The 57,671-nt window shown below is 65.6% G+C and carries 40 protein-coding genes (2 of these 40 cut by a window edge); 30 read left to right on the top strand and 10 right to left on the bottom strand.

What is annotated here, in order from left to right:
- Together mmsA and mmsB are read left to right on the top strand one after the other, a co-directional pair.
- Positions 1-1,543 carry the 3' portion of a multiple monosaccharide ABC transporter ATP-binding protein gene (gene mmsA / locus CO669_RS08495; protein WP_097659324.1) on the top strand. 35 nt of this gene lie to the left of the window's left edge, so 1,543 of the gene's 1,578 nt are visible here — the last part of the coding sequence; its start codon lies off the left edge, out of view; its stop codon occupies positions 1,541-1,543.
- Positions 1,540-2,730 carry a multiple monosaccharide ABC transporter permease gene (gene mmsB, locus CO669_RS08490; RefSeq protein ID WP_097659323.1) on the top strand — a complete coding sequence of 397 codons (1,191 nt, stop codon included), beginning with the start codon at positions 1,540-1,542 and terminating at the stop codon, positions 2,728-2,730. Before mmsA ends, mmsB begins: the two co-directional genes overlap by 4 nt.
- Before the next feature lie 102 nt (positions 2,731-2,832).
- On the opposite strand, the gene CO669_RS35920 is transcribed toward mmsB, so the two are convergent.
- The gene (locus tag CO669_RS35920; RefSeq protein WP_097659322.1) at positions 2,833-3,000 is read right to left on the bottom strand and encodes a hypothetical protein; all 168 of its coding nucleotides are present in this window, start codon (positions 2,998-3,000) and stop codon (positions 2,833-2,835) included.
- A 173-nt stretch (positions 3,001-3,173) separates the two neighbouring features.
- On the opposite strand from CO669_RS35920, the gene CO669_RS08480 reads away from it, so the two are divergent.
- From CO669_RS08480 to CO669_RS08410, 15 genes are all read left to right on the top strand, one after another.
- Positions 3,174-3,752 (top strand): cytochrome c oxidase subunit 3 family protein, encoded by a 579-nt coding sequence (locus tag CO669_RS08480; protein ID WP_097659321.1) that lies wholly within the window; start codon positions 3,174-3,176, stop codon positions 3,750-3,752.
- Positions 3,753-3,769: 17 nt separating this feature from the next.
- Positions 3,770-4,012 (top strand): cytochrome C oxidase subunit IV family protein, encoded by a 243-nt coding sequence (locus CO669_RS08475; protein ID WP_245444234.1) that lies wholly within the window; start codon positions 3,770-3,772, stop codon positions 4,010-4,012.
- 111 nt (positions 4,013-4,123) lie between these two features.
- On the top strand, positions 4,124-4,576 hold the full coding sequence (locus CO669_RS08470) for a c-type cytochrome (protein WP_097659319.1): 453 nt from the start codon (positions 4,124-4,126) through the stop codon (positions 4,574-4,576).
- Positions 4,577-4,616: 40 nt separating this feature from the next.
- Positions 4,617-5,963 (top strand): cbb3-type cytochrome c oxidase subunit I, encoded by a 1,347-nt coding sequence (locus tag CO669_RS08465; RefSeq protein WP_097659318.1) that lies wholly within the window; start codon positions 4,617-4,619, stop codon positions 5,961-5,963.
- Positions 5,964-6,026: 63 nt separating this feature from the next.
- Positions 6,027-6,836, top strand: a complete 810-nt coding sequence (locus CO669_RS08460; protein ID WP_097659317.1) for a CbbQ/NirQ/NorQ/GpvN family protein — start codon at positions 6,027-6,029, stop codon at positions 6,834-6,836.
- Between the two features lie 10 nt (positions 6,837-6,846).
- Entirely contained in the window at positions 6,847-8,769 is a 1,923-nt protein-coding gene (locus tag CO669_RS08455; RefSeq protein WP_097659316.1) for a nitric oxide reductase activation protein NorD, read from the top strand.
- Between the two features lie 73 nt (positions 8,770-8,842).
- Complete coding sequence (locus tag CO669_RS08450) at positions 8,843-9,505, top strand: HAD family hydrolase (RefSeq protein ID WP_097659315.1); 663 nt, start codon at positions 8,843-8,845, stop codon at positions 9,503-9,505.
- Positions 9,506-9,512: 7 nt separating this feature from the next.
- Positions 9,513-10,463, top strand: coding sequence for a sugar-binding transcriptional regulator (locus CO669_RS08445; RefSeq protein WP_097659314.1), 951 nt, complete (start codon positions 9,513-9,515; stop codon positions 10,461-10,463).
- Between the two features lie 393 nt (positions 10,464-10,856).
- A complete protein-coding gene (locus tag CO669_RS08440; RefSeq protein WP_245444240.1) occupies positions 10,857-12,110 on the top strand; it encodes an ABC transporter substrate-binding protein in 1,254 nt (417 codons plus the stop codon).
- Between the two features lie 146 nt (positions 12,111-12,256).
- Complete coding sequence (locus CO669_RS08435; RefSeq protein WP_097659408.1) at positions 12,257-13,129, top strand: carbohydrate ABC transporter permease; 873 nt, start codon at positions 12,257-12,259, stop codon at positions 13,127-13,129.
- Positions 13,130-13,132: 3 nt separating this feature from the next.
- Positions 13,133-13,963 (top strand): carbohydrate ABC transporter permease, encoded by an 831-nt coding sequence (locus CO669_RS08430; RefSeq protein WP_097659312.1) that lies wholly within the window; start codon positions 13,133-13,135, stop codon positions 13,961-13,963.
- A gap of 14 nt (positions 13,964-13,977) precedes the next feature.
- Complete coding sequence (locus CO669_RS08425; RefSeq protein WP_097659311.1) at positions 13,978-14,985, top strand: ABC transporter ATP-binding protein; 1,008 nt, start codon at positions 13,978-13,980, stop codon at positions 14,983-14,985.
- A 19-nt stretch (positions 14,986-15,004) separates the two neighbouring features.
- The gene (locus CO669_RS08420; protein WP_097659310.1) at positions 15,005-15,778 is read left to right on the top strand and encodes an SDR family NAD(P)-dependent oxidoreductase; all 774 of its coding nucleotides are present in this window, start codon (positions 15,005-15,007) and stop codon (positions 15,776-15,778) included.
- A 40-nt stretch (positions 15,779-15,818) separates the two neighbouring features.
- Entirely contained in the window at positions 15,819-17,465 is a 1,647-nt protein-coding gene (locus CO669_RS08415; protein WP_097659309.1) for an FGGY-family carbohydrate kinase, read from the top strand.
- Between the two features lie 6 nt (positions 17,466-17,471).
- The gene (locus CO669_RS08410) at positions 17,472-18,407 is read left to right on the top strand and encodes a carbohydrate kinase family protein (protein WP_097659308.1); all 936 of its coding nucleotides are present in this window, start codon (positions 17,472-17,474) and stop codon (positions 18,405-18,407) included.
- 5 nt (positions 18,408-18,412) lie between these two features.
- On the opposite strand, the gene CO669_RS08405 is transcribed toward CO669_RS08410, so the two are convergent.
- The gene (locus tag CO669_RS08405) at positions 18,413-19,300 is read right to left on the bottom strand and encodes a LysR family transcriptional regulator (RefSeq protein WP_097659307.1); all 888 of its coding nucleotides are present in this window, start codon (positions 19,298-19,300) and stop codon (positions 18,413-18,415) included.
- Between the two features lie 119 nt (positions 19,301-19,419).
- Between CO669_RS08405 and CO669_RS08400 the strand changes: the two genes are divergently transcribed.
- The 8 genes from CO669_RS08400 to CO669_RS34940 all read left to right on the top strand — a co-directional run bounded on the left by CO669_RS08400 (position 19,420) and on the right by CO669_RS34940 (position 27,546).
- Positions 19,420-20,841 carry an amidase gene (locus CO669_RS08400; RefSeq protein ID WP_198963908.1) on the top strand — a complete coding sequence of 474 codons (1,422 nt, stop codon included), beginning with the start codon at positions 19,420-19,422 and terminating at the stop codon, positions 20,839-20,841.
- A gap of 84 nt (positions 20,842-20,925) precedes the next feature.
- Positions 20,926-21,876: an ABC transporter permease gene (locus CO669_RS08395; protein ID WP_097659305.1), complete on the top strand. Its 951-nt coding sequence runs from the start codon at positions 20,926-20,928 to the stop codon at positions 21,874-21,876.
- Positions 21,873-22,766, top strand: a complete 894-nt coding sequence (locus tag CO669_RS08390; protein ID WP_097659304.1) for an ABC transporter permease — start codon at positions 21,873-21,875, stop codon at positions 22,764-22,766. Before CO669_RS08395 ends, CO669_RS08390 begins: the two co-directional genes overlap by 4 nt.
- Before the next feature lie 2 nt (positions 22,767-22,768).
- Positions 22,769-23,782, top strand: coding sequence for an ABC transporter ATP-binding protein (locus CO669_RS08385; RefSeq protein ID WP_198963897.1), 1,014 nt, complete (start codon positions 22,769-22,771; stop codon positions 23,780-23,782).
- On the top strand, positions 23,779-24,783 hold the full coding sequence (locus CO669_RS08380) for an ABC transporter ATP-binding protein (RefSeq protein WP_097659302.1): 1,005 nt from the start codon (positions 23,779-23,781) through the stop codon (positions 24,781-24,783). The genes CO669_RS08385 and CO669_RS08380 overlap by 4 nt, the downstream gene beginning before the upstream one ends.
- Positions 24,784-24,838: 55 nt before the next feature.
- Complete coding sequence (locus tag CO669_RS08375) at positions 24,839-26,332, top strand: ABC transporter substrate-binding protein (RefSeq protein ID WP_097659301.1); 1,494 nt, start codon at positions 24,839-24,841, stop codon at positions 26,330-26,332.
- A gap of 725 nt (positions 26,333-27,057) precedes the next feature.
- Positions 27,058-27,252: a hypothetical protein gene (locus tag CO669_RS08370; RefSeq protein WP_097659300.1), complete on the top strand. Its 195-nt coding sequence runs from the start codon at positions 27,058-27,060 to the stop codon at positions 27,250-27,252.
- A gap of 54 nt (positions 27,253-27,306) precedes the next feature.
- Positions 27,307-27,546 carry a hypothetical protein gene (locus CO669_RS34940; protein ID WP_143278645.1) on the top strand — a complete coding sequence of 80 codons (240 nt, stop codon included), beginning with the start codon at positions 27,307-27,309 and terminating at the stop codon, positions 27,544-27,546.
- A gap of 57 nt (positions 27,547-27,603) precedes the next feature.
- Here the strand turns inward: CO669_RS34940 and CO669_RS08365 are convergent, their stop codons facing one another.
- From CO669_RS08365 to CO669_RS08355, 3 genes are all read right to left on the bottom strand, one after another.
- A complete protein-coding gene (locus CO669_RS08365) occupies positions 27,604-28,305 on the bottom strand; it encodes a hypothetical protein (RefSeq protein WP_097659407.1) in 702 nt (233 codons plus the stop codon).
- Between the two features lie 312 nt (positions 28,306-28,617).
- A complete protein-coding gene (locus CO669_RS08360) occupies positions 28,618-29,244 on the bottom strand; it encodes an alpha/beta hydrolase (RefSeq protein WP_097659299.1) in 627 nt (208 codons plus the stop codon).
- A complete protein-coding gene (locus CO669_RS08355; protein WP_097659298.1) occupies positions 29,241-30,179 on the bottom strand; it encodes a ring-cleaving dioxygenase in 939 nt (312 codons plus the stop codon). Before CO669_RS08355 ends, CO669_RS08360 begins: the two co-directional genes overlap by 4 nt.
- Before the next feature lie 130 nt (positions 30,180-30,309).
- Here CO669_RS08355 and CO669_RS08350 point away from each other — a divergent pair, with 130 nt between their 5' ends.
- Positions 30,310-31,218 (top strand): LysR family transcriptional regulator, encoded by a 909-nt coding sequence (locus CO669_RS08350; RefSeq protein WP_198963896.1) that lies wholly within the window; start codon positions 30,310-30,312, stop codon positions 31,216-31,218.
- A gap of 289 nt (positions 31,219-31,507) precedes the next feature.
- Here CO669_RS08350 and CO669_RS08345 read toward each other — a convergent pair whose 3' ends face one another.
- Together CO669_RS08345 and CO669_RS08340 are read right to left on the bottom strand one after the other, a co-directional pair.
- Positions 31,508-34,189, bottom strand: a complete 2,682-nt coding sequence (locus CO669_RS08345) for a hybrid sensor histidine kinase/response regulator (RefSeq protein ID WP_097659297.1) — start codon at positions 34,187-34,189, stop codon at positions 31,508-31,510.
- Entirely contained in the window at positions 34,186-35,217 is a 1,032-nt protein-coding gene (locus CO669_RS08340) for an ABC transporter substrate-binding protein (protein WP_097659296.1), read from the bottom strand. The genes CO669_RS08345 and CO669_RS08340 overlap by 4 nt, the downstream gene beginning before the upstream one ends.
- A gap of 293 nt (positions 35,218-35,510) precedes the next feature.
- Between CO669_RS08340 and CO669_RS08335 the strand changes: the two genes are divergently transcribed.
- From CO669_RS08335 to CO669_RS08325, 3 genes are all read left to right on the top strand, one after another.
- Positions 35,511-36,260, top strand: coding sequence for a hypothetical protein (locus CO669_RS08335; RefSeq protein ID WP_097659295.1), 750 nt, complete (start codon positions 35,511-35,513; stop codon positions 36,258-36,260).
- Positions 36,261-36,329: 69 nt separating this feature from the next.
- A complete protein-coding gene (locus CO669_RS08330) occupies positions 36,330-53,360 on the top strand; it encodes a leukotoxin LktA family filamentous adhesin (RefSeq protein ID WP_097659294.1) in 17,031 nt (5,676 codons plus the stop codon).
- A gap of 11 nt (positions 53,361-53,371) precedes the next feature.
- A complete protein-coding gene (locus CO669_RS08325) occupies positions 53,372-55,051 on the top strand; it encodes a ShlB/FhaC/HecB family hemolysin secretion/activation protein (protein ID WP_097659293.1) in 1,680 nt (559 codons plus the stop codon).
- A 160-nt stretch (positions 55,052-55,211) separates the two neighbouring features.
- Here the strand turns inward: CO669_RS08325 and bluB are convergent, their stop codons facing one another.
- From bluB to cobU, 3 genes are read right to left on the bottom strand one after another with little or no spacing between them, the layout of a single operon-like run.
- The gene (gene bluB, locus CO669_RS08320) at positions 55,212-55,844 is read right to left on the bottom strand and encodes a 5,6-dimethylbenzimidazole synthase (protein ID WP_097659292.1); all 633 of its coding nucleotides are present in this window, start codon (positions 55,842-55,844) and stop codon (positions 55,212-55,214) included.
- A gap of 3 nt (positions 55,845-55,847) precedes the next feature.
- Entirely contained in the window at positions 55,848-56,630 is a 783-nt protein-coding gene (cobS, locus tag CO669_RS08315; protein ID WP_097659291.1) for an adenosylcobinamide-GDP ribazoletransferase, read from the bottom strand.
- The gene (gene cobU / locus CO669_RS08310) at positions 56,627-57,130 is read right to left on the bottom strand and encodes a bifunctional adenosylcobinamide kinase/adenosylcobinamide-phosphate guanylyltransferase (protein WP_097659290.1); all 504 of its coding nucleotides are present in this window, start codon (positions 57,128-57,130) and stop codon (positions 56,627-56,629) included. Before cobU ends, cobS begins: the two co-directional genes overlap by 4 nt.
- 149 nt (positions 57,131-57,279) lie before the next feature.
- On the opposite strand from cobU, the gene cbiB reads away from it, so the two are divergent.
- Positions 57,280-57,671 carry the start of an adenosylcobinamide-phosphate synthase CbiB gene (gene cbiB / locus CO669_RS08305; protein ID WP_097659405.1) on the top strand. Its footprint extends 532 nt past the window's final position, so the window shows 392 of its 924 coding nt (coding positions 1-392); it begins with the start codon at positions 57,280-57,282; the stop codon falls past the right edge of the window.

Below are 57,671 nucleotides of genomic sequence, written 5' to 3'. Positions count from 1 at the left end.
GAGCTTTGCCGGTGTGCAGGCGCTGCGCGACGTCAATTTCTCGGTTCAGGCAGGGCAGATCCACGCCCTCGTCGGCGAGAACGGCGCGGGCAAGTCGACGCTGATGAAGGTGCTCAGCGGCGTTTATCCCGCGGGCAGCTATGAGGGCACCATCGTGTTTGAGGGCGAGGAGCGCCGCTTCCGCGACATCAACGATTCCGAGGCGCTCGGCATCATCATCATCCACCAGGAGCTGGCGCTGATCCCGCTGATGTCGATTGCGGAGAACATCTTCCTGTCGCATCCGCCCTCGAAGCTCGGCGTGATCGACCGCGACGAGGTGTACCGGCGCACGCGCGAGTTGCTGGCGCAGGTCGGCTTGAAGGAATCCCCTGACACGCTGATCACCGATCTCGGTGTCGGCAAGCAGCAGTTGGTCGAGATCGCCAAGGCGCTGTCCAAGCGGGTGCGGATGCTGATCCTGGACGAGCCGACCGCCAGCCTCAACGAGGCCGACAGCGCCGCGCTGCTCGAGCGCCTGATGGCCTTCCGCGACCAGGGCATCGGCTCGATCCTGATCTCGCACAAGCTCAACGAGGTCGCCAAGGTTGCCGACCACATCACCGTGCTGCGCGACGGCCGCACCGTGGACAGCATCGACTGCCATGCCGAGCCGATCCAGGAAGACCGCATCATCCGCAGCATGGTCAACCGCGACATGGCTCACCGTTTCCCGGAGCGTAACGCAAAGATCGGCGAACCCGTGCTCACCGTCGAGAACTGGTCGGTGTATCACCCCATCCATCCCGAGCGGCAGGTGATCAAGAATGTCGGCTTCAGCGTCAAGCGCGGCGAGGTCGTGGGCATTGCCGGACTGATGGGCGCCGGGCGCACCGAATTCGCCATGAGCCTGTTCGGCCGCTCCTGGGGCACTGCGATCAGCGGAACCCTCCGCCTCGAGGGCCGGGACATGGTGCTGCCGAGCGTCGCGGCGGCGATCGACGCCGGCCTTGCCTATGTCACCGAGGACCGCAAGCAGCTCGGCCTCATCCTGGCCGACGACGTCCGCAAGAACATCACGCTCGCCAGCCTCGATCAGGTCGCGCCGGGGAGGGTGATCGACGACATCGCCGAGTTGAAGGTCGCCAGCGATTACCGCACCCGGATGCGCATCCGCTGCTCCGACGTCTACCAGGAGACCGGCCAGCTCTCCGGCGGCAACCAGCAGAAGGTGGTGCTGTCGAAATGGCTGATGACAGACCCCAAGGTCCTGATCCTGGATGAGCCGACGCGGGGCATCGACGTCGGTGCCAAATACGAGATTTACTGTATCATCAACGAGCTGGCGGAAGCCGGCCGCGGCGTCGTGGTGATCTCCTCGGAGATGCCCGAGCTGCTCGGCATCTGCGACCGCATCTGCGTCATGAATGACGGCGCCTTCGTCGGGGAGTTCATGGGGGCCGAGGCGACGCAGGAGAAGATCATGCGCGCCATTATGCGCAACGAACGAAACATTGGGAACGCCGCGCCAGCGGCCGCGGAGATGGGAGGATCGCAGCCATGACCGACAAAACGGTATCGCTGCCCGAGGAGCGCCGGCCCGGCAGCTTCATCAAGAACAATTTGCGCAACTACGGCATGCTGATGTCGTTGATCGCGATCATGCTGTTCTTCCAGGTCATGACCGGCGGCACGCTGCTGCAGCCGCTCAATCTGACCAACCTCGTGCTTCAGAACAGCTACATCGTCATCATGGCGCTCGGCATGCTGCTGGTGATCGTCACCGGTCATATCGACCTCTCGGTCGGCTCGGTCGCGGGCTTCGTCGGTGCCGTGGCCGCCGTGCTGATGGTGACCTACAAGGTCGACTACACGCTCGCCTTCATCGCCTGCCTGTTGCTGGGGGCCGCGATCGGCGCGGCGCAGGGCTATTGGGTGGCCTTCTTCGGGATTCCGTCCTTCATCGTGACGCTGGCGGGCATGCTGGTGTTCAAGGGGCTCGCGCTCGCGGTGTTGCAGGGGCAGTCGCTTGGCCCGTTCCCGGCGACGTTCCAGAAGCTGTCCTCCGGGTTTATTCCGGAGCTTCTGCCCGAGGCCGGCACGCTGCATCCGACCTCCATGCTGATCGGTGCCGTGCTCGCGCTCGGCCTCGTCTATGCCAGCGCCAAGGGCCGTTCGCGCGAGCAATCGCACGGGATCGAGGTCGAACCGTATGCGTTCTTCCTGGGCAAGAGCATCCTTCTCGCCTGCGCGGTGCTCTACTTCACCTATCTGATTGCCTCGCATCGCGGCCTGCCCAACGTGCTGGTGATCATGACCGCGTTGATCGCGCTCTATGGCTTCGTCACCCGCCGCACCGTGATCGGCCGGCAGGTCTATGCGGTGGGCGGCAACGCCAAGGCGGCAAAACTGTCGGGCATCAAGACCGAGCGGCTGACGTTCCTCACCTTCGTCAACATGGGCGTGCTGGCGGCGCTCGCCGGCCTCGTCTTCGCCGCGCGCCTCAACACGGCGACGCCGAAGGCAGGTCTGGGCTTCGAGCTCGACGTCATCGCCGCCTGCTTCATCGGCGGCGCCTCGGCCTATGGCGGGGTCGGGCGCGTCGGCGGGGCCGTGGTCGGCGCCATGATCATGGGCGTGATGAACAACGGCATGTCCATCCTCGGCATCGGCATCGACTATCAGCAGGTCATCAAGGGCCTGGTGCTGCTGGGGGCGGTGTGTATCGACGTGTATAACCAGCGCAGGTAGCCACGTCGGCGGTGCCGTAGGGTGGGCAAAGGCGCAACGCGCTGTGCCCACCATTCATCTATGATCGAGAGAAAGTCGTGGGCACGCTCCGCTTTGCCCACCCTACTGCAGTGGCGCCTGCGTCGTGAACAGCACCGTCGCGATCGCGACGGAGAGGGTCACCGCCGATACGGTCGCCACGGTCGACAGCACCCCCATTCGCCGGAGCGCGATGGCGAACACGATGATGATGGGGGTCGCGGTCAGCAGCCCGATTTGTGCATCGCTCATCTCATCGCTCACTGTTTTGCGCAACCGCTTGATATCTCCACCCTATGACGGCATGGCGGTCGGAACATTGCGATAGCGCAAACGCGCCTTCGGCCGGTTGCACTATTTGTCCGGCGACAAAGTCGCAATCGCGCCGGTGGGATATCTGTTCGGCGTCTTGGTGTGGAATTCAGATGTCGGCGACGGATTGCGAGCAAGAGAGCACCGGCTGGGGAATCCTGGAAGATCTTCCCGGCGATCCCATGATCTGGGTCCTCATCTTCAGCGAACTCGCCGCCTTCGGCCTGTTCCTGGGCGCCTTTGTCATCGCCCGAGCGCTTCATCCGGCGCTCTTTGCCGCCGGTCAGGCCACGCTTGATGCGCATCTGGCTGGAATCAACACCATCGTCCTCGTTACCAGTGGCTGGGCCGCCGCGCGGGCGACGGCAGCTGCGCGGGCGGGCGAGAGGGGACGTGCGCGCGGCTGGCTGATCGGCGCCATGGCGCTTGGCAGCGTCTTCATCGCGGTCAAGCTGACTGAATATGCCGCCGAGATCGGATTAGGAAACGGCCTGGAGACAAGCCCGTTCTTCACCCTGTACTTCCTCCTCACAGGCTTCCATCTCCTGCATGTCGGCCTCGGCATCGTCATCCTGGCCGTAGTTTCCCGGGGCGCCCGGGCGGAGGGCGTCGAGACCGGAACCGCTTTCTGGCACATGGTCGATCTGCTCTGGATCGTCATGTTTCCGATCATCTATCTGGTGCACTCGTGATTCCGGATCGCCTCGACATGGCCTGGCTCACCTTGATCGGCCTTGCTCTGGCGACCCTTCTGGTTCCGGCGCTGGTGTCGCGCCCCTTACTCGCCAATGCCTTGCTGCTGACCTTCGCCGCCCTCAAGGGCCGCCGTATCGTGCTCGATTTCCTCGATCTTCGCTCGGCGCCGGCGCTCTGGCGGGGCCTCGTCAGCGCCTGGGTTGTCATCGTGGTGCTGTTCGCCTGGCTCGCATCCGCCATCGTTGCCCTGATCTGATCGGCGGTCGCGCATCGTCGCAATCCTTGCGCTTCGTCAAAGAGCGCCTCCCGGCAATCCGCAATAAATCGCATCACAGATTTTCTCGACTCAAACCGGAAAGGATTGGCAATGGCTGAACGCCTGACCAAGTCGGCCGCTCGAAATGTGTTCTACGGCGGTTCGGCCTTTTTCTTCGCCATCTTCATAGGGCTGACGGCGCACAGCCATTACTACATGGCCACGACATCCACGGACGCTGCGACGCTGACGTCGTCGGTCGCCCGCGGCAAGCATGTCTGGGAGAAGAACTCCTGCATCAACTGCCACACGCTGCTGGGCGAGGGCGCCTATTTCGCCCCCGAGGTCGGCAACGTCTGGGATCGCTGGGGCGGCAAGGAGGATCCGGCCGCGGCTCGCGAGACGCTGAAGGCCTGGATGCAGTCGCAGCCCTCGGGCGCAGAGGGCCGGCGGCAGATGCCGCAGTTCAACCTCACCGACCAGGAGCTCAACGACCTCGCCGACTTCCTGCAATGGGCCAGCACGATCAAGCGTCAGAGCTGGCCGCCGAACAAGGCCGGCTGAGCACGCTGCTTTCTTCTTCTCAAGACAGAGAGAACCCGAGATGAAATATCAAACCCAGAAAGTCGCGATGCTGTATTTCTACGGCGCGCTGACCTTGTTCCTGGCCCAGGTCCTGTTTGGCCTTCTCGCCGGAACGATCTACGTCCTGCCCAATACCCTGTCGGTCATCCTGCCGTTCAACATCGTCCGGATGATCCACACCAACGCGCTGATCGTATGGTCGCTGATCGGCTTCATGGGGGCAACCTACTATCTGCTCCCGGAAGAGACCGAGAACGAGCTCTACAGCCCGCTGCTGGCGAAGATCCAGTTCTGGATGTTCTTCGGCGCAGCCGGCGTTGCCGTGGTCGGCTACCTCTTCCACTATCACGAGGGCCGCGAGTTCCTCGAGCAGCCCTTCATCATCAAGGTCGGCATCGTCGTCGTCTGCCTGATGTTCCTGTTCAACGTCACGATGACGGCGCTGAAGGGGCGCAAGACCACGATCACCAACATCCTGTTGTTCGGTCTGTGGGGCGTTGCGATCTTCTTCCTGTTCGCCTTTTACAATCCGGCGAACCTTGCCGTCGACAAGATGTATTGGTGGTACGTCGTTCATCTCTGGGTCGAGGGCGTCTGGGAGCTGATCATGGCCTCCGTGCTCGCCTATCTCATGATCAAGCTCAACGGCATCGATCGTGAGGTCGTCGAGAAGTGGCTCTACGTCATCATTGGCCTTGCCCTGTTCTCGGGCATTCTCGGCACCGGCCACCACTTCTATTGGATCGGCGCGCCCGGTTACTGGCAGTGGATCGGCTCGCTGTTCTCCACGCTCGAAGTCGCGCCGTTCTTCACCATGGTGATCTTCACGGTGCAGATGACCTGGAAGGCCGGCCGCAAGCATCCGAACCGTGCCGCGCTGTTGTGGTCGGTTGGCTGCTCGGTGATGGCGTTCCTCGGCGCCGGCGTGTGGGGCTTCCTGCACACGCTGTCCTCGGTGAACTACTACACCCACGGCACCCAGGTCACCGCGGCGCACGGCCATCTCGCCTTCTTCGGCGCCTATGTGATGCTGAACCTGTCGGTGATGGCCTACGCGATCCCGCAGCTCAAGGGACGTGCGCCCTATAACCAGTGGCTCTCCATGACCAGCTTCTGGATCATGTGCACGGCGATGATGACCATGACCTTCGCGCTCACCTTTGCCGGCGTGGTTCAGGTTCACCTGCAGCGCGTGCTCGGCCAGAGCTACATGGACGTGCAAGACCAGCTCGCGATGTTCTACTGGGTCCGCCTCGGCTCCGGTGTGTTCGTTGCGATCTCCGCGCTGATGTTCGTCTGGGCCGTGCTGGTGCCGGGCCGCGAGAAGCAGGCGACTATTTCCGCCGCACTGCAGCCGGCCGAGTAAACGAGAAAGGGCGGCCGCGGTTCGTCGCGGCCGCCTCCTTCCTGGAAAGTCCGGAGAGACATCATGAAAGCTGCCCTTCACACGGTGACGTCGGCGCCCGAGCTGCCGGCCTATGTTCCATCCGGACGCGAATGCGAGCTTTTCGAGCATGCCTGGCGGCGGCGTCTGCCGGTGCTGCTCAAGGGGCCGACCGGCTGTGGCAAGACGCGCTTCGTCGCGCATATGGCGGCGCGGCTGGGCCTGCCGCTTCACACCGTCGCCTGTCACGACGATCTGACCGCCGCCGATCTCACCGGCCGCTATCTGCTCAGGGGCGGCGACACCGTATGGACCGATGGTCCGCTGACGCGCGCCGTGCGCGAAGGTGGCATCTGCTATCTCGACGAGGTCGTGGAGGCACGCAAGGACGTCACCGTCGTGCTGCATCCGCTGACCGACGATCGCCGCATCCTGCCGCTGGAACGCACCGGCGAGGAGCTGGCGGCGCCGAACAGCTTCATGCTCGTCGTCTCCTACAATCCCGGCTACCAGACGCTGCTGAAGGCCTTGAAGCCCTCGACGCGCCAGCGCTTCGTCGCCATCGAATTCGATTTCCTGCCGCCAGAGCACGAGATCGGCGTCGTGTCCGCCGAAAGCGGGCTGTCGCCGGAGCGCGTGCGGCCGCTGGTGGGGCTGGCTGGGCGGCTGCGCGCGCTCAAGGGCCACGATCTGGAAGAGGGCGTCTCGACCCGGCTCGTAGTCTATTGCGCGACCCTGATCGCTGCGGGCATGCCGATCGCCGACGCCGTGCTGGCCGGCATGATCGAGCCGCTCACCGACGACGCCGACGTGAAGGCGGCGCTGCTGGACGTCGCGCGCGCCGTCATCGGGTGAGGCCACGCCCATGCTCGACTTCCTCGAACTGGAGGAGACGGTCGGTCGCGCCTGGCACAGGATGGTCGGCGGCACAGCGAGCTATCCGGTCCACGACGATCACGCTGTCGCGCTGACCGACATGAGGGGCCGGCTCGCGGTGATGTTCCGTGCGCTCGGCGGCGAGACCGGGGTGCAGATTGCAAGCGCAAGCGCCCGAAAGTCGGGGCATCGTCTCGGCTGGCGGCAGCGCATCGGTCTTGGCGACGAGCGATTGGAGCAGCCGGGCCGCGATGCCGCGACCATCTTCCTTCCCGATCGTATCTCGATCTTTCCCGACCGCGCGTTGAACGCGGCGCTCTATCGTTGGCTGGCGGCGTGGTTCGCAGCCGCGCCGATCGAGACGATCACGGAAGCCGATCCGCTGCGGCGGGATCTTCTGGTGTTGCGCCGGGCCAGCGAGACGGCGGTCTGGGTGCTCACGCAATTCCCCGGCCTTGTCGGCGACTACGCCAGGCTCGCCGCAGCAACTGCCGAGGCCAGACCTCGCCGCCCGCTGCCGCGCATCGAGCAGGAGGTCGAGCAGATCGTGCTGGCCCTGCTCGGAACCGGCAAGGCGCCTGCCGGCAAGCTGTGGCCGGCAATGATGGGAACGGGCCCGCTGCCCGACAAGGCGCCGCCGGGCTATCATTCGATCCTGCCGTGCCCGCTCTGGGGGGATTGCTGGACACGCGAGCTCTCGCCCGCCCATGCCGGCGAGGACGAGTGCGCGCCGGGAGCTGAAGCCGCGGCCGATGACAATCGCAAGCGCTTCGCCGTCCGCGAGCGCGAGGACAATGCCAACCGCCGCGATCCTTTCGTGCTCAATCGTTTCGAGAAGATTCTCGCGATGGCCGAGATGGTCAATGTCGATCGTCCCGCCGACGACAGCGATGACGAGGACGCGCAGAAGGCCGCCGACGATCTCGAGGAGATCACGCTCAGCCGCCGCACCGGCAAGCCCGCGAGCCGGTTCAAGTTCGATCTCGACCTGCCGCCGGAAGCCCTCGACACATCGAAGCTGAATGCGGATCTCACCTATCCCGAATGGGATTATCGCAGCGGCTCCTATCTGCCGGATCATTGCCGCGTGCTTGCGGCGGGGGCCTCGGAGCAGGGGGAGAGCTGGACGCCCGACGACGCCACGCGCCGGCATATCCGTCAGGTGCGCCGCCGCTTCGAGGTGCTGCGCCCGCGGCACGAGCTGATGCGCGCGCAGGCCGACGGACACGACCTCGATCTCGACGCGCTGGTGCGCGCGCAATGCGACCTCCGCGCCGGCAGCGGCGGCAGCGGTCTCGACCGCATCCACGTCGCGATGCGCCCGCAAGGGCACGATCTCGCCGTCACGCTGCTGGTCGACGTCTCGCTGTCGACGGATGCCTGGGTCGATGGCTACCGCGTGCTCGACGTCGAGAAGGAGGCGCTGCTGGTGCTCGCCCACGGGCTCTCGGCCTGCGGTGACCACCACAACATCCTGACCTTCACCTCGCGCCGGCGCTCCTGGGTGCGGCTCGAAACGGTCAAGGCCTTCGGCGAGCCGATGAGTGCGACGGTGGAGCGCCGCATCGGCGCGTTGAAGCCCGGCTATTACACGCGCATCGGCGCGGCCGTGCGCCACGCCGCGGCCGAGCTTGCCCGCCAGCCGCAGCGCAAGAAGCTGCTGATCGTCCTCACCGACGGCAAGCCGAACGACGTCGATCATTACGAGGGCCGCTTCGCGGTCGAGGACACCCGCAAGTCGGTGCAAGAGGCGCGCCGGCTCGGCATCGCCGCCTTCGGCGTCACGGTGGACGCCACCGCGCAATCCTACTTCCCGACCCTGTTCGGTCGCGGCGGCTACGCGATCGTCGGCAACATCAAGCGGCTGCCAGCCGCGCTGCCGGCGATCTACCGGCAGGTGGCGCACCAATAGCGGCAAAACCCCGCGTCGTTCCGCTCTTGAGTGAACTATTGCTCATATCTTGAGTATATGATCGTATGTCCGGATGGACCCAGGCCAGCCCAGACCCGATCTGATCATCTTCGATTGCGACGGCGTGCTCGTCGACAGCGAGCTGTTGAGCTGCCGATGCCTGTCCGAGGTGCTGGCCGAGTACGGCATTGCGCTCAGCCTGGAGCAGGCGCTCGAACTCTTTCTCGGCCGCAGCACCAAGGCGATCGAGCAGCATTTTCGCGATTTGGGCCAGGTCGTGCCGGACGGCTTTCTGCCGCGCCTGAAGTCCCGGGTGCTGTCGACATTCACAGCTTCGCTTGAGCCGATTCCCGGCATTGCCGGCGTGATGTCCGACCTGTCCGTGCCGTTTTGCGTGGCCTCGTCCAGCGACCTTGACCGCGTCGCGCTCTCGCTCGACGTCACCGGCCTGCGGGCGCATTTCGGCGAGCGGCTCTACACCGCGCAAATGGTCCGGCATGGCAAGCCGGCGCCGGATCTCTTCCTGTACGCAGCCGAGAAGATGCGCGTCTCGCCCGAGCGCGCGCTGGTGATCGAGGACAGCGTCAGTGGCGTCAAGGCCGGCAAGGCGGCCGGCATGACGGTCTGGGGATTTGTCGGCGGCAGCCATTACCGCGGACGCGACGGAGCGGCTATATTGTCGAGCGCGGGGGCGGACCGGGTCTTCGCGCGCATGGGCGATTTCTGGGAGGGATGAGGCCCGCATGGCCGCCGAGAACGACAAGTCGCGACTCGACGACGCCGCGCGCGCCGGCTGGCTCTATTTCATCGCCGGTCACACCCAGGACGAGATCGCGAAGATGCTGCAGGTCTCGCGCGCATCGGCGCAGCGACTGGTGTCGCTGTGCCTTGCCGAGCGCCTCATCACGTTTCGGCTCGAACATCCCATCGCCGCCTGCATGGAGCTCGCGGCGCGCCTGAAGGAGCGTTTCGACCTCGTCCATTGCGAGGTGGTGCCGGCCGATCCTGCGGCCCCGCAGGCCACGGCAGGCATCGCCGAACGCTGCGCCAATCTGCTCGATGCGACGCTGCGCTCGGAAACGCCCGTGATCGTCGCACTCGGCACCGGCCGGGCGGTGCGCGCGGCCGTCGAGCGCGTCACGCCGATCGACCGGCCCAATCACCAGATCGTCTCGCTGGTCGGCACCATCTCCGCCGACGGCTCGGCGAGCTTCTACGACACCGTCGGCCGGCTCGCGGACCGCACCGGGGCGCGGCACTATCCGATGCCGCTGCCGTTCCTGATGTCGTCCGAGGACGAGCGCAACAAGATGGTCCGCATCGAGCCGATCGCCAAGGTGAAGGCGGTGGCGGCCAGGGCGGATTTGCGCCTCGTCGGCATCGGCCAGATGGACCAGAAGGCGCAGGTTCACATCGACGGCTTCGTCACGCGCGACGAATTATTCGAGATGATGCGGCTCGGCGCCATCGGTGAGATCACCGGCTGGGCCTATGATTCGAAGGGTCGTCTGCTCAAGGCCGGCACCAACAAGCGCCTCACCAGCATTCCGCCGGAAGTGCCGGCAAGGACCACGACGATCGGTGCCGCGATCGGCGCGGCCAAGGTGCCGGCGATCGCGGCGGCCCTGAACGGCGGTCTGGTCAACGGGTTGATCACGGACGAGACGACCGCAAGGGCGATCCTGGAGCGGTAGGGCCGGCGGGTTTCGAGCGTCAGCGAGGCATACGATCTCGCCGCTCGCTCCGCTGTCATCGTCCGCCTTGCGCGCAACTGCGCACTGGCGCGGACGATCCAGTACGCCGCGGCCACGCTTTAGGCAAACCAATAGACGTCACGGAGTGCTGGGTGCCCCGCTTTCGCGGGACACGACAGTGAGGGCGGGGCGACACCTGCCACCCCTCCCGCATTGCAGCACTCATAAGTTGATGGAACGGCCCCGCGCCTGCTTGACAAGTCCGGTCCCTCCATTGAACATACGCTCAACGCGTGGGCATATGCTCAAAACGCGAGTTGAGGGGAGGTCACCGTGAAACATGTCCTGGGCGCCGTCTGCGGCGCGTCTGCACTTTTGCTGGCCGTCCCCGCGATGGCCGAAACGACCCTGACGATCGCCACCGTGAACAACGGCGACATGATCCGCATGCAGGGGCTGACGAGCGAATTCACCAAGAAGAACCCCGACATCTCGGTGAAATGGGTGACGCTGGAGGAAAACGTGCTGCGCCAGCGCGTCACCACCGACATCGCCACCAAGGGCGGTCAGTTCGATGTGCTCACCATTGGCACCTATGAGGTGCCGATCTGGGCCAAGAAGGGCTGGCTGGTGCCGCTCGCCAATCTCGGCGCCGATTACGACGTCGCCGACCTTCTGCCCAGGATCAAGGACGCGGTCTCCGCCGACGGCAAGCTCTACGCCGCGCCGTTCTACGGCGAGAGCTCGATGGTGATGTACCGTACCGACCTGTTCGACAAGGCCGGCCTGAAGATGCCGGAGAAGCCGACCTGGGACTTCGTCATCGACGCCGCCAAGAAGCTGACCGACAAGAGCGCCGGCACCTACGGCATCTGCCTGCGCGGCAAGGCCGGCTGGGGCGAGAACATGGCGTTCCTCTCGGCCATGGCCAATTCCTACGGCGCGCGCTGGTTCGACGAGAAGTGGCAGCCGCAGTTCAACACGCCGGAATGGAAGGCGACGCTCACGACCTACGTCAATCTGATGAAGGAAGCCGGGCCTCCCGGCGCAAGCTCCAACGGCTTCAACGAGAACCTCGCGCTGTTCAACGCCGGCAAGTGCGCGATGTGGATCGACGCGACGGTGGCGGCGTCCTTTGTCACCAACCCCAAGGATTCCAAGGTTGCCGACAAGGTCGGCTTTGCGCTCGCGCCCAACACCGGGCTCGGCAAGAACGCCAACTGGCTGTGGGCCTGGAACCTCGCAATCCCCGCCGGCTCCAAGAAGGCGGAAGCGGCCGAGAAGTTCATCGCCTGGGCAACCAGCAAGGATTACACCAAGCTCGTGGCGTCGAAGGAGGGCTGGGCCAACGTGCCGCCGGGCACGCGCACCTCGCTCTACAAGAACGAGGACTATCTGAAGGTCGCGCCGTTCGCGAAACTGACGCTGGCCTCGATCGACGCGGCTGATCCGAACAAGCCCACGGTGAAGCCGGTGCCTTACGTCGGCGTGCAATACGCTGCAATCCCCGAATTCCAGGGCATCGGCACCCAGGTCGGCCAGCAATTTTCGGCCGCGCTTGCGGGCTCGATGACGGTCGATGCCGCGCTCACCGCGGCGCAATCGGCGACCGAGCGGGAAATGAAGCGCGCCGGCTACATCAAGTGACCCCGAGCTCGACCTCCTGAGCTCCGACTTGCGGCCATCCAGAGCTATGGATGGCCGCCTTCTTCCCGAGGTTTCATTTTGACGCGTTTTCCTCCCGCGAACCGGTCTCCACTTCGCTCGAAAACGCTCTGAAGGAGAAGCCAACGATGGCAACCCGACAGACGCAGTTTCTGGCGCGTGCGCTCCTGGCGCCGGCCGTCGGGCTGCTGTTCATCTGGATGATCGTCCCGTTGGCGCTGACGATCTATTTCTCGACGCTGCATTACAGCCTGCTCGATCCCGGCTCGGAATCCTTCGTCGGTCTGGAGAACTTCCGCTACTTCCTCACCGATCCCGCATTCCTGGCCTCGCTCCAGAACACGCTGGTGCTGGTCGGCTCGGTGCTGGCGCTGACGATCCTGCTCGGCACTCCCCTGGCGCTCTTGATGGATCAGCCGGTGATCGGGCGCAATTTCGTGCGACTGATGGTGATCGCCCCGTTCTTCGTAATGCCCACGGTGAGCGCTCTGGTCTGGAAGAACCTGCTGATGCATCCGGTTTCCGGCCTGTTCGCCTGGCTGGCCTCGCTGTTTGGCCTGACGCCGATCGACTGGTTCAACGACGTGCCGCTGTTTGCGGTGATCCTGATCGTGACGTGGCAGTGGCTGCCCTTCGCGACGCTGATCCTGCTCACCGCGCTGCAGTCGCTCGACGAGGAGCAGAAGGAAGCGGCCGAGATGGACGGCGCCCGCCCGATCTCGACCTTCATCTACATCACGCTGCCGCATCTGGCGCGGCCGATCACGGTGGTGATCCTGATCGAGACCATCTTCCTGCTGACCGTGTTCGCCGAGATCTTCGTCACCACCGGCGGCGGGCCGGGCCTGCAAACGACCAACATCGCCTTCCTGATCTATTCGCAGGCACTGATCCAGTTCGACGTCGGCAGCGCGTCCGCGGGCGGCCTTGTTGCCGTGGTGATCGCCAATATCGTTGCCTTCTTCCTCGTCCGCATTGTCGGACGCAATCTGGAGGCATGACACATGGCACGGATGGCGACGACGCGGCACGTGGTGGTCTCGACGATCGGGGCCTGGTTCTTCGGCTTCCTGATCTTCTTCCCGATCCTCTGGATGGTGCTGACAAGCTTCAAGACCGAACTCGAGGCCTTCGCCATCCCGCCGTCCTTCCTGTTCTTCCACTGGACCACGGAAAACTATGCGACCGTGCAAGAGCGCAGCGACTATCTCCTGCACGCGACGAACTCGATCATCATCGCCGGCGGCTCAACGCTCATTGCGCTCCTGATCGCGATCCCCGCGGCGTGGTCGATGGCGTTCTCCCCGACCAAGCGTACCAAGGACATCCTGCTCTGGATGCTCTCGACCAAGATGATGCCGCCGGTTGGCGTGCTGGTGCCGATCTATCTGATCTACAAGACGTTCGGTCTGCTGGATTCCCGCATCGGCCTCGTCTTCATCCTGTGCCTCGGCAATCTGCCGATCGTCATCTGGATGCTGTTCACGTATTTCAAGGAGATCCCGCGCGACATCCTGGAAGCCGCGCGCATGGACGGCGCCACCATCGGCCGCGAACTGGTCTACGTCTTGACGCCGATGGCCATACCGGGGCTGGCATCGACGCTGCTGCTGAACCTGATCCTGGCCTGGAACGAGGCGTTCTGGACGCTGAACCTATCGACCTCGAACGCAGCGCCACTCACCACGTTCATCGCATCCTATTCCAGCCCTGAAGGGCTGTTCTGGGCCAAACTGTCGGCGGCCTCCACGCTGGCGATCGCGCCCATTCTCGTCCTCGGTTGGTTCAGCCAGAAGCAGCTCGTGCGCGGGCTGACCTTTGGCGCGGTGAAGTAAAGGGCTGCCGGATCATGGGTCAGATCACACTTCAGGGCGTGCAGAAATCCTTCGGCCCCGTGCATATCATCAAGGGCGCCGACCTCGACATTGCTGACGGCTCTTTCGTCGTGTTCGTCGGTCCTTCCGGTTGCGGCAAGACCACCTTGCTGCGGCTGATCGCCGGGCTCGAGGACGTCACCGGCGGCAGCATCCTGATCGACGGCAAGAACGTGGTCGACACGCCGCCGGCGAAGCGTGGCCTCTCGATGGTGTTCCAGTCCTACGCGCTCTATCCGCATATGAGTGTGCGCGGCAATATCGGCTTCGGCCTGAAGATGGCGGGATTGCCCAAGGACGAGATCAACCGCAAGGTTGAGGCGGCCGCTGCGACGCTGAACCTGACGCCTTACCTCGACCGCAAGCCGCGCGAACTCTCGGGCGGCCAACGCCAGCGCGTCGCGATCGGACGCGCCATCGTCCGCGAGCCCAAGGGCTTCCTGTTCGACGAGCCGCTCTCCAATCTCGATGCCGCGCTGCGCGTGCAGATGCGCATCGAGGTGACGCGGCTGCAGAAGCAGCTCGGCACCACCGCGATCTACGTCACCCACGACCAGGTCGAGGCCATGACCATGGCCGACAAGATCGTCGTGCTCAATGCCGGCAAGATCGAGCAATACGGCTCGCCGCTGGAGCTCTACGAGCGGCCGGCCAATCTCTTCGTTGCCGGCTTCATCGGCTCCCCGAAGATGAACTTCGTCACCGGCGAGCTCGCTCAGCAGCAGGGCGCGGCGACCATCGGCGTGCGGCCGGAGCATCTGAAGATCGAGCGCGACGGTGCTGCCGGCTGGGTCGGCACGATCGCAGTCGCCGAGCATCTCGGCAGCGACACCTTCCTCTACGTCGATGCCGGCCCGCTCGGGATGCTGACGGCGCGCTACGTCGGCGAATTGAGCCTGCATGCCGGCGACCGCGTCTCGCTGGTGCCGGATCCCGCGCGGATCCATCGCTTCGACCAGAGCGGCAACGCCCTTCGGAACTGACAAGAAACGGAATACGATCATGTACCTGGAAAAATTCAAGCTGAGCGGCAAGACCGCGTTCATCACCGGCGGCGGGCAGGGCATCGGGCTCGCCTGCGCGGAAGCGCTGGCCGAAGCAGGTGCCAGGGTCGTCATTGGCGATCGCGACAGCAAGTTCGCCGAGAGCGCCAAGGCCACGCTGAAGGCCAAGGGCTTTGACATCGAGACCGCGATCATGGACGTGACCGACACCAAGCGCGTGGCGGAGGTCGCGAACGACCTCGTCGCCCGCCACGGCAAGGTCGACATTCTCGTCAACAATGCCGGCATCGCCCGCAGCGAAACGCCGGCCGAGACGGTTGCCGACGAGCACTGGCTCAACGTCATCGATGTCAACCTCAATGGCACGTTCTGGTGCTGCCGCGAATTCGGCAAGCACATGCTGAAGGCGAAAAGCGGCGCCATCGTCAATGTCGGCTCGATGTCCGGTTTCATCGTCAACAAGCCGCAGGAGCAGTGCTTCTACAACGCCTCCAAGGCCGGCGTGCATCATCTCACCAAGTCGCTCGCTGCCGAATGGGGCGCGCGGGGCATCCGCGTCAACGCGGTGGCGCCGACCTATATCGAAACGCCCCTCAACGCCTTCGTGAAGAGCAATCCGAAGATGTACGACGCCTGGATCGGCGGCACGCCGATGGCGCGGATGGGTCAGGTCGAGGAGATCGCCTCGGTCGTGCTGTTCCTCTCGTCGGAGGCCGCGAGCCTGATGACCGGCAGTATCGTGCTGGTGGATGGCGGCTACACTTGCTGGTAGGCTCACCGTCAAAACTGACGGAAAGCGACCGGGAGTGACAATGCCGCGAGCGTATATCGGCGTCGACGTGGGGACCACGAGCGCGCGGGCAGGGGTGTTTGACGAGGCCGGAACCCTGCTTGCGACCGCGCGACATCCGATCCGGATCTGGCACGAGCCCGGTGATATCGTCGAGCAGTCCTCGCAGGACATCTGGGAGGCCTGCGTCAGGTCGGTGCGGGCGGCGATGGCGGAAGCGGCCGTTGCGCCCGACAGCATCGGCGGCATCGGGTTCGACGCCACCTGCTCCCTCGTGGTGCTCGACCGGCAGGGCGAGCCGCTCACGGTCAGCACATCCGGCGACAGGCAACGCAATGTCGTCGTCTGGATGGACCACCGCGCTGTCGCCGAGGCGCGGCTGATCAACGAGACCGAGGATGCGGTGCTGCGCTATGTCGGCGGTTCGATCTCGCCCGAGATGGAGATGCCGAAACTGCTATGGCTCAAGCGACACCTTCGTGCGAGCTTCGACGCGGCCGGCCACTTCTTCGATCTGGCGGATTACCTGACCTGGCGCGCGACGGGCTCGCTGCAGCGTTCGACCTGCACGGTCACCTGCAAATGGAACTATCTCGCCCATGACGGCGGCGGCTGGAGCGCGCGATTTTTCAAACGCATTGGCCTGTCTGACTTCGTCAACGAGACATACGCCCGCATCGGCACCGAGATCGTCGCCCCGGGCACGCGGCTCGGCGCCGGTCTGACCCACGCGGCCGCAGCTGAACTCGACCTGCCGCCGGGCTTACCGGTCGGTGCGTCCTTGATCGACGCCCATGCCGGCGGCATCGGCGCGATCGGCGGGCGCGACGGCTCGGGCGAGGCGAACGATGTCTGCGACCGGCTCGCCTACATCATGGGTACGTCGGCCTGCATCATGGCGACGACGAAGCAGCCGTGCTTCGTTCCGGGCGTGTGGGGGCCCTATTACTCCGGCATGGTCCCGGACTTCTGGCTTAACGAGGGCGGCCAGTCCGCAGCAGGTGCAGCGATTGACCATCTCCTTAAATCGCATCCGGGTTTTGCCGAGGCGAGCGCGGCGGCGCGGAGCGAGAGCGTCGATCTCATCGAGTTCCTCGAGCGCCGCATCATCGCGCGCGCAGGCAGCGCCAGCCGTGCCGCGCTGCTCGCCCATGACGTCCATGTCCTGCCGGAGTTCATCGGCAACCGCTCGCCCTATGCCGATCCGGATACCCGCGCGGTGATCGCGGGTCTCGATCTCGACACCGACGTCGCCTCGATGGAGCGTTTGTTCGTCGCCGGCCTTTGCGGATTAGCCTATGGGCTTGCCGAGGTGATCGAGGCCTTTGCCGCGCATGGCGTGCGCTCCAGCATCATGATCATGGGGGGCGGAGCGAGCCGCAGCCCGCTGGTGCGGCAGATCATGGCGGATACGACGGGCCTCACCGTCGCGCTGCCGCAGACGAAAGAGCCGGTGCTGCTGGGCGCCGCCATGCTCGGGGCGGTGGCCGGCGGCGCCTATGCCTCGATCGGCGAGACCATGGCCAGGATGTCCGTGCTGGGACGGAAAAGCGAGCCGACCACGCCTGATATGGCCGCGTTTCACACGCGCAAGCGTGAGGTCTACAAGCTGCTGCGCGAGGTCGATCGCCGCAGCCGTGCGGCGATGGGCGACATCGCGAGAGGTTGAAAACGAATGCTGATATCCTGCGGCGATGCGCTGATCGATTTCGTGCCGACGCGAAACGCTGACGGACGCGAGGCCGTGATGCCCGCGGTCGGCGGCTCCTGCCTCAACGTCGCGATCGGCATGGCGCGGCTCGGCGCGCCGACCGGATTCGTCGGCGGCATCTCGACCGATCTGTTCGGACGGATGATCGCCGATCATGCTGCGGCTTCCAACGTCGACCTCGATCTCGCTACCCGCAGCGATCGCCAGACCACGCTCGCCTTCGTCCGCATCGTCGCGGGCGAGTCGCACTATGCCTTCTACGATGCCGAGACCGCGACGCGGAACTGGACTTACCGGCGCGGGACGGTTCCGTTCGTCGACGTCGAGGCGCTCCATGTCGGCTCGACCACGCTGGTCAACGACCAGGGCGCGGCCGAGACGAAAGCGTTGATCGGGGACGCGCGCGCGGCCGCGACGATCTCGTTCGATCCGAATTGCCGGCCCAACCTCGTCAAGGACAAGCCGTCTTACCTGGCGCGCATGGCGGAGTTCGCTGGCTACGCCGACCTCATCAAGATGTCGGATGTCGACTTTGCCTACCTCTTCGGCGACGAGCCCTATCAGCAGCGCGCAAGCACATTGCTGGGGCAGGGCACCAGCCTTGTCGTCATCACCCGCGGCAGCAATGGTGCCGTCGCGTGGCACGCGGGGGCCGGGCAGGTCGAGGTCGCCGCGCCGAAGGTCGCGGTCGCCGACACCATCGGTGCCGGCGACAGCTTTCAGGCCGCGCTGCTCTTTGCCCTGCACAAGCAGGGGAGACTCGCCCGATCGCAGCTGAAGACGATCGGTGCGGACGAGCTTCGCCGTGCGCTGTCCTTTGCCGCCAATTGCGCCGGATTGACCTGCACCCGTCCGGGTGCCGATCCGCCCTGGAGCCACGAAATCAATTGGGGCTGGTGATGCCGTCACATCCGCGCGACGGCCTTCTCGGCGCATTTGAGGAAGGTGCGGATCAGCGGGCTATGCGCGTCCCGGCGCCAGCATACCGTGACGTCGATAGAATCGGTTGCATCCCGCAGCGGCCGGAAAGCGATGCCCTGTGGCGCGCCGAGCTTGGCGCAGGCCGGCACGATCGCAAGGCCTTCGCCGGCCAATACCAGGCTCATCGCCGAATGAACGGTCTCCACCCGGCCTGCGATCGGCATCACGATCTGATGCCGGCGCAGCAGAGCTGCGACGGCGGAGGAGGCGGGATCTTGCTCCGGCGGTGGCAGCGCGATCAGCGGGCGGCCGTGAAGGCGCGCCATCGGCACCGAGCTCAGGCGCGCGAGTGGCGAGCGGATCGGCGTCGCCAGCACCAGTGGCTGCGCGCCGATCCGCGCCACCTGGACCTCCGGATGGTGGATCCCCGGCATGCACAAGGCAATCGTGACGCTGCGATCGAGCAGCCGTGCTTCGCGCGTCGAGGCACTGAGCTCGGCGAAGTCGAGATCGACGCCGGGAGCCGAGCGGCGTAACTCCGGAATGAGCCGCGGCAGCATCGCATTCGCCAGCACGAACATGTAGCCGACCGAGAGCCGCCCGCGCGTGCCGGCGGCAACCGCACGCGCGGCTTCGGCGCCGTCGCTGGCCAGCGCCAGCGCCTCGCTCGCGCGCGCCAGAAGCGCCTGGCCCGCCTCGGTCAGGTCCATGCCGCGCGTGCCCCGGCGGAACAGCGGCGCGCCGATCTCGGCCTCGAGCTTGCGGATCTGGACGGAGAGCGGCGGCTGCGCCATCCGCAGTCGCTCGGCGGCCTTGCCGAGGCTGCGTGCTTCGGCGACGGCGACGAAATAGCGGAGCCGGCGAAGGTCCATTGGCATACCGAAAACGTATGGGTTGACGACCGAAATCGTATTGGACGGCGAGTAAACAAAACTGTCATTCTCGCTGTCAATGCATTGGGCCGACGAGGCCAGCGGAGCGTGATGTGACCATGACCGGCGATCCCTGCCTCTTGTCTGCAACCGAACTGCGCGGCCTCGTCGCCGCAAAGCGGATTTCGCCCGTCGAGATCGTCAGTGCCGTGCTCGCGCGCGCCGAGGCGCTGCAGAACCAGCTGAACTGCTTCATCACGATCTGCGGGGACGAGGCGATGGCGGAGGCCCGCGCCGCCGAGCGCAAGCTGATGGCGGGCGAGGAGCTCGGCCTGCTGCACGGCATCCCCGTCACGGTCAAGGACATCGTCAACACCAGGGGCGTCAAGACCACCTTCGGCGCCGTTCCCTACAAGGATAACGTGCCGACCGAGGATGCGGTCGCGGTGGCGCGGTTGCGAGCTGAGGGCGCCATCCTGATCGGCAAGACCACGACGCCGGAATTCGGCAGCAAATGCCTGACGGATTCGCCTTTGTTCGGCCGCACCCGCAACGCCTGGGACGCCGGCCGCTCATCCGGCGGCTCCAGCGGTGGTGCGGCCGTGGCGGTGGCCAGCGGCATCGCACCGCTGGCGATCGCAACCGACGGCGGCGGCTCGACGCGGATTCCCGCCGCCTGCAACGGCGTGGTCGGCCTCAAGCAGAGCAACGGCGTGATCCCGCACAGCCAGGCCCTCGATGCCTTCGGCAACCAGACCTATGTCACGCCGACCACCCGCACCGTTGCCGACACCGCGCTGATGATGCAGGCCATGGCGGGGGAGGATGCCTGCGATCCCTGGTCGATCGGCGTGCCCGTGTCTGACTTCGTCGCGACCGCCGCTCCGCGCGGCGACCTGCGCGGGCTCAGGGTCCTGTATTGCCTGACACCGCCGGGCCGGCCGGTATCGGCCGACGTCGCCGCCAATTTCAGGGCGAGCCTTGACCGGCTGGCTGGCCTTGGCGCCGAGCTCGAGGAATTCTCCGGAGAGGGGTTCGACATCGAGCCGATCTGGCGCGCCATCAATCACACCGTCTGGCGCACGCGCTTTGCAAAGCTCGCGGCCGAGCACAAGGACGAGCTGAGCGAGGCCTTCCTCAAGCAGCTCGCGCTCGCGACCGAGGTGAGCGGCGTCGATTACCAGGAGGCGATGTTCGCGCGCACGGCGCTGTTCCGCCGGGTGCAATCGCTGCTTGCGCGCGGACAGATCCTGGCGATGCCGACGCTGACGCGCACCGCGTTGCCGATTGGCCAGGACCTGTTCGGCACCATCGAGATCGATGGCCGGCATTTCGACAGTGTCCGGCCGCACTGGTTCCCCTGGACCATGCTGTTCAACATGACCGGGCATCCAGCCGTCAGCCTTCCCTCAGGCTTTGCCCGCGACGGCCTGCCGATCGGGCTTCAACTGGTCGGCCGTTTCCGGTGTGACGCGGAATTGCTGCGCGTCAGCGCGCTGTTCGAGACCTCCGCCGGCCTTCTGTCCCGCTGGCCGGAATGACGACATGCCCCCGCAGCAAAGGGCTTGCATCGGTGGTCCGGACATGTTGATCGTGCCGCGAATGAGCTTTGAGCCCGAGCGCGCATGAGCGTCTTTGTCCTCCGACGTCTGGTGACCTTGCTGGCGACGCTCGTCGGTGCGTCGCTGGTCATCTTTCTCGTGCTCGATGCGCTGCCGGGTAACGCTGCGCAAATGCTGATGGGCGCCGATGCCTCGCCGGACGCCGTGCGCGCGCTCACCGTCAAGCTCGGGCTCGACCAGCCGCTGGCGGTTCGCTATCTGCAATGGATCAAGGGCCTGCTCGTCGGCGATCTCGGCAATTCCTACGTCTACGGCACGCCGGTCGCCAGCCTGATTGCCGAGCGGCTGGCCCTGACCGTTCCGCTCGCCATCATGGCCATGACCGTTACGGTGACGCTGGCGCTCTCGGCCGGCATCTACACCGCCGCCAACCACAACAAGCTCGGCGACGTCGGCGTGATGTCGCTGACGCAAATCGGCATCGCGCTGCCGAACTTCTGGTTCGCGATCCTGCTGGTGCTGCTGTTCGCGGTGCGGCTGCAATGGCTCTCCGCGGGCGGCTTTGCCGGCTGGGAGGACGGCGTCTGGCTCGGCGTGAAGTCGCTGCTGCTTCCCGCAGTCTCGCTCGCGGTGGTGCAGGCTGCGATCCTCGCGCGCGTCACGCGGTCAGCCGTGCTGGAGGTGCTGCGCGAGGACTTCGTCCGCACGGCGCGCGCGAAGGGGCTTGGCAAGCGCGAGGTGCTGTGGAGCCACGTGCTGCGCAATGCGATGATCCCGGTCATGACGGTGATGGGGCTGCAATTTGCCAATCTGCTCGCCGGCACGATCGTGATCGAAAACGTATTCTATTTGCCGGGCCTCGGTAGGCTGATCTTCCAGTCGATCGCCAATCGCGACCTGATTGTCGTGCGCAACTGCGTGATGCTGCTCGCGACCATGGTCGTCATCGTCAATTTCGTGGTCGACGTGCTCTATGCCTTCATCGATCCCCGCATCAAGGTCCATGATCTGTGAGCGCGCCCCTGACCACGCCGGTTGAATTGCCTCTGGCAGCGCGCCGCGCGCCGCCCCGCACGTTCTGGGGCCGCGCGCTCCGTCACCGCAGCTTCGTGCTCGGCGGCGCGCTGACCTTTCTGGTGGTTGCCTCGGCCCTGTTGTCGCTGGTCTGGACGCCGTGGTCGCCTTACGAGATCGACATCGCCTCAAAATTGCGGCCGCCGTCGGCGGCGCACTGGCTCGGCACCGATTCCTTTGGCCGTGACATCGTCTCGCTGCTGCTCGCCGGCGCCCGTTCCACCATCATGGTCGGTGTCATCGCCGTCAGCATCGGTCTCAGCTTCGGCGTCACGCTGGGCCTGATCGCTTCGGCCCGGCGCGGCTGGACCGAGGAGATCATCATGCGCTTCTCCGACTTCACCTTCGCCTTTCCGGCCGTGCTGTCGGCGATCATGCTCGCTGCTGTCGTCGGACCCGGCATGGTCACCTCGATCGTCGCAATCGGCATCTTCCAGATCCCGACGCTGACCCGTCTGACGCGTGGGTCGGCGAATGCGATCTGGGCGCGCGAATTCGTGCTGGCCGCGCGCGCGGCAGGCAAGGGCGCCTTCCGCATCACCATCGAGCATGTGCTGCCCAACATCCTGTCGATCCTGATCGTGCAGGTCACGATCCAGTTCGCGCTCGCCATCCTCGCCGAGGCCGCTTTGTCTTATCTCGGCCTCGGCACGCAGCCGCCGCAGCCGTCCTGGGGGCGGATGCTGAACGATGCGCAGACGCTGCTGTTCCAGTCGCCGATGCTCGCGGTCTATCCGGGCGCTGCGATCGCGGTCGCAGTGCTCGGACTCAATCTGCTTGGGGACGGCTTGCGCGATCTGCTCGATCCCAGGCTGGCGCGGGAGCGATGACGATGGCCGAGCGCTCCGACATGCCGCTGATCGCGGTCGACAATCTTGGCGTCCGCCTCAACACCAGCCGCGGCCCGGCGCAGGCCGTGCGCGGCGTCGGCTTTGCGCTCAAGCGGGGCGAGACGCTGGGGCTGGTCGGCGAATCCGGCTGCGGCAAGTCGGTCACCGCGATGTCGCTGATGGGGCTGCTGCCTGACAGCGCCGTGGTGTCGGGCAGCATCAAGCTCGACGGCACCGAGCTCGCGGGATTGCCGGACGCGGATTATTGCCGCCTGCGCGGCAACCGCATCAGCATGATCTTCCAGGAGCCGATGACCGCGCTCAACCCGATGCACACGATCGGTCACCAGGTTGCCGAGCCGCTGCGGCGTCACAGGAAACATTCGGCCGCGCAGGCGCGTAAGGCGGCGATCGCCTTGCTCGATCGCGTCGGATTGCCCGATCCGGCGCGTCGCGTCGATGCCTACCCGCACCAGTTCTCCGGCGGCCAGCGCCAGCGCATCACCATCGCGATGGCGCTCGCCTGCGAGCCGGATTTGCTGATCGCGGACGAGCCGACCACCGCGCTCGACGTCACCATTCAGGGGCAGATCCTCGATCTGATCGCCGATCTCGTCGAGGAGCGCGGCATGTCGATGATCCTGATCTCGCACGATCTCGGCGTCATCGCCGAGAACGTGCAGCGGATGATGGTGATGTATGGCGGCACCGTCGTCGAGAGCGGGCCGACCGACGAGGTGTTCCGCCGCATGGGCCATCCCTACACGCAAGGCCTGTTTCGCGCCCGGCCGAAGCTCGGCGCGCGCAAGGGCACGCGACTGAAGACGATCGCAGGCACCGTGCCGGAGCTTGCCGATCTGCCGTCCGGCTGCACTTTCTCGGAGCGCTGCCCGCTCGCAATCGATGCGTGCCGGGCCGCGCTTCCGCCGATGGTAGACGTCGGACCCGGGCACTTCGTGCGCTGCATCAGGACTGACGTCTCCATGGCTGCGAACGTCGGAGCGTTATCCGCATGAGCACCGCGCCTCTTCTCGACGTCAGGGATCTCGAGCAACGTTACGCGCTGCCGCGCGAAAGCCTGTTCCGTCCGCCCGGTCAGGTGCGTGCGCTCAACGGCGTCAGCGTGCAGGTCGCCGCCGGCAAGAGCTTCGGCATCGTCGGCGAGTCCGGTTCGGGCAAGTCGACCTTCGCGCGGGTCGTGATGGCGCTGGAGCGGCCGACCTCGGGGCAGGTCCAGTTGCTTGGCCGCGATCTCAACCGCCTCCAGGCCGACGAACTGCGCCGTGCCCGGCGCGATTTCCAGATGGTGTTCCAGGATCCTTATGGCTCGCTCGATCCGCGCCAGACCATCGCGCGCATCGTCGCCGAGCCGCTGACCGTGCTGGAAGGCGCCGACCGCGCCACGTTCCGCGAACGCGTCTCGGCAGTGCTACGCCAGGTCGGCTTGCGCGAGGCCGACATGGACAAGTATCCGCATGAATTCTCCGGCGGCCAGCGCCAGCGCATCGCGATTGCGCGCGCGCTGATCACCCAGCCGAAGCTGATCGTCGCCGACGAGCCGGTCTCGGCACTCGACGTCTCCGTGCAGGCGCAGGTGCTGAACCTGATGCAGGACCTGCAGGAGCAGTTCGGCCTCAGCTACATCCTGATCAGCCATGACCTCGCCGTCGTCGACTATCTCTGCGACGAGGTCGCGGTGATGTATCTCGGCCGCATCGTCGAGCAGGGGCGCCCCGAGGATCTGTTCGAGCGTTGCGCGCATCCCTATACGCGGGCGCTCCTCGAGGCGGTGCCGCGGGCCCGCGCCGGGGGCACGAGGCGGCGGCGTGGAGGCCGGGCGATCGCCTCGCAATCGGCGGCCACGGCCGGATGCCCCTATGTGGCGCGCTGCCCGCTCGCCGAGCAGCATTGCCGCGAGGTCCTGCCTGCGTTACGCAGGGTCGGGGAAGGGCACCTTGCCGCCTGCCACAGGGCGGAGGCCGTGATGGCGTTGCCGCAGGCGGCCATGGAAGGTTAGTGTCCTAGCCGGATTGGCGCTAAGCTCGAGAACAGAACAGGCCGGGGAGTTACGCATGTTGAGGAAATTGTCGATCGTCGCCTTTGCCGCCGCCCTCGTTGCGGCTCCGCTGCCGGTGCTGGCGCAGAGCAAGAAGGACAGCGTCGTCATGGGGATGACGCTGGAGCCGCCGGGGCTCGACCCCACCAATGCCGCCGCCGCCGCGATTGCCGAGGTCACGCTCTACAACATCTACGAGACGCTGACCAAGATCAACGAGGACGGCTCGGTCGCGCCGCTGCTGGCGGAGAGCTGGACTGCGTCGCCCGATCTGAAGACCTACACGTTCAAGCTCCGCAAGGGCGTCAAATTCCACAATGGCGAGCCGTTCAACTCCGCGGCGGTGAAGTTCTCGTTCGAGCGCAACGCGGCGGCGACCAGCACCAACAAGGACAAGAGCCTGTTCCAGGCCTTCGAGAGGGTCGAGACGCCGGACGCCGACACCGTCGTGATCTCCGTGAAATATTCCGAGCCGAACCTGCCGTTCCTGCTCGGGCAGGCGAGCGGCTCGATCGTCGAGCCCAAGAGCGCGGCGACCAACGTCACGCAGCCGGTCGGGACCGGACCCTATCAGCTGGGCGCCTGGGCCAAGGGCTCTTCGATCACCCTGAACAAGTGGGCCGACTATCGCAATGCCGCGGCGATCAAGCTGTCGAAGGTGACGATCCGCTTCATCTCCGATCCGGCCGCCCAGGCTGCGGCGCTGCTCTCGAACGACGTCGACGCGTTTCCGCGTATCGCGACCCGCGTCGTTGCCCAATTCAAGGCTGACCCGCGCTTCACAGTGCTGATTGGCGGTTCCAGGGCCAAGACCATCGTTGCGATCAACCACCGCAAGAAGCCGCTCGATGACGTCCGCGTTCGCCGCGCCATCCTCGCGGCGATCGATCGCAAGGCCTTGATCGACGGCGCCGTCGAGGGCTTCGGTACGCCGATCGGCAGCTTCTACACGCCGGGATCGCTCGGCTATGTCGACACCACCGGCGTCAATCCTTTCGACCCCGAGAAGGCCAAGAAGCTGCTCACCGAAGCCGGCGTCACCGCGCCGGTGGAGCTGTCGCTGAAGCTGCCGCCGCCGCCCTATGCGCGGCAGGGCGGCGAGATCGTCGCGGCCCAGCTCGCCAAGGTCGGCATCGTCGCCAAGATCGAGAACGTCGAATGGGCGCAGTGGCTGTCGCAGGTGTTTGCGCCCAACGGTCCGCATAATTTCGACCTCACCATCGTCAGCCATGTCGAGCCGTTCGATCTCGTCAAGATCACCGAGCCGGACTACTATCTCGGTTACAACAACGAGGCCTTCAACGCGCTCTACAAGCAGATCGTGTCGACGCCGGACGAAGCCGCCCGCGCAAAACTGCTCGGCGACGCCCAGCGCATGCTGGCCACCGACGCCGTCTCCGCCTATCTGTTCCAGCCGCAATGGCCGACGGTCATCAACAAGAAGCTGAAGGGTGTCTGGAAGGAAGTCCCGCAGTTCGAGAACGATTTCTCGACCTGGTCCTGGGAGTAGGGAACGCTCGATCACGCCGAGCCTGTCGCTTCAAATTTGGCCTCTCCCCGTAGGGAGAGGCCAAATTGCTTGGCCATCCAAAACGAAAAACTGAAAAACAACCCCATGCACAGTAGCCGGGTGCAGTCATTTCAATGGCTTGCGCGGGCACCGATTCATGGTCGAAGCGATGTGGCGCGACGTTGATGCGTCGGGCAAAACACCGACAATCCAAATCGATCAGGTCTCGCATTGGCCACCGCCGTACAGCTGGACTGCCGTGAGTTCCATGCGCGATCAACTCCCGGAATTTTTGCAATCTCTGCCGTGTACCGAAGGTAGATTGCCGCGCGGTGAAGCGTGGTCAACAACGCGTCTCGTAAAGAAGATCCTGCAGGCGTCGGGCCCGCTTCCGAAAATGGAGATGGGAGTTACGCCATGCAGCATCTGCCGAACGATACGATCGACATCTCACGGCGCGTCGAAGCCGAGTTACGCCTTCGCGGGGAGGTAGCGCTACCGATTCGCCGCTTGAACGACCGCTTCTGACCCGAAGCGGTCATCGACCAGAGCCAAATCAAAGCCGAATGATCGTCGCAACCGCCGGCGACAAAATGGCGCATTTGAGTTGGCGGGTTGTGCTAGCCCGTTAATGCACGCTTAGCTTAGTTCGGTTTAGGTCGGGAGTGTGCACCTTGCGGGCCAGTCGCTCAAAACCAGCAGGCAAAGTTCTGTAAGAGTTACAGATGAAGATTAAGCTTACTGTCGCAGCGTTCCTAGTCCTCGGCATCGCTGTTCTCGGCTATGCTTACGCCCGCGGCTATCCGCCGTTCACCTCTCAATTTGTACAGACCTGCGAAACGGCAATCCAGGAGCGGTTGGCGGTTCCCTCCACCTATCAACGGATCGGGCTGGACGACTCCAGAAGAACGATCACATGAGAGGAATTTTTCGCCGAGCCTGAGCGCGCCGTATCCGCATCAACCAGACGATCCATGATGCAAGCTGCGCGCCACCCGCCCGTTCAGTACGTGGCGCTCATTGACTACCAAGCTCAGGACTCTATCGGCGCCATCATTCGAGAAAGGGCATCATGTACTTTCAACTCGCTCGATGGGAGCGATGCGCCTGCCCGTACGTTCTGGGTGAAGATCGATGGCGAACGTAATCTGGAGTGGGCCGCCAGGCAGCCCAATGCCGCAACGCTACATCGGCGCTTGTTGAAAAATCTGTGATGCGCCGGCGGGGCGGCTATTGGCCCATAGGCGACATTTCAGCCTCAAAGCGGACGGTCAGTTTGTCGGGTCGTCTGTTTCGATCATGAGTGTGCGGCGTGGCTTGAAAATTCCAGCTGTGGTGGTGACTCCACCCAGCCTCGTTTGATCGGCTCGGATCTCGTCCAACCATGGGACGCTGATATTCAATCTGGTCAGCAGCGGCGCGTCGGGCGCGACCTCGATCGTGACGGATTGCAATTCGATGTTGGCACCGATCACGCGGGGGAATTCTTCCGGGCAGAGCTGCTGCGCCCGCTCGTAGGGTTGGCCGTACGGAAACCAGATGAAGGCGGGATAGGAATCGTCCGTTAAGTCGCGCTTGCCTTGGCGCAGATTGGCGAGCGCCGCCGGCTCCTGACTGAACTTGGCGGGCAGCGAGTCCGCCGTGAGCGGCTTTTTACAGGTCAGTCCGTACTGCTTCTTACGCCTGAACCATTCCTCGCCATTGGAAGCCATCGACGCGACCAGCGTGCCGTATCGGCCAAGGTCTATGACCGGGGCAACGCCCTTGACGATGGAATAGGTCGTCTTACCGGTTCCCCAGGAGGCTCCCCCGGTCCAGTAGCGTACTGCGATGATGCTGGAGCCAGACCTGACCGCTCCATTGATGCCGAGCGAAAAGGACAGCCGATAGCGAAACGTGGCGTCATCCCCGACCCCGCAAGCTGCCAGCAAACCCAGAGCGCCCAGGCTTACAAAAGCTGCGATCAGGCGCATTCCCTCGCGCAAAAGTAAAGCCAGGACGCCGCTGTAAAGTCTGTGAATAGCCATGGCGCACGTAATAGCATGGGCACCTTGGACAGATTGTAAACGGTCTTGCGTTGACGGGGATCACTGCAATGCTCTTTTGATTGCCAGAACGTCGCTTGTGGCGCCACGCGCAACCAAAAGAAAAGACTGCTTCTGGCCCTTAGCCGACGTTCGCGTAATGGACGCTTGACCAATCGCAGCTGTGGCCAAAGCCCTTGCTGGATAGTCCCTTGTCACTTGCGGCGGCGCATCGTTCGAAACGATGCGCCGCTCGCGAGGTCACGCTGCCTTGGCCTCGACGTTGCCGATCCAGTCGCGGGCGAGCGTCAAATCGGCTTGCGACAATTGATGGCCTGCCGGCAAAACCCTGTGCGTCACACTTGCAGCCGCGTGCGAGAGCAGGGCCGCAAGCTTTGCGGAATTGCTCGCCGGCACGATTGGGTCGCTTTGTCCGGACAACAACAGGACTGGCTTGCCTGCCAGATCGGCTGCGGGCGGATCCGACAGCGGCACCATCGCGCGCAGCAGGATCGCGCCGGCCAGCACCTCGGGCTTCAGCAGCAGCAGCGCGGCTGCGATGTTGGCGCCGTTGGAGAAGCCGACCGCGACGGGCGCTGCGATGCCGTACTGCTTTCGCGCTTCGATGACGAAGTCGCCGAGCTCCTGCGCCCGGCGGCGGACGTCGTTCTCGTCGAACACGCCTTCGGCGAGGCGACGGAAGAAGCGCGGCATGCCGTGCTCGAGCACCCGGCCGCGCGGCGAGAGCAGGGCGGATCCCGGCGAGATCATCCTGCCGAGCCCGAGCAGATCGTTCTCGTCGCCGCCGGTGCCATGCAGCAGCAGGAGCGGGGCCGAGCCCGCGCTGGTCGCGGGCTCGAAGCGATGGATGAAACTATTCTCGGTCATGACGCGGTCTCTTCCAGGCTCGGCAGCACGCCTTCGATCTGCTTGCGGTGCTGCTCGAGGAAGCTGGGCAGCTTGAGGTCGCGTCCCAGCGTCGCGACGGGTTCATCGACGGCGAAGCCGGGGATGTCGGTTGCGATCTCGAACAGCACGCCGCCTGGCTCGCGGAAATAGATCGAGCGGAAATAGTTGCGGTCGCGCTGCTCGGTCGGATGCAGGCCGTGATTGTTCACGAGCCTCTCGGCCATCCGGCCCTGCTCGGCGTCGTCGGCTGCGCGGAAGGCGATGTGATGCACGGAGCCGCCGCCCTGATGCCCGCGCAAAAAGCCCTTGGCCTCATAGATGTCGACGACGCTGCCTTCGACATCGCCCGCGGCCTTGAAGCGGATCACCGAGCCTTCGCGCCCCGTTTCCTTGAAGCCGAACACGTCGGTGAGTACGGCAGCGGTCTTGGCCGCGCTGTCGAGCAGCAGGGTCACGCCGTGAAAGCCGCGGATCGCATGCTCGGCCGGGACATCGCCGTTGCTCCAGCCGGGCTCGTTCTCGGCGCCGGGAATGCCGACCAGTGCGAGCGCCATGCCGTCAGGATCGGTGAACGGCAGCACGGACTCGCCAAAACGCTTCTCGAGCGCCTCGTAGGCAATGCCCTTCTCGGTGAAGCGCTGGGTCCAGTAGCCGAGCGAACGCTGCGGCACGCGGAAGGCCGTCTGATGGGTCTCGCCGACGCCGCGGCGCCCGGCCGGAACGCCGGCCCAGGGGAAGAAGGTCAGGATGGTGCCGGGGCGGCCGGTCTCGTCGCCATAGTAGAAGTGATAGGTGCCGGGATCGTCGAAATTGACCGTCTTCTTGACGAAGCGCAGGCCGAGATCCCGGGTGTAGAAACCGAAATTGCGGATGGGATCGCCGGCAATCGCAGTCACGTGGTGCAGTCCAGACATTGTCGTCCTCCAAAGCTCGGGGAGCGTGTTGCTCTCTGGCCGGAAATATTGTTCCGCTTTGGATTGGAGACAATCCGTGCAAATATGACGACTATGTCTACGATTTGGAAACAATCGCCGGAACCCGCCCTTGGATAAGCTTGGAAGCCTCCGGGCCTTCGTGAAGGTGGTCGAAAGCGGCAGCTTTGCCGAGGCCGGCCGGCAGCTGCGGCTGTCGCGCTCGGCAATCAGCAAATACATCGCCGACCTCGAGGAGAGCCTCGGCGTCCAGCTGTTGAACCGGACCACGCGGCATGCGAGCCCGACCGAGAACGGCCAGCGCTATTACGAACGCGCGCTCGTCATCCTCTCCGAGGTCGAGGCCGCCGACCAGGCGGTGACGCAGGCGCAGTCCGCGCCGCGGGGGCTGCTCCGCGTCAACGCGCCGATGTCGTTCGGCACGATGCGGCTCGGGCCCGTGCTCGCCGACTTCATGGCGCGCCACGGCGAGCTTCAGCTCCAGATCGTGCTCAGCGACGACCTGCTCGATCCCGTGCAGGATGGCTTTGACGTGACCTTGCGGATCGCCGAGCTGGAATCGTCGAGCCTGATCGCGCGAAAAATCATGCCGGTGGCGCGCATGATCTGTGCGTCGCCGGATTATCTGGCGCGCCACGGCACGCCGAAGCATCCGCAGGATCTGCGCGAGCATGCCGCGCTGACTTACGGCTTCCTGCTGACGGGCAATCAGTGGAAGCTGACGGGCAGCGACGGCGACCACTGGATCCAGCCGGCCTGGTCGCTCTGCGTCAACAATGCCGAGGTGCTGCGCGACGTCGCGATCAAGGGCAGGGGACTGGCGCTGCTGCCGGAGTTCATCGCCGCCGATGCATTGAAGGAGGGCGAGTTGCGAACGGTGCTGGACGACTATGCCGCGCCGCCGCTCGCGCTGTATGCGGTCTATCCGCCGACGCGGCATCTGTCGGTGAAGGTGCGGCTGTTCATCGATTTTCTGGTGGAACGGTTCGGGCGCGAGGAGGAGGGCGTGCGGACGCGGTGAGGTGGGGCGCGACCGATGAGTTGCTAGATGTCACAATCAGGTCTGTATGAAGTGATCATCGACATCGAGGATCAAGGTTCGTGAACGCGAGGTCTTTTGCCAAGCTTGTTGGAATGGTCGCAATATCGGTCGTGGTGGTCACATTGCTTCTCGGCGGAGGCAAGGATGCGAACACCTTTGGTTTTGTTGGTCTCTTAGTCGCAATCTTCTGGGGGATACCGGCCATCGTTGTGATCACGCTGTACCGATATGTCGAAAGGCGCGATCATCATCGGTAGCGGACAAGGCGCTACTTGGCAGGCGCGAGCAGTTCGTCCAGCGCACTCATCGAGGCCTTGCGAAGCGCGGCGAGCTCGTGCGCGGCATCTTCGCAATCAGCCGGGGACATCGAGGGCGCGGCCGTTTCGATCTCGCCGCTGCGCTCGAACAGTCGAACGAGGCCGAGCGCGCCGGCGGCGCTGCCGAGCTGGTGCGCGGATCGCGCGAGCTGGCTGCGATCGCCGGCCTCCGCGGCCTTGGCGATGTCGTCGATCAGTCTTGCGCTGGTCTCCCCCAGCAAGTGATGGAGCTTGGCGATTTGCGCGGTCCCGAGCAGCTCCCGCTGGTCGTCGAGAAAGTGCCGGTCGATCAGCGCGCCCGCGGAGAGCTGCGCTGCTGCCGCCGGCTTGACCTTAGGGGCGTCCTCGATCGCCTCGCGGAGCGCGTTGATCAGGATCGGCTTGCTGACGATCTGGACGATGCCGGCGTTAGCGAGCCGCTCCCGCGCGATGGACGACACATCCGCCGTCACGGCGATGATGCGCGGCCTCTCCGGCAGGCCGAGCCTGCCGATCCGCGACGCGGCCTCGACGCCGTCCATGTCGGGCATGTGCAGGTCCATCAGGATGATGTCGAAGGACTGATCGCGCGCGAGCTCGACGGCCGATGCCCCGTTCCGCGCGATCGTCGGGTGATGACCGAGCCGCCTCAGGATCGCCTCGCCGACCTCGCAATTGACGGGATCGTCGTCGACCAGGAGCACGCGGAGCGGCCGCGACGGCGGCGGCAGCGCGCCTTGCGCGACGCCGCTTGCGGCAAGGCCCAGCGGCACCGCGAAGGTGAACGTGCTGCCCGCGCCCGGGGTGCTCTCCACCGTCAATTCGCCGCGCATCAGGCGGCTGAGGCGCCGCGCGATCGCAAGGCCGAGGCCGGTGCCGCCGAACCGCCGCGCGATGCTGTCGTCAGCCTGCACGAAATCCTCGAAGATCCGCTCGTGCATGTCGGGCGCGATGCCGATGCCGCTGTCGCGAACGGTGATGCGCAGCAGGATGTGGTCGTCGTGCCGCTCGGCAGCCGCGTTGACCGCGATCCCGCCCGACGGCGTGAACTTGATGGCGTTGCCGATGAGGTTGAGCAGGACGCGGTTGAGCCTGACCGGATCGCCGTGCACGGTGGTGCCCACCGAGGCGTCGCAGGCGAGGTCGAAGGTCAGTCCCTTGCCGAAGGCCTGCGGACGCATCAGGTCGGCGGCCGTCTCGATCAGCTGGTCGAGCCGGAAATTGCGCGGCTCCAGCGTTTCGGCGCTGGCCTCGAGGCGTGCATATTCGAGGATGGTATCGACCAGCGCAATCAGCGTCTCGCCCGATGCGGCTGCGGTCGTGAGGTGGCGCCGCTGCGCATCACTGAGGCTGCCGTCGTCGAGCAGCTGCAGCACGCCCATGACGCCGTTCAGCGGCGTGCGCAGCTCGTGGCTGACGACGGCGAGGAAGCGCGATTTGGTTTCGTTGGCTGCCACCGCCGCGCTGCGCGCGCGCTCGGCGGCATCGTGCTCGGCAAGCGCGTGGTCGCGCGCCCTCTCCAGCTCGGAGGTGCGCTCGATGACCTTGCGCTCGAGCGTCGCGTAGGAGTTGCGCAGGTGAGCGGCCATGCGGTTGAACTGGTCGCCGAGCGCTTCCAGCTCGTCGCCGGTCCTGATCGCGAGCCGCAGGCCGAGATCGCCGCTGCCGATCCGCCGCGCGCCCTGGGTCAGGAGCTGGATCGGCCCCGTCATGCGCCGGCTGAGAAAGAGCGAGACCAGCACCGCGCCGATCAGCAGGACGACGAGCAGGAAGGTCGAGCGGCCGATCGAGGCATAGATCGGCGCATAGGCCTCTGTGAGCGGCAGCTCCACGAACACCAGCCAGCCGAGCGAGGGCACCGTCGCGTAGGTCGAGAGCACGCGTTGACCGGTCAGATCCTCTTTGACCAATCCTCCCGAGGGCGGCCCCACGCCATCGAGCGCGGAGCGGACGTCCGGATGGCTGGACAGATCGCTGCGCTGCAGGGCGCGCCACAAATCGGGATGTGCGATCAAGACTCCCATGCGATCGACGACGTAGGCCTTGCCGGTGTTGCCGACCCGGATGCCGGCGACGAGGTCCCAGATGAAACGCAGATTGACCTCGGCGACGATCACGTTCGGATTGCGACCGACGCCGCGCGTGGCGAGCGTCATGAACGGCTCGGTGTCGGCGAAGAAGTACACCGGTCCGTAAAATGCGCGGCTGTCATTGGCGCCGCGAAAGGCGGGTGAAGCGGAAAGGTCGGTCTTGCTGCCGACCTTGTCCGCAACACGACGGGACACGCGCAGCTGTTCCAGTCCTCGCGAGTCCAGCTCGGCGATTTCCGCGATCGCTGGCGAAAGGCGCAACAGTCGGATGGCGTTCAGGCGCTCGTCTTCGTTGGTCGACAGCTCCGGCGGCAGGCGGGCGAGCCATCTGATCTGGTTCTCGATCTGGCCGACGAACTGGCCGATCTGAATCGCGGCGGACGCTGCCTGCTCGCGTTGGGTTGCCGCCAGGAGCTGCTTCTGCTCGCGATAGGAGAACCAGACGTCGAAGCCCGTGTTGATGGCGAGCGCCGCAAAGACGAGGGCGACGATCGAGTAGAGATATTTGCGGAACAGCCGGCCGGGAGGCGTGCGCAGAGGTCCCTGGTCGGCCGTCTCGTTCACTCGCGGATCTCGTCGGCGCGCGCGAGCAGGGTGAAGGGAATCGTCAATCCCAGCGTACGGGCGACCGTGCGGTTGATCAGCAGCTCGTATTTCCGCGGCGACTGCACCGGAAGATCTCCGGCCTTGGTGCCACGCAGGATGAGGTCCACGTAATCGGCCGAGCGCACTTCCAGCGTCGGCCCGTAGCTCATCAATCCGCCGGCATCCATGAAATAATGGAACGGATAGATCGTGGGCACGCGATACTTGTCTACCGCCGCGACGACCACCTGCCGGTTGACAACGAGGAAGCTGTCGACGAGCGCGATCATCGCCGCCTTGGGCGATTCGGAGAAGCGCCTGACGGCGTCGTCGATCTCCGCCGGCGCGTTGACCGGGGCGGGGACTACGGACACTCCGGACTCCATCGCCTCCTGCTCGATCGAGTCGAGGAAGAAGCGCCCGCCGCGAGGGGTGGTCGCGGGGTTGAAGAGGATGCCGACGCGGGCGATGTCAGGCACGGCTTCACGGATCAGCTGCAGCCATTTGCCGCCCATCTCAGCCGTGCTGCTGGTGAAGCCGGTGACGTTGCCGCCGGGATGCGCAAGGCTTTCGACGAAGCCGTTGCCCACGGGATCGTTGGCGGTCGCGAACACGATGGGAATGGTCTTCGTTGCGGCAAGGACAGCTGCGGTCTCAATCGTCGATCCCGTCAGGATCACATCCGGCTTGAGCGCCAGCAGTTCCTGAATGGCTGCCTTCAGCCTGTCCGGCGCGCCGAAGCTCGAACGGAGCTCGAGGCGGAAGTTGACGCCCTCGACCCAGCCGCGCTGCCTCAAGCCGGCGATGAGGCCGCCGAGGCGCGAGGTCGGACTGTCGATCATGCTGCGCCGGGTCAGCTCGTCGTCGAGCGGCAATGCGGTCAACGATGCCACGATCCGCACGCGATCCGACGTTGCGCCGAGCGCGATCCATCCTGCGGCGGTTGCGCCCGCAAGGCGAATGAAGCCGCGGCGATCGACCGCGAAAGCGGAACGCCGTTCGGTCATGGAATTCTTTGCATATGGCTTGCCCCGGTTTGTTGCTTAGCGCGAACGGCCAGTGTCCACAATTGATCAAAAAATGCGCTTGTGAATGTTCATTCGCAGCGTTTGGCAGCCCGATACCGTATTCCTACGCTGCCAAAGAGTCGCTGTTTCGAACCTTGTCTCCTCGGTGGCGCGTTGCAACGCCTTGCGGCGTTGCAGCATTTTCCGTCTCGGTTGCGGTGACGGTTCGGGGGAGCCGATTTCGCAGCTGCCGATTTTTGAAGCGTTGTTTCAAGTTGTTTCGAAGGTTTTCGATGCGCAAGATCTATCTCATTCCGGCCGTCGTCGGCCTGCTCACCTCCGTTGCTGCCGGGCCGCTTGCGGCGCAGGGCGCCGTGCCGAAGCAGAAGGCCGCGCCGGCCCCCAGGGCCGCTGCGGCCGGTGCTCCCGCTGCAGCCGGCACACCTGTCGCCGCCGGGGCACCGTCGGCCGAGGCGCCGGGCGCGGAGGACAAGAGCAAGGCGATCGATGGCTTCCGCTCCGCCAAGTTCGGCATGAACGAGGCCGATGTGCGCGCGGCGATGGCGAAGGATTTCAACGTCAAGCCCGACGCCATCAGGGCGCAGGACAATGCCGCCGAGCTGACCCACAGCATCCTGCTGTCCGTTCCGGACCTGCTGCCGAACGGCGGCACCGCCGAGCTCTCCTACGTGTTCGGCTACAAGTCCAAGTCGCTGATCCAGGTCGGCGCGGTCTGGTCGAAGGGGACCGACGCGGCGATCACACCGGAGAAGCTGTTCTCCAACGCCAACATCCTGCGCGCCCATTTCATGGGCGAGGGCTTCAAGCCCGATTCCATCGCGGTCAACATGCCCGTCGCCGGCGGCATCGTGATGTTCCGCGGCAGCGACGCCAAGGATCGCTCGGTGATCCTGCTGCTGCAGGGCACGTTCGAAAACAAGGAGAACAATCAGCGTGTGCTGACCCCGACCAGCCTGCTGCTGTTCTACGTGGCCGACGCCAAGAGCCCCGACATCTTCAAGCTGCCGCCCGGCCAGTTCTGATGCCCGGATCGCACGACATTCTCCCACCCGGTTGTGGATCGGTGCCAATGCCGATGAAGAGGATCTGACATGCGCGGACCATCTGCGGCGCGAGACGATGACGAGCTGACGACGTTGCGGAAGCTTTCGCGCTTCCGTTCGATGTCGCTGCTCTGCGCGATGCAGATGGTCTTCCTGCCGGTGTACAGCGTCCGCGTCCGGGCGCAGACGGCGAACGTCATCCTCCCGGACGGACGCACCGGAACGTCCCTGCAGACCTCCGGCAGCGTCACCAATGTCACGACGTCGACGGTGTCGGGCAACAACGCCTTCAACTCGTTCTCGCAGTTCAGCGTCGGGCAGGGCAATACCGTCAATCTGCAGCTGCCGACGGGCACGCAAAACCTCGTCAACATCGTCCGCGACGCGCCGGTTTACGTCAACGGCACGCTGAACTCCTACATGAACGGCGCGATCGGCGGTAACGTCTACTTCGCCGATCCCAAGGGCTTCGTGGTCGGCCGCAGCGGCGTGGTCAATGTCGGCAGCCTCAACGTCTCGACGCCGACGCGCGAATTCACCGACAGCCTGATCGGTGCGGGCGGACAGATCAACCAGTCGGCCGTCGGCAATCTCATGGCGGGCTCGTTCCCGGTCTCGCCCGACGGCAACATCCGCATCTACGGCCGGGTCAACGCGCAGGACGGCGTCCGCCTGACCGGGCAGAACGTCTTCGTCGGCGGCGCCAGCCAGCGCGACATCGCCAATCTCGATCATGCCGCCAAGTTCGCGGCCTCCGTCAATTCCAAGGGCCTGCGCAGCGCCAGCTCGATCACCGTCAGCAACGGCTCGATCCATATCGGCGCCGTCAACAACGCCCGCGTCAACGGGCGCCTGACCGCGAAGAGCCAGACCGCGACGCCGAGCAACATCACGGTGCAGGCCGGCAACAACATCGAGATCGGCAAGAACGCCCGGCTGAACATTGCCAGCAAGACCGGCGATGCCGGCGAGATCCGGCTGAAGGCGGCGCAGAACCTGACGGTGTCAGGCGGGGCCAAATTCAACGCCAGCGCGAAGACCGGTAATGCGGGCCTGGTCGATTTCAGCGCGAACGGGGTGATCGACATCGGCCAAGGCATCAAGGTCAAACTCAGCGCGGACAACGGCAAGGCCGGCACGCTGCTGATCGACCCGACCGACCTGGTCATCGGCGATACCGCCCAGGGCGACGCCGGCGTGACGCTGTCGAACGGCTCGGTCGCGGCTGCGATCAACGGGCTCAGCGCCGGTGCCACCTACCTCATCCAGGCAGACAACTCGGTCACGCTGGCGGCCCACGCGGTGGTCGATACCCGTCGTCTCGATGCCAATGGATATTCGACGGGCAATGCCAACGACATCCGGATAGAGGCGCGGATAATCGATATCCAGAACGGCGCGCAAATTCTCGCGCAGACCGTCAACGCCGCCAGCACGCATTACACCAGCGGCAATGTGACGCTCGCGGCGACGGCGAGCGACAGCAAGCTGTCGGGCCAAGCCACTGCGACGTCGGGAATTACGGTCGACGGCCGGATCACCGGCGGTGACATCACGATCGCATCGGTCTCGACGGCGTCGTCCAGCTTTACGAGCTCGGTCCCTGGCCTCTTTACGCTGGTGGGCACCACGCTCGCGGCCTCGATGCTCGGCATCAACGGCGGCTACGTGGCCGCGAGCGCCACCGCGACGGTCAATATCAACGGCAACGCCAACATCAACGGCACCGGCAACGTCTCCATCGCCTCGCATGGTTCGGAGACGGCGCAGGATCCGGCGATTGCGAGCACCTTGATCGGCGGCTCGCCGATCGGCGCCGCCGCTGTCGTCGGCAAGATCGACGGCAATGTCAGCACCAATGTTGCCTCCGGCGCCACGATCAGCGCAGGCGGCAGCCTCGGCATCCACGCCATCAACGATGCAACGTTGGCCGTTACCGCGGTCGCCGCGACCTCCAGCGCGCAATTCGTCGAGACGGTGGCCTATTCCACCGGCTCGGTCTCGACCACGGCCAATGTCGGGACCGGCGCGAACCTTTCCGTCGGCACCGTGAATGCATCCGGCAACTCGCTGACAGTGCGGGCGATCAACAACAACTCGTTCTCGACCGGCGCCACGTCGGTTGCGCTGAGCACGCCGACCGCCAGCGGTGGTGTTGGCGGGGCGCTCGCGATCAGCGACGTCACCACATCCGCAAACGCGAAGCTCGGCTCGTCGCTGGGCACCAGCGCGTCGTCGCGGATGAACGGCTCCGTTCTGGTCGAGGCGACCTCGAATACGACGAGCAACTCGACCATGGCGTCGACCATTGTCGGTACGCCGGCCCTGGTCGGCGCGATCCAGGAGTTCTTGGTCTCCAGCCCCAGCCTGACGGGGATGATGGCTCAGCAGATGGTCTCGCTGATGCCGGTGAACTTCAATTTCAAGGCCGCCGGTGCGCTGTCGCTGGCCAACAGCACTGAAAACGCGACGGCATCGATCGGCCAGAATCCGAGCGGCGGCGCGCCGAGCCTTTATGTCAGCGGCAACGTCGCGGTCGTCAGCACTCTCATCGATCGGGGCGTGCGCAGCAATGCGACGGCTTCCGCGATCACCAAGGACGTTACCAGCGGCGAGGGCGTCGCGATCAGCGCGGCGCTCGCCTGGGGCAATTTCAACCACAATTCCAACGCCTATATCGGCAGCGGCACCACCGTCAACGCGGCCAACATCGCCGTTGACGCCACCACCTCGATGCCGATCACCAATACCTGGCTGAAGTGGGACGGACTGACCGAGGTCCTCGGCCATCTCAACGGCAATCTCGGCGTTGGCGGCAATATCCTGACGAGCTATGCCAACGCTACGGCCGACGCCGGCGACACGATCGGCCTCGCCGGCTCGCTGAACCATTTCGTCGTGAACAACAACACGACGGCGTGGGTAGCCGGCAGCGCCAGTCTGACCGCGACTTGCACCACCGCGGCTTGCGGCAGCAGCTGGTCCGCGACGGTCAACAACGGTGACGTCCACACCTACGACACCAGCATCCAGATCGCGGCGACCACGACCACGGCCTCGATCGACGCGGCCGGCAATGTCGGTACGCTCGGCTTCCTGCCCGGCAACACGTCGGGCGGCTCCTCGGTCGGCGGCGCGCTCAATCTCGTTCAGTTCAACACCAGGACCATCGCCGGCATTTCGGACGGCGCGACGGTGCGAGCGGCGGGCGATATCGCCGTCAACGCCATCACCTCCGATCAGTTCATTGCGGTTGCTCCGACGTCCGGCAAGGCTGCGGGCGCACTGGCGCTCAACGGCATCACCTCGCTCGGCTTCCTCAACAACACGACTCATGCGTCGATATCGAGCCAGGCAACCGTCTACGCTCCGACGGTCGGAATCCTGGCGCAGCAGGACCTGTCGGTCATCACGCTGGCGGGGGCAATGAGCCGGAACACCAGCGGCGGTTCGGCCGTCGGATTGGCGGTCGCCTATCTCGGTGCAAACACCGACACGTCGGCCTATATCGGCGACAATCATTCCGATATCAGGCCCGGTCCCTTCAGCGCCGACGATCCGTTCGCCGGCAATGGCGGCGGCAGCGGGGCCGTCAACGTCGACAATCTCACGATCAGTGCGACCACGTCCGGACGCATCACGACCGCAGCGGTCGCGGCTTCGATCTCCGAGCCGCAAGCCTCCAGCTTCTCGGACAAGGCGGGAGCCGCCGGTGCAGGTGCGACCGGCGGGGCCGCCGGCGTGGCGACGGCCGCGAGCAAGATCGGCTCGAGCTCGGGCTCGAGCACCGACGGTTTCAGTATCGATCTCGCCGGCAGTTCGTCGATCGGGGACGTCGCGCTCGGCACCAGCGCCTATATCAGGAACACGACGGTCAACAAGTACACGACGGCTGGCACCGTCACGACCAGCACGATCGTTCAGGCCCTGAACGACACGATGCTCAACAGTGGCTCCGGTTCGGCGGCACTCAATCTGGCCGGGGCATCCGCCCAGGGAGCTGCGATCGGCGGTGCCATTGCCGCGGCGATGTCGAACAACGCGACGCTCGCCTATATCTACGGCGCCACGATGAACAACCAGAGTTCGGTGACCGTGCAGGCGCTCAATGGCGGCTCGGAAACGGTCGTCGCCATCGGCGTGGCGGGATCGAAATCCAATTCGGCGTCGCTGTCCGCTTCGGTCGGCATCATCACCGACAGCGCCAACGCCTATATCGAGAGCTCGACGATCACGGGGCAGGCGAGCGGCGTCAACCGGGCGCTCGAGGTCGACGCCTACCAGACCACGAACATCGCGATCGGCGGCGGCTCGCTCTACATCTCGGGCGGCCAGGCCGGCGTCGGCATCGGGCTGACCTATGCCTCGATCGGCGATCCCACCGGCGGCAACGCGACCGACGCGCATATCCGCAGCACCGCGATCTCGAACTACGACACCCTCTTGGTGATGGCCGACAGCGCCAGCGTGATTGCGGCTGGTGCGGCCTCGGGCGGGGGAGGGGCCAGCGCCAACAGCCTTGCCGGCGCGGTCGTCGTCAGCGAGATCACGCCGACCACCACGGCCTACATCAACAGCGGCTCGACGGTGAGCATCAATGTCGGCGGCGTGACGGTGCTGGCGGACAGCGGGGCCGTTGCGGACCTGGATACGGCGCTCGGCAACCTCGTCAAGAAGAGCAACAACAACCATCTCGCCACCGACACCTGCACGGCCGCCGGCGGCATGGGGACGCAGAACTGCATCGACTTTAGCGCAGCCGCTCTCAACGACGGCACGGGTAACGGTCCTGGCGCCAGCATCGTCTCCGTTGCGGGCCTGATCCAGGCCGGCAAGAACAATGTCGGCGCCTCGATCGTCTACAACACCGTTGCGACGACGCATTCGGCCTACATCGCCAATGTGCTGATGTCGGCCCCGGGCAATGTCCGCGTCAGTGCGGTCGATTCCTCCAAGATCCAGGCGGTCACGATCGGCTTTGGCCTTGCGACCGGGCAGTTCGCCGGCGTCGGCGGCACGACGATCAGTTCGATCGCCAATACCGTTTCGGCCGCCATCGGCAACAATTTGTCGAGCGCGTCGCAATCGTCCGTCACGAGCCGCAACATCTCCGTCAACGCGACCGACAATTCCAGCATCACCGGAACCGCCGCGATCGCGGGCGCCTCGACGCAAGGCAGCGCCGCGGGCCTCGCGCTCGTCTACAGCAGCATCGCCAACAATGTCAGTGCCGGCGTCACCGGCTCCAAGCTGACCGCATCCGGCAGCGTCGCCGTCGGTGCGAATTCGAATGCCGCCATCTCGACCGTCGCCGTCGGCGTTGCGATGTCCTCGCAGGTTGGGCTCGCCGGTTCGGTCGCCACCAATCTGATGGGGACCAACGTCACCGCCAACATCACTGCCGCCGGCACCAACGGCATCAACGGGGCCGATGTCACGGCCACCAACAATGTCGGCGTGGTCGCGGGCAACAACGACAAGGCGGCCGTGTTCGCCGGCGCCCTGTCGATCAGCAAGGGCGCGGCCGGCGGCGCGGGTTCGCTGGTGACCAACCAGATCACCGGAACCACCGCCGCCTACATCTCGGGAGTGAACACCAAGGTCGACGCGATCGGGACCAGCACCACCGATACGCTGTCGGTCAACAACGGCACGCTCGTTCATGCCTTTGATCTCGGCACGGCCCACGCGCCGACCGACACTACGCCCGACCTCACCGAGAACCAGGACGTCCTGCGCGGCCTCGCCGTGGTCGCGAGCTCGCACCAGGCTGTCGTGACCAACGTCGCGTCGGTCGCCGCGAGCGGCGGCATCTCGATCATGATCAACCCGATCACCAACGTGATGAGCGGGGCGACACGAGCCTATATCGACAGCGCGTCCATCGACACGCGCCTGACCTCGTCGACGCTCAAGCCGCAGGTCGAGGTGGCGGCGTCGAGCTTCTCCTATTCCGGCGCGTTCGGCGCAGGCATCGCCTACGGCAGCAGCGGCGGCGGTGGCGCGACGATCGTCTCGACGACGATGTCGCGCGAAACCTTCGCCTATATCACCAATGCCACAGTCGGCGGCGTCCAGTCGTCGAGCGCGACGGTGGGCGCCGTGACCGTGAAGGCCAATGCGGAGCAGGATGCGTCCTCGATCGCGATCGGCTTCAACACCGGCTCGGTCGGCCTGAACGTCTTCCAGGCGACCACGGAAGCCTATGTCGACGGCGGCGCGCTGACCGCTTCGTCGCTGACGGTGAACGCCAACAACAACACCGGCATCTTCTCCGCGAACGGCTCGGGCGCCTATGGCAGCCAGGCCGCGATCGGCGCGGCGTTCCTGGTCCAGGTCTCCTCGAACCGGACGCTGGCCTATGTCGGCGATGAGTTTCGCTATCAGGGCAATGGCGCCGCGCACACCACCGCGCTCAATTTGAGCGGCGCGCTCGACGTCGAGGCCAAGACCAAGAACCGCTTCGAAGCCTACGCCATCGGTGGCGCGCTCTCGACGGGCACCGCCGCGATCGCCGGCATGGCGAACATCGAGGTCGCCAACAACACCACCATCGCCGGCGTCTACGACACCACGCTGCAGGGTGTGACGGGCGGTGCGGCCGGCGCGGTCACGGTCAACGCCAACGAGGACGTCGCGATCAAGGAGATCGCGGGCGCGCTCGCGGTCGGCGCCAGCGGAGGAGGGGTCGGCGTCGGCGCTGCGGCCAACGTCATCGTGTTCAAGAGCCGGACCGTCGCCGAGAGCTGGAACAGCAATCTCAATTCGTCCGGCGCGATCAACGTCAACGCGCTCAGCACCAAGGAGGTGCTGTCCTATGCGGTCACCGCCGGCATCGGCGGCAGCGTCGGCATCGGCGCGACCGTCGGCGTCATCATCATCGGCACCAACACCGCGGACGCCGACACCCAGGGCCAGCAGACCGGCCAGCTCAATCAGGGTGGCAACGGCACCATCGCGTCCGTGAACAGCCGCACCAGCAACAGCCAGGGCAGCGGCGCCGTCGCGAGCGGCACGGCCGGCAATCCGAACAGCGCCAATGTCAGCTCGACCTACGACGTCAGCAATGTCCTGAGCGGCGGCAATGACGCGGTCATCGCCCAGATCGCGGGCGGCAACGTCACGGGTACGCAGGTTAATGTCGCCGCGACCAGCGCCAATGCGGCCAAGATGTATCTCCTCGGCGCCGGCTTTGCGAAGAATCTCGGCATCGGGGCCGGCATCGGCTACACCAGCGTCAACAGCACCGTGTTCGCCAATCTGAGTGATTACGGACGCAATGGCGCCGGCAATCTGGTGGCTGCGGATACGCCCCTGGTCGCGTCGGCGCCGGCCGTCAACGTCACGGCGATCGTCAAGGACGCCACCGACGGACCTTACGCCGGCAAGACCATCGACACCGAGGCGATCGCCGGCGGCGCGGGGCTCTACTTCGGCGCCCAGGCCGCCGTGGCCGTCGGCAATGTCAGCAACACCGTGGTGGCCACGCTCGGTGGCCAGATCACGGGGACGGGCGGCACCGGCGTCGGTGTCCTGGCGCAGGATTCAACGAGCCAGGTCGTCTTCACGGGAGGCGCCAGCGCCGGCGCCGTGGCCGTCGGCGCATCGGTCGCAACGGCGAGCCGCAACAGCTCTGTGACAGCGCGGGTCCTGGACGGCGCGACCATCAATACGTCGACACTGGGCGTCGGGGCCTCGGGCGCCGGCACGATGAGCACGACTGCAACGGCGCTCTCGGGCGGCATCGTTGCCGGCGCCGGCGCGGATGCAGAGGCTCACGAAGATTCGGGCGTGCTTGCCGAGATCGGGGCCGGCGCGGCGATCACCACGTCTACGGCCGGAGACGGCACACTGGTGGGAGCTGCGATCACGCCCAATCTATCGAGCGAGGCGATCGGCGTTTCGGTCGGTGGCGGCGCGGTCGGCGTTGCCATCGCCCAGTCGACGGTCGGCGCGACGGTCACCGCGGATGTCGGTGACAACACCAGCTTCTCGGGCGGCAAGCTCGCCGTGACCGCGATGGCGCTGGTGCCCATCATCGGAACGCAGACAAGTGGCGGCGTCACGACGCTGATCTATGGCACGACGACCTGGGCCAAGGCACTCGCCGGTGGCGGCGGCTCGCTGATCGGCGCGCAGGGCAGCTACGCGAAGGCCTCCGAAAATGCCACGGTCAAGGCCTATGGCGGGGCGGGAATCCGGCTCCCCAACGCCGACGTCTCCATCAAGGCCGAGAACGACAGTTCGCAATATGCCGAAGGGACCGGGCTCTCGAGTGGCTTCCTGGCCCTCGGCGCCACCGTCGCCCAGACGTCCTCAAACGCGCAGACCTACGCCTATCTGGGCGCACCTGCCGACATGGATGCCCTGAACCGGGCCGCCTACACCGGCAAGCTCACGATCCGGGCGGACGGCACGGACACCAATGTCTCCAACGCGCTTGTCGGCGCGGGCGGAACCTATGCCGGTGCGGCAGCGGTCGCCACCACCAATTCGACCGCCGTGACCAATGCGCGGTTCGACGGCGGCTCGACGGACGACACGCTCTATCTCGGCGGCCTCACGATCAAGGCGACGCACACCACGAATTACGCCGCGAGCGGCGACGCCTATCAGGCGTCCACGGCGGGCGTGTCCGCCGGCAAGACCAGGAACGACGTCGACTCCACCACGACGGCCGAGATCGGGACGCATCTGATCATCAACTCGGCGGCCGGCGACATGGTCGTCATCGCCAACGACGTCGTCAACCAGGCCGGCGGCGGCGCGCGATCGGGCTCGGGCGGATCGTTCTCGGGAGCGGCGGCGCTGAGCGAGTCCTTCGTGACCCAGCGCGTCAATACCAATATCGGCGTCGGCACGGTGCTGAGCCTCAACGACGATCCCAGGACCTCGACCGCGGTGATCAACATCGAGGCCTACAACACGCTGAACACCAACGATACCGCGAGCCTCGCCACCGCCAGCTTCTTCGCCGGCGGCGGCGCCGAATCCAACATGACGGCGAATGCCACGCTCGCGGTCAACATCAACGCCCGAGAGCTGTTCAGTGCCGGCAAGATCTATGTCGGCACGGCCGCGAAGATGGCGGCGGCGAACAACGCCAATGCCAGCCTCTACGGCGCGATCGCGGGCGTCGGCGCCAGCACCAACAGCTGGGTCCATGCCACCCAGTCCGTCAATGTCGGCGACAACGCGAAGATCGTGGCCTGGCGTGACATCACCATGTATGCCGGCCTGTCCGGCGACGGCACCGTCTTCAGCAGCATCCAGGCGACGGCAACCACGGTCGTCTACAACAACACCGCCATTCCGATCTCGGCGCTCTATCGCGGCACGGCCAATGCCGACGACACCACGAGCCTGACGCTGGCCCCGACCTCGAGCATTCTCGGCGCGCGCGACATCTATCTCGGCGCCACGCAGGGGCAGGTCACGGCCACCGGCAACGGCAGCAATTACAACCCGTATCTCGACATCTTCAGCGCCAAGAACAGCGACAACCACAGCCACACCAGCGGAACCGGCGATGTCGCGCTCAACGGCCGGGTGGTTGCCGGCGTCAACAACGATTTGACGATCACGATCAATCTGGGCGCATCGACGCCGACATTGAGCACGACCAGTCCTGACTCGACGCTGACCAACGGCTCCTCGTCGGTCCTCGAGTCCGTCTCCGACGTCAACCACTTCAGTTCGGTGATGAGCTGGAACCACCAGACGGTCCAGTACACCATCGTCGGCAACTTCAATCCGTACGATCTGGTCGTCAGCCAGCTGGCGACGCTGACCGGCCTGACCGCGACGCAGATCCGCGCCCAACTCGCGGCGGCGACACCGACGTCGCCCGCCAGCATGTCGCCGTCCGGCACCGATCCGACCGGCGACATCCAGCGGCAGATCGATACGCTGATCAAGCAGGCGCCGTTCACCTCCGACGCGCCCGGCAACGCCTTTGCGTTCGGCGACATCCTGGTGTCCGCCGGCAACGTCTCGATCCTGGCGCAGAAGCTCACCGGAAACAGCGGCACGAATCCTGCCGCGCCCGCGGTCATCGCGCGCAGCTCGCCTTTGATCAAGATCGAGAACAAGGGCCTCGACTTCATGAGCCTGGGCAACCTCACGGTCACCGATGTGACCGGAGGTAACATCACCTATCGCCAGATCGACCATGTTGACCCGGATTCGCACTCCAATGTGACCTTCACCGCGATGCCGAGCGCGACGCCGGTCATCGACGTCTCCGCCACCTACAACCGCCTGGATCCTGACTCAGGTCAAGGCATCGACCAGAACGGCAACGTGCTGACCCGCACGCCCGACATCTATTTCAATGGCGCCGTCAACAACGCCAACGGCCTGCTCAAGATCATCAACAATCTCGGCAGCGTCGTCGCATCGCAGTCGCTCAGTGCCGCGACCGTCCAGATCGTAGTGCCCAAAGGCACCTTCACCTTCCTCGGCGGTATCGGGAGCTTCTACGACAGCGGCAGCGCGGTCACCTCGCAATGGGCCACCACTGAAGACAGGCCCGAAGACGCGCTGACGGCAGTGATGACGGCGGCCACCTATCTCGGTGCCTACGGCGACTACTACACCGCTCCCCATATCGGCTCGGGAGGGGATCACCCATATTTCTATTACTGCTGCGCCAGCGGCAGTAGCGGCATCTATGCACCGGTAGGCAACGCCGACGCCAGCACGATCTTCACCGCGCGCATGCTGATGACGTTCTACGACGGCACCTCGCTCTATTCGTCGATCTTCCTGCCGATGGGCCAGGGCGCGCCCGGCAACGGCAATCCCAACGCCGGCAGCGTACCGAGCGTCAGCACGCTCCAGCAGATCGAGGGGCCGACCAGTCAGGTCATCTCGACTGCGCCGTGGGAGAAGACGACCTATGACGGGCGGAACGTCTACGCGGATAGCGGTCCGTACAAGACGCCGTTCAACTGCGCGGGCTGCTCGGCCTTCTTCCAGGTCATCAACATCCAGCCGGATGCGATCACGGCGAAGACCGCGGATACGCCGGCCACCGCGACGTCCACTCGGACGATCACCGGACAGGCGGTGATCATCTCGGCGTCGGTGATCAACATCAACGGCACCATCCAGGCCGGCTCCAGCAGCAATTACTCGGTCAACATCGGCGCCGCGGCGTACGATGCCATCTATGGCAGCAACGGCCTCAAGAACCGCAACGGCGGCGCGGACTTTGCCGCGGCCCAGGCCAATGCGCGCAACGGCGTCTATTACGACGTCTCGGGCTCCGTGACGGCGTCGGCCAGCGGCGACGCCAAGATCGGGGTCAGGTACAACGCTCTGACCGACCAGCTCATCCTGAACGGTGTTGCGCAGGGTGCCGGCGGCTACGTCTATCTGAACGGCAAGATCATCTCGACCTCGACCGACAACACCCAGACGCAAGGAAACATCGAGATCAAGGGTGGCGCCGGCACGGTCACGGTCAACAACACCAGCGGGCTTGCGCTCGTCACCAACGCCATCAATACCAGCGCCACCGCCCAGAGCGTGGTCGAGATCGTCGACCAGCTCCAGGGCAAGACGACGTGGTATGTCTACGATCCCAAGGCGGCGAGCAACCAGCAGGTGACGAAATACCAGACCAACAGCGTCACTGCGGCCGCGATCGACCCGTCGATGCTGACAGCCCGGACTGGCACGGCCGGTATCCAGTACGCGACGCAGGCGAACATGCTCTACCAGTGGGTCGACACCGCCACGGTGGATCGACCCACGAACAGCACGCAGTTCGACTACGGCTGGCACTTCACGCCCAATCAGACCACCGGGGAGAACTGGACCCGCTCGATCAGCCTGGTTTCGGGTACGCAGGCCAGCAACTACCAGAAGGTCACCACCGCCACCGGCAGCTATCACTGGGCCGACGGCGTAGACTCGCACGGCAACATCAATCCGCTCAACACCCACCCCGAAAAGTGTTGCGGCGCGGACGCCCAGTACAACTGGTACCAGGCGATCTATGATCACCTGACGCTCACCCTGACCAACACCGTCAAGGCGTCGAACCCGATCAACATCAAGTTCACCGGCGGCGGTAGCAGCGACGTCGTGGTCAATTCGACCTCGGGCATCGTCATCAACGGGTCGATCAACAACCAGCAGGGCGCGACGACGCTTGCCGCCACCGGCGCCAACTCGACGATCACGGTCGGCGCCAATGCCAACAACCCGGTGATCTCGGGGACGAGCGTGACGCTTCGGGGTGACGGCGGCATCGGCACGCTCGGCACCACCAAGGCGCCTGTCCAGGTGCAGCTCTATGGCGGCAGCCTGACTGCCAGCTCGATCGACCGCGACATCGCGATCTCGGCCATCGGCGCGCTCTCGATCAACCAGGTGAAGGTGAATTCGGCAGGCGCCACGCCGCAGGGCAACGTGTTCCTGTCGGCGACCGGCGACATCAACTCGGCCTCTGCCTACAACGTCGCCAACCCGGTCGTGATCGGCAAGAATATCGAGATCAACTCCACCTCCGGTGCGATCGGCGCCACGAGCGCCGTCGTCAACGGCGCCTCGACCCTGACCAACATCAATCCGCTGGTGATCCAGGCGACGGGCACGACGCAGGCGAGCGGGGCCGTCGATGGCGGCGTGCTCGACAGCGCCTCGGCCACCGGCACCTACGTCATCCAGTCCAAGGGCGACCTGCGCCTCGGCACGATCCAGTCGATCGGCGGCCCGGTGTTCCTGGAGGCTGCCGGCTCCGACGGCAACCAGGCCAGCATCCTGAACGGCCGGGCGGCGGTCGGCCTCACGCAGGCGCAGAGCCAGCATCTGCAGGACGTCTGGACCAGCCTCGACCTGCTCAGCGGCAACGCCGCCACCAACGCCGTCAACAGCTACCAGGCGATGGTGACGTCGGCCTACAACGACTACTTCCAGCTCAGGAACATCGCCTTCCCGAACGGCAGCACCTACAACCCGACCTCGGTGGGGCAGACGGTGCTGCGGGCGCAGGTGGCGGCCAAGCTCGGCATCGACCCTGCCGACGTCACCGCGACGCAGATGAAGACCGAGGCCACGACGCGGTTCCTGCGGGATCAGTTCCTGCTCGGCAAGATCACCACCGACGAGCTCAAGACCTCGCTGACCAGCCTGCTCGGCAGCGCGCCTTCGGATCCGCTGGGAACCTTGTTCGGCAGCTCGCTGTCGTCGACGCTGTTCACCAAGCTGTTCGACGGTGTCTCGACGGCCAACCAGCGCATGCCGAGCAATACGGCACTGCAGACCGCGCTGAACGCCTATAGCGCGACCTACAGCTACACGCTGGCCTCGACCGAGCGGGTCTACGGCATCATCACGGCGGGTTCGCAGTGGACGCAGAGCCAGCTCGCCTACACCGTGTCGTCCTCGGCCGTCGGCGCGGCCCCGCCGCCGATCGACGACAACGTCGTGGCCAACGTCAGCGCCAACCAGATCATGCTCTACGCGCCGCGCGGCTCGGTCGGCAATTCGGCAGCGCCCCAGACCTTCACCTTCACCAGCGTCGATGCCTCCTCGCTGACGCCGGAGCAGAGGGGATTGCTGGCCACCGCCGGTCCCGGCCAGCTCACCGTCGGTGCGGTCATCGATCCGACCACGCATGTCACGACCTATACGGTCAGCCTGTCGCAGCAGAACCTCGTGGTCGTCGACAATCCGATTGCGATCTCGGCCAAGGCGCTGACCAACATCTATCTCGGCAGCAAGAACAGCCTCTCGCTCGGTGGCGTCACCGCGAACTACGGCCCGATCACGGCCGCGCAGGCCAACGGCATCCAGGTGACCGGCCGCGGCGACGTCAAGCTCGACGCCGTCAGCGGTATCTCCGCCAATGCGGGTGGGGCCGTGATCTCGGGCGACATCGCCAACCTGACCCTGATCGCCGAGCGCGGCAATGTCGGCGCTCCCTCGGGAACCACAGGGGGTAATCCCGCGACCAATGCGAACGCGATCCAGATCGCCTTCGCCGATCCCGCCAACGACCAGCTCGACCACGTGTCGTCGGCGCAAGGCATCTACGTGAAGCAGACCACCGGCGATCTGATCCTCGGCAACATCTCCGCCGGCAATGCGATCCAGCTCACGGCGACCGGCAGCATCTATGCCGAAGCCGACTTCACGGACCGCAGTGCGATCCACATCCTGGGCACCGATCTCGACCTGCGCGCCGGCGGCAGCATCGGCTTCAACGGCGGGGCCTTCCAGCCGCTGCAGGTGAACATCTCGGGCGCCGTGACCGGCTCGGCGGTCGGCGACCTCAGCATCCTCGCTGTGACCGGCGATCTCGCGGTCGGCACCAGCGGTCCCTATGGATCGCTGACGGCCGGCGGCGCCCTGACGCTGAACGTGGCGCGCGGTGCGCTCACGCTCAACACTGGCATCACCAGCGGCGGCCTGATGCAGCTGCTCGCCAACCGCGGCATGACCTTCGCAGGCAGCACCAGCGCGGCGCCGGTGGTTGCGACCAGCAGCACGAGCGGCGTGACGCTCGTCGCCGCGACGCTGTCGATGGGCGCCTATTCCGCCATCAACGCGCCCGGCTCGATCTCGGTGACGACGACCGGCGATGCGACGATCGGCCAGCTGAATTCGTCCCTGTCCTATGCGGCTGCTTCGAACGCGCCGTCGATCATCGTCACCGCCGGCGGCGTCGCCTCGCTCGGCGCGATCATCGACAACGGCGACGGCCAGACCAAGTTCGTCGCCTCCGGCGCGGGTGCCGGAGTGTCGCTGAGCGGATCGAACGGCATCGGCAGTGCGACGAGCCGGCTCGCCCTCAGCGCCGTGCGGCTGTCGGCGAGCGCGAGCGCGGGCGACATCTACGTCAAGGCGCTTACCGACACCGAGGCGGACCTGTTGTCGGCCGTGAAGGGCAGCGTGGACATCGTCGGCACCGGCAGCCTGACGCTCGACCAGGTGGTTGCGGGCACGGCGACCGGTGCGAGCGGCTCCTTCCGTGCCGTCGCCAACAACGGCAGCATCGTCGTCGGCACGGCCGATAGCAGCGGTTCGCAGACGGTCCATGCCACCCAGAACCTGACGTTCAAGTCGCTCGCGACCAGCGGGAACAGCGGCGATGCCGGCAACATCAACGTCACCGCGGACACCGGCTTCATCCTGGCGCAGACAGTGACTTCGGGCGGCGTGACCACGCTGGGCTCGGTGTCGGCCCATGGTTCGGCGAGCCTGCTTGCCGCCACGACCATCACGGGCAACATTTTCGCCGCCACGACCGGCTTCGGATTGCTGACGGCCAACGGTGGCCCGATCAACTGGAACGTCCTCAGTGCCGGGACGACGCTGGGCGCGGCCGCGGGGCAGGGCAGCATCACGGTCCAGACCGCGCAGAGCGGCGGCACGCAGACCATCCACGCCCGCGACAACGTCACCTTCAACGGGCTGACCACGACGGGCATCAATGGCGACGCCGGCAGCATCAACGTCACCGCGGACACCGGCTTCATCCTGGCGCAGACGGTGACTTCGGGCGGCGTGACGACGCTGGGCTCGGTGTCAGCCCATGGTTCGGCGAGCCTGCTTGCCGCCACGACCATCACGGGCAACATGTTCGCCGCCACGACCGGCTCCGGATTGCTGACGGCCAACGGTGGCCCGATCAACTGGAACGTCCTCAATGCCGGGACGACGCTGGGCGCAGCCGCGGCGCAGGGCGGCATCACGTTCCAGACCGCGCAGAGCGGCGGCACGCAGACCATCCACGCCCGCGACAACGTCACCTTCAACGCGCTGACCACCACGGGCATCAATGGCGACGCCGGCAGCATCAACGTCACCGCGGACACTGGCTTCATCCTGGCGCAGACGGTGACTTCGGGCGGCGTGACCACGCTGGGCTCGGTCTCGGCTCATGGCTCGGCGAGGCTGATCGCGGCGGGCACCAACACCGGTCACAACCTCACGGCCTCGACCGGCAATGCGGTCCTCAGCGGCACGGTCGTTCATTGGGATAATCTCAACGCCGGTGGCACGCTCGACGTCACCGCGACGACAGGAGGCATCACCGTCGGCACCGCCATCAGCGGCGGCACGCAGACCCTGCACGCCGTGAATGACATCGTCTTCAACCAGCTCACCACGACGGGCATCCCGGGCGATGCCGGCGACCTCAGCGCCACGTCCGACACCGGCTCGCTTCGCGGCGGCTCGATCTCCGCCAACGGCGATACCCATTTCGAAGTGGCCGGATCGGTCTCGTTCGACCGCGTCAGCGGCAACGTCGTCAAGATGCGCTCGTCCGGAGATCTGACGATCAACTGGGTCAGCGTCGTGAGCGAGCTCGATCTTGCGGCCGATACGATCAACGTCAGGGGCGAGCAGATCCGGTCGAACCCGGCGATCCCGCTGATCATGAACATCACGGGCTATAACGGCGGCGTCGCCAAGTACGCCAACGTGTCGATCGACCCCGACAGCATCATCGTCAATCAGTTCAGGGCGATGGATGCGAACTTCTGGACCGACGCACACACCGTCTCGATCCTCAATGGCTACGTGCCGGGCCAGCTGATGCTCACCACGGCGACCCAGCAGGTGCTGCTCAACAACCGCACGCCGGCGCCGTCCAACTGGGCGACGCTCCAGCTCTACCAGCCGGGCGGCGTGTTCACGATGAGCCAGGCCGGCAACGCGAACGTCAGCAACGCCTATGTGGTGTTCTATACCGGCGGCGTTTCCGCGACCGTCACCAATTACGGGCCGAGCCACACCTGCTGCAACGACTTCACCGGTGCCAGCATGATGCGCAACGTTGCGGTCGACGGCGAGGGCAAGGAGAGCATCGAGAGCTGGCTCGCGAAGAAGGACGGGGGGACGTTCTACCTGCTCGGCCTCTCCGGCCAGGCGCGGCTCGACGCGCTGCTGATGCCGCGGCCGGTCGAGGCCGTCGGCTCCGGTCCCGCCGTCAACATCGAGGGACTGAGCGACATGCGCAAGCTGCGCCAGAAGGGGCAGCGTGCGGGACGCGCGGGCTGGAAGGACGCGGCGATCGAGACGGCGAAGCCGGCGATTGGCCGTCTTGCCGAGGCATGGTAATTGGATTCGGGATGCGGATTCTGGGGGCAGCATTGGCGGTCGGGCTTGCAGCGTCCTGCATCGCATCCGCGCGCGCCCAGTCGATCAATCCCGGCGTGATCCAGAACGACGTCGACCGGCAGCGCCGCCAGCTCGAACAGCAGAGCGCGCCGCCCAAGATAACGGGGCCTGCGGTGATCGGCGGGGAGCGGGAAAAGTCCCAGCTGCTGAAGCCGGGCGGGCCGAAATTTCGCTTGCGCAAGGTCACGTTCGACGAGTCCAAGTTCATCACGCCGGCGGAGCTGGACGAGATCGCGAAGAAGTATGTCGGCAAGGACGTCGACATCGCAGCGCTGCTGCAGCTCGTCGCCGACATCAACGCCGTCTATGCCGCGCGCGGCATCGTCACGGGCATCGCGACGCTGCCCGAGCAGGACGCCAAGGGCGGCATCGTTCGCGTCAAGCTCACCGAGGGCCGGCTCCAGAAGACGACCGTCGAGGGCAACAAGCAGACCCGCACCGATTACATCCTCGATCGCGTGAAGGAGCCCGAAGGCGAGGTCCTCGACGTTCCCAAGCTCAACCGCGACGTGATCTGGTTCAACCGGACCAACGACGTGCAGATCAAGGCGCTGCTGCAGCCCGGCACGAGCTTCGGCCTCACCGATCTCCAGTTCGCCGTGATCGAGCCGCCGGTCGACACCTTGCAGCTCTTCACCGACAATCAGGGCGCGGAGAACACCGGGCGCTGGGAAGGCGGGGCCTTCTACAAGCGCCACGGCCTGTTCGGCGTCGACGACCGCCTGACCTTCTACGGCGTTCGTTCCGACGGCAATCTCAACGGCAATGTCGCCTACAACATCCCGGTCAATCCCTGGGGCGGCCGCGCCGGCGTCAGCTATACCGAAGGCAAGATCAAGATCGTCCAGGGCCCGTTCGTCGCGCTCGACGTCACCGGCCGATCGAGCCAGGCCGCGGTCAATTTCAGCCAGCCGGTCTGGGTGACGCAGGACTGGCTGGTGCTGCTCAACGCCGCCCTGACCGAGGGCAAGACGGTCAGCCGTTTTGCCACCGTCGCCGTCACCGACGATCACTACGACAAATCCACGGCGGGCGTCTCGGTGACCAAGTCCGGCAACACCTATTCGATCACGGTCTCGCCGGCAGTGAACTACGTTGCGTGGCACGATCACGTCCTCGGTGGCAACCGCGCGTTCACCACCTATACCGGCTCCATGCTTGCGACCAGCGCCGCGGGGCCCGCGAATTTCAGCGCCAACGTGCTGGCGAGCTGGCAGTACACGCAGGAGAAGCTGCTGCCGGGCGACCAGATCTTCTCGATCGGCGGCCCCACCACCGTGCGCGGTTATCCGTCCAACGCGGCCTCCGGCGACAGCGGCTATTATTTCAACGCCGAGCTGCACTACAACTGGTCGCAATGGCTGAGGGGCTTCGACACCTACATCTTCACCGATTGGGGTGCGGTCTATTCGACCTTCCCCGGCGTCACCGAAATGGCCTCCGTCGGCGTCGGCTTCTCCTGGACCTATGCGCAGTTCATGACCTTCGAGGCGAACTATGCGACGCCGGTGAAGATGGCGGTGTCCACCCAGAACCACTACGAGGCCTACGGCCGCGTCATCTTCCGGCCGCTCCTGATGTTCCAGAAGCAGGAAAGCGCCGCGCCGGCTGCGGGCAGGAGCAAGTCGTAGCGGAAGGTCGCGCTTTTCTCTCCGCCGTCATTGCGAGGAGCTCTTGCGACGAAGCAATCCAGACTATTTCCGCGGAGACAGTCTGGATTGCTTCGCTTCGCTCGCAATGACGGAGGATGGATTGGTGACGGCGTCCGAGTGACGAGCTTGAGGCAGCCGATCAACGCAGCAGCGTGAACTCGTCCGCGCCGCGACGGTGCTCCCATTTCGCCTGCTCCAGCTCCGGCTGGTCGCACGCGGCTTCCGGATAGCCGATGCAGAGATAGGCGATGAGCTTCCAGCTCTCGGGCACGTCGAGAATGGCGTGGATGCGATCCGGGGTCAGGATCGACACCCAGCCGAGGCCGATGCCTTCGGCGCGCGCGGCAAGCCACATTGCGGTGATGGCGGCGACCACGGAATATTCCGTGGTCTCCGGCATCGTGGCGCGGCCGAGGCCGTGGCCGATGTCGCTAGCCTTGTCGGCGAACACGGCGAGGTGGCCCGGCGCCTGTTCGAGGCCCGACAGCTTCAGCGTGGCGTAGCGCGCGGCGCGCTCGCCGGAATAGCAGCTCAAGGCGTCGGCATTGCACGCCCTGAAATCGTCGATCACCGCGCGGCGGCGCGCAGCATCGTCGACAATGACGAAGCGCCAGGGCTGGCTCAAACCGACCGAGGGCGAGAGGCAGGCGGTCTCGATCAATCGCGCGATGGCGCCTTCCGGCAGCGGATCGCTGCGGAAGCGGCGCACGTCGCGGCGCCACACGAACAGCTCGCGCAATTGCCGGCGGAAATCGTCGTCGAACTCAACCATGACCTAACCTCCCATCTGGAAGGCGGCCGCGACGAGCAGGATGAGAATTTCGCCCAGCTGCTCGAACGCGCCGAGGATGTCGCCGGTCTGTCCGCCGATCTGGCGGATGGCGAGCCGCGCCAGCATCAGGCCTGCGAGCGACAGCAGGATCAGGCCGACCAGCGCCTTGCCCGGCCCCAACGCCAGGACGAGCACGAGCGTTCCTAGCGCGAACGCAATGGCGATGCTGCGGCCCGGTGGTGCTCCGGCGCTCGCCGAAAGCCCGTCCGGCCGTGCTGGCGGGACCAGGGCCATGAAGGCCGGCACGCCGGCGCGGGCAGCGGCGTGCGCGGCGCATAGTGCGAGCGCGACGGCGACGGGATGAGCGATGGTCGCAAGGGCGCTCCAACGCAGGCCGAACGACAGGATCAGCGCGCAGGCCCCGTATGTCCCGACCCGGCTATCGCGCATGATCTCGAGCTTGCGCTCGCGCGTGCGGCCGCCGCCGAGCCCATCGGCGGTATCGGCGAGACCGTCTTCATGCAGCGCGCCGGTGATGAGTGCGGTCGTGGCCAAGGCGAGCAGGGCGGCAAGGTTCGGCGACAGGCCGACGCGGATGGCGACCTTGTAGACGAACGCGCCGGCAAGGCCGACCAGCAATCCTGCAACGGGAAGCGCCCAGGTCGCGCGCGCAACGGCGCCATCGGCTGCAGGCTGCGACGATGCCACCGGGAGGATCGTGACGAACGATGCCGCCATCCTGAGATCGGCAACGATGTCCTTGAGAAGCTCGGCGCGCGACATCATTTCAATTTCATGGGAAGGCCGGCGACCACGAACTCGACCTCGTCGGCGGCGGCCGCGATCATCTGGTTCATGAGTCCGGCTGCGTCGCGATAGAGCCGCGCCAGCGCGTTGTCGGGGACGATGCCGAGGCCGACCTCGTTGGTGACGAGGACGACGGGGCTCTTCAAGCGGGGCAGGGCCCTGGCGAGTTCGGTCACCTCACGCTCCCAATTGCGCTCGGCGTGCATCAAATTGGAGAGCCACAACGTCAGGCAATCCACCAGCCGTGCGCCGCCGCCATCTGTCGCGACCAGTGCGGGCACGAGATCGAGCGGCACCTCGCGTTCGAGCCAGTCGGTTCCGCGGCGTGCGCGATGCTTGGCGATACGGGCCTCCATCTCGGCATCGAGCGCCTCGGCCGTCGCGACATAGATGGGCTGCCCGGGAAAGGCGCGCGTGCGCGTCTCCGCACGCTTGCTCTTGCCCGATCGCGCTCCGCCCGTGATCAAGATGACGGCCATCAAAGTCTCCTTGGGGCTGACTAATCACCAATCACGCCGAAAGACAAAGCCGAAATCAGCGGGCCGGGGCTTGCGCTCGGCCCTCGCTTTGCGCAACAGGGGCGGGACAGGAGGCAGCTTTGCAGGTAGGCTTGGGCTTTGCGGGCGCGATGGTGGTGGCGATGGCGGTGGATGCCCTGCTGGGCTGGCCGTCGTGGCTGTTCGCGCGGATCGGCCATCCCGTGACCTGGCTGGGCCGGCTGATCGGCGCCATTGATGCCGGCTGGAATCGCGATTCCGATCCATCGGGATTGCGCCGCGCTGCCGGCATCGCCGGAGCGCTTCTGGTGATCGCCCTCTGCGTTGCGATCGGCTGGGCGGTTCAGTCCCTGCTTCCCTCGGGCTGGATTCAGTTCGTGCTGATCGGCGTCATGGCCTGGCCGCTGGTCGCGCTGCGCTCGCTGCACGATCATGTCGCAGCCGTCGCGGCTCCCTTGCTGGCCGGCGATATCGCCGCTTCACGCGAGGCCGTCTCGCGCATCGTCGGCCGTGATCCCGCGGC

Source organism: Bradyrhizobium sp. Y36 (genome assembly GCF_002531575.1).
GTDB lineage: Bacteria > Pseudomonadota > Alphaproteobacteria > Rhizobiales > Xanthobacteraceae > Bradyrhizobium.
Note: the sequence above shows the minus strand (reverse complement) of the source record. Positions and strands in the feature narration are given on the sequence as shown.

Coding starts and splice junctions, on each gene's coding strand:
- CO669_RS08360 (WP_097659299.1), bottom strand. CDS start 29,244: ATGACCGAGAATAGTTTCATCCATCGCTTCGAGCCCGCGACCAGCGCG.
- CO669_RS08465 (WP_097659318.1), top strand. CDS start 4,617: ATGAAATATCAAACCCAGAAAGTCGCGATGCTGTATTTCTACGGCGCG.
- CO669_RS08400 (WP_198963908.1), top strand. CDS start 19,420: ATGACCGGCGATCCCTGCCTCTTGTCTGCAACCGAACTGCGCGGCCTC.
- CO669_RS08385 (WP_198963897.1), top strand. CDS start 22,769: ATGGCCGAGCGCTCCGACATGCCGCTGATCGCGGTCGACAATCTTGGC.
- CO669_RS08395 (WP_097659305.1), top strand. CDS start 20,926: ATGAGCGTCTTTGTCCTCCGACGTCTGGTGACCTTGCTGGCGACGCTC.
- CO669_RS08440 (WP_245444240.1), top strand. CDS start 10,857: ATGGCCGAAACGACCCTGACGATCGCCACCGTGAACAACGGCGACATG.
- CO669_RS08450 (WP_097659315.1), top strand. CDS start 8,843: ATGGACCCAGGCCAGCCCAGACCCGATCTGATCATCTTCGATTGCGAC.
- mmsB (WP_097659323.1), top strand. CDS start 1,540: ATGACCGACAAAACGGTATCGCTGCCCGAGGAGCGCCGGCCCGGCAGC.
- CO669_RS08415 (WP_097659309.1), top strand. CDS start 15,819: ATGCCGCGAGCGTATATCGGCGTCGACGTGGGGACCACGAGCGCGCGG.
- CO669_RS08475 (WP_245444234.1), top strand. CDS start 3,770: ATGGCCTGGCTCACCTTGATCGGCCTTGCTCTGGCGACCCTTCTGGTT.
- CO669_RS08460 (WP_097659317.1), top strand. CDS start 6,027: ATGAAAGCTGCCCTTCACACGGTGACGTCGGCGCCCGAGCTGCCGGCC.
- CO669_RS08425 (WP_097659311.1), top strand. CDS start 13,978: ATGGGTCAGATCACACTTCAGGGCGTGCAGAAATCCTTCGGCCCCGTG.
- bluB (WP_097659292.1), bottom strand. CDS start 55,844: ATGGTTGAGTTCGACGACGATTTCCGCCGGCAATTGCGCGAGCTGTTC.
- CO669_RS08455 (WP_097659316.1), top strand. CDS start 6,847: ATGCTCGACTTCCTCGAACTGGAGGAGACGGTCGGTCGCGCCTGGCAC.
- CO669_RS08470 (WP_097659319.1), top strand. CDS start 4,124: ATGGCTGAACGCCTGACCAAGTCGGCCGCTCGAAATGTGTTCTACGGC.
- CO669_RS34940 (WP_143278645.1), top strand. CDS start 27,307: ATGATGCAAGCTGCGCGCCACCCGCCCGTTCAGTACGTGGCGCTCATT.
- CO669_RS08365 (WP_097659407.1), bottom strand. CDS start 28,305: ATGCGCCTGATCGCAGCTTTTGTAAGCCTGGGCGCTCTGGGTTTGCTG.
- CO669_RS08435 (WP_097659408.1), top strand. CDS start 12,257: ATGGCAACCCGACAGACGCAGTTTCTGGCGCGTGCGCTCCTGGCGCCG.
- CO669_RS08325 (WP_097659293.1), top strand. CDS start 53,372: ATGCGGATTCTGGGGGCAGCATTGGCGGTCGGGCTTGCAGCGTCCTGC.
- CO669_RS08340 (WP_097659296.1), bottom strand. CDS start 35,217: ATGACCGAACGGCGTTCCGCTTTCGCGGTCGATCGCCGCGGCTTCATT.
- cobU (WP_097659290.1), bottom strand. CDS start 57,130: ATGGCCGTCATCTTGATCACGGGCGGAGCGCGATCGGGCAAGAGCAAG.
- CO669_RS08405 (WP_097659307.1), bottom strand. CDS start 19,300: ATGGACCTTCGCCGGCTCCGCTATTTCGTCGCCGTCGCCGAAGCACGC.
- CO669_RS08330 (WP_097659294.1), top strand. CDS start 36,330: ATGCGCGGACCATCTGCGGCGCGAGACGATGACGAGCTGACGACGTTG.
- CO669_RS08420 (WP_097659310.1), top strand. CDS start 15,005: ATGTACCTGGAAAAATTCAAGCTGAGCGGCAAGACCGCGTTCATCACC.
- CO669_RS08410 (WP_097659308.1), top strand. CDS start 17,472: ATGCTGATATCCTGCGGCGATGCGCTGATCGATTTCGTGCCGACGCGA.
- CO669_RS08480 (WP_097659321.1), top strand. CDS start 3,174: ATGTCGGCGACGGATTGCGAGCAAGAGAGCACCGGCTGGGGAATCCTG.
- CO669_RS08430 (WP_097659312.1), top strand. CDS start 13,133: ATGGCACGGATGGCGACGACGCGGCACGTGGTGGTCTCGACGATCGGG.
- CO669_RS08335 (WP_097659295.1), top strand. CDS start 35,511: ATGCGCAAGATCTATCTCATTCCGGCCGTCGTCGGCCTGCTCACCTCC.
- cobS (WP_097659291.1), bottom strand. CDS start 56,630: ATGATGTCGCGCGCCGAGCTTCTCAAGGACATCGTTGCCGATCTCAGG.
- CO669_RS08380 (WP_097659302.1), top strand. CDS start 23,779: ATGAGCACCGCGCCTCTTCTCGACGTCAGGGATCTCGAGCAACGTTAC.
- CO669_RS08355 (WP_097659298.1), bottom strand. CDS start 30,179: ATGTCTGGACTGCACCACGTGACTGCGATTGCCGGCGATCCCATCCGC.
- CO669_RS08445 (WP_097659314.1), top strand. CDS start 9,513: ATGGCCGCCGAGAACGACAAGTCGCGACTCGACGACGCCGCGCGCGCC.
- CO669_RS35920 (WP_097659322.1), bottom strand. CDS start 3,000: ATGAGCGATGCACAAATCGGGCTGCTGACCGCGACCCCCATCATCATC.
- CO669_RS08375 (WP_097659301.1), top strand. CDS start 24,839: ATGTTGAGGAAATTGTCGATCGTCGCCTTTGCCGCCGCCCTCGTTGCG.
- CO669_RS08370 (WP_097659300.1), top strand. CDS start 27,058: ATGAAGATTAAGCTTACTGTCGCAGCGTTCCTAGTCCTCGGCATCGCT.